Origin of the sequence: Vibrio sp. CK2-1 (genome assembly GCF_021726515.1) — a bacterium.
Taxonomy (GTDB): domain Bacteria; phylum Pseudomonadota; class Gammaproteobacteria; order Enterobacterales; family Vibrionaceae; genus Vibrio.
On sequence record NZ_JAKKCJ010000003.1, the window covers coordinates 288,358 to 346,028 of the forward strand.

Here is a 57,671-nt window from a genome sequence, read left to right on the forward strand (position 1 = left end):
CGTGTACAAATACGTTGTTAGGCTTACGGAAACCTGCGCCATCAAGCATTGCTGGCCAGAATAGGCTGTGGAAATACACAATATCTTTACCGATAAAGTGGTATAGCTCAGCGGTGCTGTCTTGTTTCCAGTATTCGTCAAAGCTTAAATCATCACGCTTGTTGCATAGGTTTTTAAATGAACCCATGTAACCAATTGGCGCATCTAGCCATACGTAGAAGAATTTGTTTTTCTCACCTGGGATTTCAAAACCAAAATAAGGTGCATCACGCGAGATATCCCACTGTTGCAGGCCGGATTCAAACCATTCTTGCATTTTGTTCGCAGTTTCAGATTGCAGAGAGCCAGAACGAGTCCACTCTTTTAGCATGCTTTGGAACTGTGGTAAGTCGAAGAAGAAATGCTCAGAATCTTTCATTACCGGAGTCGCACCAGAAACAGCAGACTTTGGATTGATAAGATCGGTTGGGCTATAAGTTTCGCCACAAGCATCACAGTTATCACCGTACTGATCTTCAGCTTTACACTTAGGGCAAGTACCTTTTACGAAACGGTCTGGTAGGAACATTTCTTTCTCAGGATCGAAAAGCTGAGAAATAGTACGGCTAGTAATAAAGCCATTTTCTTTTAAGCGAAGATAAATCATTGACGCTAATTCGCGGTTTTCATCACTATGAGTGCTATGGTAGTTATCAAAGCTGATGTTAAAACCTGCAAAATCTTGCTCATGTTCTTTTTGAACTTCCGCAATCATATCTTCTGGTTTGATACCAAGTTGCTGAGCTTTCAGCATGATCGGCGTACCATGAGCATCATCCGCACAGATAAAGTTTACGGTATTACCACGTAAGCGTTGGTAACGGACCCAAACATCCGCTTGAATATGCTCAAGCATGTGGCCGAGGTGAATAGAACCATTAGCGTATGGAAGTGCACAGGTTACTAAAATTTTTCTTGGATCAGTTGCCATATTATATTTTCGCTTCTTATTCTTGGAGAAAGACAAAGCACCGTTACTCATACTTTTTAGCTGGAGATAAACAGACAAAGTAGGGGAGTAAAGGGAGCATTATCATCATAAAACTTTGCCTTTGATTCTACCCGATACCCAACTAACTTCAAGAACACATAAGCTTGCTAAGGCTTTATTTTTTCTATAGCTAAGAAAACCCTTACTAGTTGATGCTGTTTGTTGGGATTTATAACTGCTAGGATTCAATTAACTCCACATGATAGAGAGGTTCCATGTCTGATTTTTCATCCCATTCATTGTTATCAAAAGATGAGTATTTACAGCGCTTAAATCAGTTTGAGCATGAAGCGTTGATTGAAGGTTGGGCAGAGATGCCAAACCTGGTTCAGTTTAGAGATGATCATGTGAATCTTGCTTTGCCTTTTTATTATCAAGATCTAAAAGCGGAGCTACAGAGTTGGTGTGATTTACAAGCTCAACAAGATGCACGTTTTCCTAGCACACAAGTCTCAGTACGAGTGAAGCCATTGCAAACACCTCACGGGCAAGCGGTGAAAGGGGTGAAAAACATTATCGCGGTGACATCGGCAAAAGGTGGGGTAGGTAAATCGACGACCGCAGTTAATCTCGCTCTTGCATTACAGGCGTTAGGTGCCAAAGTTGGCTTACTTGATGCCGATATTTATGGCCCGTCAGTTCCTTTAATGTTGGGCACTCAAGGCGAGAAGCCCGGTGTGCGTGACAATAAATGGATGATCCCTGTTGAAGCACATGGTTTATATACCAATTCGATTGGCTATTTAATTGCCGATCAAGATGCCGCTATCTGGCGAGGTCCGATGGCTTCAAAAGCACTAGCCCAAATATTGAATGAAACCTTGTGGCCAGATCTTGACTACCTAGTGATCGACATGCCACCGGGTACTGGCGATATTCAGTTAACTTTATCTCAGCAAGTTCCTGTGACGGCTGCGCTGGTGGTGACTACGCCGCAAGATCTAGCTTTAGCGGATGCTCGTAAAGGTGTCACTATGTTCGATCAAGTTGAAGTACCAGTGCTTGGTATTATTGAAAATATGAGCTACCACATCTGCTCTCAATGCGGTCATCATGAAGCCATATTTGGAGAGGGAGGCGCGCAAAAAATGGCGCAAGATGCCCGCTTAACCTTACTTGCCCAAATCCCGCTGCATATCGATCTAAGAAGTGATATTGATAATGGTTGCCCAACTGTCGCCGCAAGACCGGATAGTGAGCATAGCGAAATCTACCTCCAGTTGGCTTCTCATGTGGCAGCCAATTTATTTTGGCAAGGTAAGCCGCGAGCTGAAAATATTATGTTTGTTGATGTTAGCTGATAAAAGAATTGTTCGAGAAATAAGCACTTGATCTCAAGCTGCTTATTTTTCAATCTTCATCCGTGTTATTGGTTAATAATTTCACCTTGAAACTCGCACCTTGCAAGCGTTTGGGTATATAATCTAGCGGTTTAAATATTCAATTTCCCCAAGTCATCATGCTTTCATGAAGCTTGGTTATATTTGGAATTCCTTGTCACTATTAAGCTGGGTGCTTTACATGTCAGAACAACAAAACATGCCTGAAAAAAACAAATGCGTCATTGTAGGAATCGCCGGCGCATCGGCTTCAGGGAAGAGCTTAATTGCAAGCACCATTTATAAAGAATTACGTGCAAAAGTTGGTGATCACCAAATTGGCGTTATTACAGAAGACTGCTACTACCGTGACCAAAGTCATTTGAGTATGGAAGATCGAGTTAAAACCAACTATGACCATCCAAACGCTTTAGACCATGACTTATTATGCGAACAACTAGAGAAGCTGGTTCAAGGTGAATCTGTTGAGATCCCTGAATACAGCTATTCAGAACATACCCGTACTAAAGAAACGACCTTGATGACACCGAAAAAAGTGATCATTTTAGAAGGCATCTTGCTATTAACTGAGCCTCGTTTACGTAATTTAATGCATGCATCTGTCTTCATGGATACACCATTAGATATCTGCTTATTACGTCGTGTGAAACGTGATGTTGAAGAACGCGGTCGTACGATGGAGTCGGTATTAAAGCAATATCAAAAAACGGTTCGCCCTATGTTTATGCAATTTATTGAACCATCAAAGCAACATGCGGATATTATCGTACCTCGTGGCGGTAAAAACCGTATCGCGATTGATGTTTTGAAAGCGCACATTGCTAAACTGCTGAAATCGTAAGAATAGACAATTTAAGAATTGATATTAAATCACCACCTTGGAATGACTAAGGTGGTTTTAGGAGAAACGCCCGTGAGATTGTGTGATAGGGATATAAAGAAGTATTTAGCTGAAGGCAAGATTGCCATGTCTCCAGCGCCATCAGAAGAAAGCATTAGTGGTTTGACCGTTGACGTTCGCTTAGGACATCAGTTCCGAGTGTTTAACGATCACAGTGCCCCATATATCGATTTGTCTGGTAAAAAATCGGATGTTACAGCTCAGCTTGAAAAAGTTATGAGTGATGAAATTGAAATTTCCGATGATGAAGAGTTTTACTTACACCCCGGGCAACTTGCTTTAGCGGTAACCTATGAGTCGGTTGATTTACCTGCCAATATCGTTGGCTGGTTAGATGGTCGGTCTTCATTAGCACGTTTAGGTTTGATGGTGCATGTTACTGCACACCGTATTGATCCAGGTTGGTCTGGTCGAATTGTTCTTGAGTTCTATAACTCAGGGCGCTTGCCATTAGCTCTGAAACCAATGATGCCAATTGGTGCATTGAGCTTTGAAGTGTTGTCTGGTGATGCAGAAAAACCGTATAACAAGCGTGATAACGCCAAATATAAGAATCAACAAGGTGCGGTTGCAAGCCGTATTAACGAAGATTAAGAGATTATAAAAGGGCTTATAGAAAGCCCTTTTTTTATGGTTTTGTCAGTGCTTTCTTACTGATTTTACTTTATCTAAACGAATGATAGTTTGTTATACTAACTATTAAAAATATGTATATTTGTTTTGAAAAGGATCTCCATGAAAAAAATACTTCTATTCCTTTCTGTACCCATTGCCGCGGTGTTAATTGCCATTCTAGCATTGGTCATTTTCGTTAACCCTAATCAATTTAAGCCGCTTATTATCGAGCAAGCTAAGGCTCAAACGGGCTTTGACTTGGTCATCGATGGTGATATTTCTTGGAGCTTCTTTCCGCATCTCGGTTTTTCTATTGGCAAGACCCAAGTATTAAACTCTGCGGAAGGCTTTAAGCAAGCACAAGTGGTTAAGTTTGATGAGGCGGCTTTGGATGTTTCTGTACTGCCATTGCTTGAAAAGCGACTTAATATCGGCAACGTTACGTTAAACGGCGCTGATATTTTTATTCAGAAGCTAAAAGATGGTCGTTCAAACCTTGATATTGTTAAGGAATCTGCTGAAGACAAAACCACTCAAACACCCCCAAGTAGTGATGAGACTAATGAACCCACTGAAAGTGTAAACCCTGCCAGTGAAAGCCCATGGGAAATCAGTTTAGAAGGCATTACGGTTAACAATGCCAAACTGGTGATGTTAGATGCAGCGAATAATTCAGACCTAACCTTATCCGATGTGAACTTCGCGTTATCACAGTTTAGTTTCGATGAGTGGAGCAACGCTGAATTTGATATTACGGGTAAACAAAATCAGCAAACTTTTGCTGTAAAAGGAAAGACCGAGTTTAAAGTTTCACAAGACTTATCGGATTACCAATTACGTGGTACCGATGTAGAAGCGCAATTTAAAGATCCTTCTACTGACATTAAAAAAGCGCGTTTTACCCTAGATTCGTTTCAATTTAACTCAGTCAGCAAAATGGCACTGAGTGTTAACGGAACGGCATCTGGTATGAATATCGACATTAATCAGTCTGCGTCGATTATGCTTGATAAAGCGATGACGGAGCTTAAAGTTCAGAATATGAATGTCACAGGGAAGGTTGATGGTAAATCGTTACCACTTAGCCCTATTTCGATTGATATGAATTCTGATATTCGCTTCGACTTAGCAAAACAATATCTAGACGTTGCATTGAAAAAGCTATCGGTGAATGAGCTTAACTTTGATGGTTCTACGCAGGTGAGTTTAGCGCCAAGTATTCCTAAAATAGTGTTCGATATTCACAGCCCTGAAATCAACGTTGATGCGCTACTTAAGCAAATGGAGCAAGCTGCTCCTGAAAAATCAGAGACAACAGCAAAAGCCTCTACCGCTAAAAATTCGAGCAACACTAATGCTTCTGCATCTCAAGTAGAACCTGATCTTAGTGCGACACGTACATTAGATGTCACCGGTAAAATTACCATTGATAAGCTAACAGCAAATAATGCCAAAATGCAGAATGTACAAACGCAGTTTAAAGTGAATCGCGGTGTGATTGATTTGCAAAAATTTGCGGCTAACTTGTATCAAGGTTCGGTGAATGCGAATGCTAAAATTGATGCTCGTAAAGATGTTGCCACTTATACAGTGCACAAAGAAATCAAAGGTGTTCAAGTTCAACCATTGTTGAAAGATGTGGCACAAATGGACTTTGTTTCAGGTACCGGCAATATCACCGCAGATATAAAAGGTAAGAGTTTAATTGTCGATAAAGCGAAGCAAAATTTAGCCGGTGTAGTGAAGATTAACTTTGCTGATGGTTCGTTTTATGGTGTCAATGTTGCCCATGAAATTCGTTCTGTCCAAGCGTTATTCAAAGGTCAGAAAGCAGAAGAAACTCAGGTTAAGAAAACCGACTTTAGTGCTGTAACGGCAACGATGAACCTGTCAAAAGGGGTGATGACGACCAATAACTTAACGGCTCAATCACCACTACTAAGAATTCTAGGTAGTGGGCAGGCGAACTACGTTAATGAGACGGTTGATTTTCTGGTTAAAACATCGGTAGTAGGGACTTTGAAAGGCCAAGGTGGTAAAGATACTGAAGAGTTAAAAGACATTACTCTTCCTATTACTATTAAAGGCACTTGGGCGGAACCTAAAATTCGTCCAGATTTAAACGCTGCATTAGATGAGCAAACCAAGCAAAAAGCTCAAGCTGAGATTGACCGAGCAAAAGAAAAGGCTCAAAAAGAGGTTGATCGAGGTCTAGATAAATTACTGGGTGATGATGATTCTAAACAAAAAGATGATGTCAAAAAGGCCGCTGGTGATTTACTAAATGGTTTATTCAAATAGAATTAAGTTTAAGCTCTAAATAACAATGCCACTTCAGTTGTGAAGTGGCATTTTTGTATGGGCTAATCTTAGGTGCGGTTATTTAATGCGGTTTTCTAATATTGGCAGAGAGCGATCACCAATCAATACCTTTACGCGCTTTAACTCCGGCTTCAAAGGCATGTTTAACATTTCGTACTTCCGATACAGTGTCGGCGAGTTCTATTAAGTTGCGGTGAGCGGCACGTCCGGTAAGAATAACCGACTGCTCTTGAGGTCGATTTTCGATGGCTTGAATAAGCTCGTCTAGGTCGATATAACCATAGGTCACCATATAGGTGATTTCATCGAGTAGAACGACATCGATGCTTTCATCTTGTAGTATTTTTTTGCACTCTTGCCATACTTGCTGAGCGGCTTGAGTATCTTTTTGTTTATCTTGAGTTTCCCAGGTAAATCCAGTTGCCATCACATGAAAAGAGACGCCTAGCTTTTCTAATAGATTCTTTTCACCATTATCCCATGTGCCTTTAATAAACTGAGCAACAGCGCATTGCTGGCCATGCCCAACGGCTCTCGCGACGGTACCGAAACCCGATGTGGTTTTACCTTTACCATTGCCAGTGATAACCACGACTAAACCTTTTTCCTGTTGAGCGGCTTCAATACGTTGGTCTACTTGTTGTTTGATTTTTTGCTGGCGTTGTTGGTGCTTATCTTGTTTATGCTCAGACATATTATATCGTTCCATGAAGGTAGGGGATGAAGGGATAGTAACGAATTTAAAAGGCAGAAAAAACCAAAGTTTTAGAGGGGTATACTCGATACCTTAAAAAACAAAAAGCCCAACGCGATGGTTGGGCTAATGGTTTATATATCCAAGTTACTTGAGTATAGAAAGTTATACTGCGAATTAGTCCGCGAGTAGGTCATCAATCACTTTATAAGTTGGATCTTCTTTGACATTGATTTCAATTAGGCTGCCAGCTTTATCCAGTAGAGTCTTACAATCTTGACTTAAATGGCGTAGATGGAGTGTCTTACCTAAACGCGTGTAACGCTCTGCTATGGTTTCAATTGCTTCGATAGCGGAATGGTCAACCACGCGAGACTGGCCAAAATCGATGATCACATCTTGAGGATCGTCATAAGCATTGAAAAGCTCAGTAAAGTTAGCCGCAGAACCAAAGAAGATAGGGCCGTTAATTTGGTAAACTTTCGAGCCTTCTTCATTGATGCTTGTCACTGCATTGATATGTTTTGCATGTTGCCAAGCGAACATTAATGCTGAAACCACAACACCGACACCAACCGCAACGGCTAAGTCTGTCAATACGGTTACGATAGTCACAAGGATAATCACGAAGAAATCTTGCTTAGGCACTCGGCGAGCCAACTTGAAGGTTGCCCATTCAAACGTCCCGATTACCACCATAAACATTACGCCAACTAGCGCTGCTAGTGGGATCATTTCAATCCAAGTCGCGGTAAATAAGATAAAGCAAAGTAGGGCAATCGCGGCAGTAATACCTGATAAACGGCTACGGCCACCGGAATTAATGTTGATCATCGATTGACCAATCATGGCACAGCCACCCATCGCACCAAATACTGAGCAGGTTAAGTTACCAAGACCTTGGCCAATACATTCACGGTTTCCTTTACCACGAGTGTTCGTCATCTCATCGACTACCGTTAAGGTTAGTAGTGATTCAATTAAACCAATGGCGGCGATGATTAATGCATATGGGAAAACAATTTGTAGCGTTTCGAAGTTAAACGGTACGGCCGGTAGTGCAAATGTTGGCAGTTCACCCGCGAGTGTTGCATTCATATCACCAGACATAGTGCGTAAGAAATCAACTACAGTGCGAGTATCTAAGTTCAAGACTTGAGTTAACGCCGTGACAACAACAATCGCCACAAGCGAAGAGGGCACAGCTTTGGTTAACTTAGGCAAGAAATAAATGATAGCCATGGTTAAAGCGACTAAGCCTAACATGATCGTCATTTGTCCTTGTGGCAACCAAGTCATTATTCCGTTGATATCTGGCGCTTTAAATTGACCAAGCTGGGCCATGAAGATAACGATCGCTAAGCCATTCACAAAGCCAATCATCACCGGATGTGGAACGATGCGGATAAACTTACCTAGTTTTAATAAACCAGCCGTAATTTGTATTAAACCGACTAATAAAACGGCTGCAAATAAGTATTGAACGCCATGAACGGCAACTAAGCTCACCATTACAACCGCGGTCGCGCCAGTCGCGCCAGAAATCATCCCAGGACGTCCACCGAAGACAGAAGTCATGAGACCCATAATAAAGGCGGCATATAAGCCAACCATTGGATCGACACCTGCGACAAAGGCAAAGGCAACAGCCTCAGGTACTAATGCTAGTGCTACGGTCAGGCCTGATAACACATCATTTTTTAGAGATTGACTAGATATTTGGGGAAACATGCTTACTCAGTTAAAAGTTATAAAATAAAGGACTCTAGTCATGAATGAAAAATGATACCAATGTCACCCTAATGGAGACAAAAGGTACAAGTGAAAGGTATTCATGATTGAGAGTGAGAATAATTTGTTGGCGAATGTTACAGAATGGTGGAATTTTCTGCAACAGGTTATCTCTTGCCAATCGTTGAGATAAAAAAAGCAAGACCACCATCTCTAGTGATCTTGCTTAATAACTTTAACGATTAATGCTGTTTAGCTTAGCCGTTAAGCGTTTTTGACATTTCAGAACTCGCATGGCCAGTTGCTGATTGGCTGCCAGCCGCTTTACCTGTGAAAGTAGATTCACGGAAAGGAGCAGCAATAATAGTGATGTCATTTAACTCGCCAGTACCAGAAGCTTTTGCCATTGGTGCGCTGACATGAGATTTTGCTTTAGCTGCTTTCACTTTGACAGATTTTGGTGTCTTAGCTTGCTGTGCTTTTGGCGTATTCTCAACAACAAGGTTATCTTGTTGCTCAGCTTTCACTTCAGAGGCAGTTTCAACTGCAGGCGCTTCAGTTACCGCTGGTGTTACTGGAGCCGCTTCTACCACTGGTGCAGGCTCTGCTTTCACAGGTTGCTGCGTGGTTGGTGCTTCAGTCGTTGTAGCGGTTTCTGTTAACGCTTTGCTTAGGATAACAATTTTACCCATCGACATTTCAGGGAAAGCGTAACCGCCAGTAGGAATGGATGCTTCTACTGCAGGTTGTGCTTGCTCTTCTTTTTGTTTCGGTTTTTCAGCTACGTATTGTGGCCATACTTTACCCATTGCCATTTCAGGTGATGCAACACCACCGGCACGTAGGCGATATGGGTTAGGGCGACGATCACGTGTGCGACGACGGCGTTGGCCGCTAGCACGAAGATGACGTGGTGAACGACGGTTACGACGTTGTTGGCCTTCTTCTTTATCTGTTGCTTCAGGCTTGGCAGCGACTTCCGCTTGCTCTGCTTTGGCTAGATCTTGAACGTTCGCTTCTTCTGCAACTTGCTCGTTAACACGTACTTTCTTCTTCATCTGACGACGTTGACGACGTTGTTTAACTTGAGTTGTTTTCTCTTCAGCTGAGGTGGTTTTTGCTTGAGCTTCAGCGGCAATTTGTTGGCCTTGTTCTACAACCTTAGTTGCATTTTTAGCTGGCTTTTTGTCTTGCTTTGGCTTGCGCTTCTTATCGTTACGAACGTCATTTTGAGGCGCTGCTGATTCTACTACTTTATCTGCAGTCTCGTTAGTACGCGGCTTACGGCGTTTGTTACGTTGATCATTATTGCGTTCATTACGGTCACGGTTGTTACGGCGACGATTATTATCACGCTGATCGTTGCGTTGACGGTTTTGTTGAGCTGGTTTCGCTTCTTCAGTCGCTTTCTCTTCTTTTGGCTCATCACCACCGAATAAGAAATTACCAATGGCTTTAAACAAACCACCTAAACCACCAGACTTAGCTTTCGCTTGGGGCTCTGCTTTAGGGGCAGGCGTTGGTGCGGCAGTTGGAGTTGGTGCCGGAGCGCTTGATGGTGCAAAACCTTTCAATACTGGCTCTTCAATACGACGAGGCTTCATATCAGCTAAAGCAGGCTCTTTTGCTGCTTCTTCTTTGAATGCTTCAATTCGCTTAGGCATCAAGTACGATAGAATCTGATGTTCTTCACCATCGCGTAGGCGAACCACTTCAAAGTGAGGGGTTTCCATATCAGCGTTTGGTACAACAATGATGTTTACTTCTTGATGCTTCTCAATGTGCTGGATTGATTTGCGTTTTTCATTGAGCAAGTAAGACGCGATAGGGACAGGCACAACGGCAAGCACTTGTGAGCTGTTATCTTTTAGGGCTTCTTCTTCAATCAAACGAAGTACAGATAGAGCTAATGATTCATTGTCACGAACCACACCAGTACCAGTACAACGAGGACAAATATGATGGCTAGCTTCCGCTAGTGACGGGCTCAAACGCTGGCGTGACATTTCTAGTAGGCCAAAGCGTGAGATACGACCAATTTGTACGCGAGCACGGTCCATTCTTACTGCTTCGCGCATGCGAGTTTCAACTTCACGTTGGTGACGAACTGGCGTCATATCAATGAAGTCGATAACCACTAGGCCACCTAGGTCACGTAAACGTAATTGACGTGCAATTTCATCTGCTGCTTCTAGGTTGGTGTTTAATGCGGTTTCTTCAATATCACCACCTTTCGTTGCACGAGCGGAGTTGATATCAATAGACGTTAATGCTTCCGTTGGATCGATAACGATTGAACCACCAGAAGGTAGACGAACTTCGCGTTGGAACGCAGATTCAATCTGGCTTTCAATTTGGTAGTGGCTAAATAGAGGTACATCGCCATCGTATTTTTTAACGCGTGATACGAAATCAGGACGCACCAATTGGATATGCGCTTTAGCACGTTCATAGATGGTATTGCTATCAATCAGAATTTCACCGATATCACGACGTAAATAGTCACGAATAGCGCGAACGATAACATTACTTTCTTGGTGAATTAAGAAAGGTGCTGCTTCGCCGTTAGAGGCTTCTTTAATTGCAGACCAATGTTTCAGTAGGATATTCAAATCCCATTCAAGCTCTTCTGCGCTCTTGCCTACACCCGCAGTACGAACAATTAAGCCCATGCCTTGTGGTAGTTCAAGAGTGCTTAATGCTGCTTTAAGTTGAGTACGCTCATCACCTTCAATGCGACGAGAAATACCGCCAGCACGAGGGTTATTTGGCATTAATACTAAGTAGCTACCCGCAAGAGAGATAAAAGTGGTTAACGCTGCGCCTTTTTGACCGCGTTCTTCTTTTTCTACTTGAACAATAACTTCTTGGCCTTCTTTCAGAACTTCTTTAATGTTCGGACGGCCTTGGTAGGTGTAACCTGCAGGGAAGTAATCGCGGGCAATTTCTTTAAGAGGGAGGAAACCGTGTCGGTCAGCACCATAGTCTACAAATGCAGCTTCTAAACTTGGTTCTACTCGAGTGATACGGCCTTTATAAATATTAGCTTTTTTAGATTCATGACCAGGACTTTCGATATCTAAATCAAACAGTTTCTGACCATCAACTAATGCGACGCGCAACTCTTCTTTTTGAGTTGCGTTGATCAACATTCTTTTCATTTTTAAAATTCTCGTTGTTTTTCTTCGTGATAATTGCTTATCGCTTTATGTCGTATCAAAGGTGCCAGATCCCATGACTTTGGCTTCAACCTCACGGCTGTATAGGGGATGCGCTAGGGCACAATAGCCACCAAACATTCATACCTTTCTTATTTGAAGTTATGTCACAAAATCTTGTGTTAGAACTTCAATTACTTTGGGTAGAACGCGAATGCTTGGTCCGAATTCAAGTCGGTATTACTTCTGCATTGATAACGTGAGTAGGCGATAAGTTGGTCTTCGTCAGCTGTGTCTTACGCCTAATGCAGCACATACGTTCGAAGCTTCTACTCATTAATTGCAATGGATGACATTAAATTTGCATAGAAAATGTTCAATACAACCATTGCAGCTGTGAACTATAGCAGCGCCAAGAAATATCAGCAATCAGCTTTACGTCAAAGTGCGTAAATAAATAGGAAAACCTGTGGTTAACTCGGAAGTGAGTGATATTACATCCGTATTATTAATAATATTAATTTGTTTAATAACATGCTGTTAGTTTGATTCTTGTTTTAATTTTGTACGGTTGTGAGTGAAAAGTGAACGTGGGGGATAAAATGGAGATAATAATTTTCAGAATCTTATGCCTCTGGGCGATGTTTGAGTGTTAGAATAGCCGGATGAATGATATTAAAACAGAAGTGAAATTTGTCGATATTGACGCTGATATGGCGGGCCAACGAATCGACAATTTTTTGCGTAATCAATTAAAGCAGATCCCTAAAAGCATGGTTTATCGAATCTTGCGTAAGGGAGAAGTGCGCGTAAATAAAAAACGCGTGAAGGCGGAATATAAATTACAAGCCGGTGACATCGTTCGTATTCCTCCGGTACGCATTTCGGCAGAAGAAGATGCCGCCCCCGTGAGCACCAAATTAGATAAAGTCTCTGAGTTAGAACATTGCATCATTTTCGAAGATGACAGCATGCTGATTTTAAATAAACCATCGGGGACGGCGGTTCATGGCGGCAGCGGTTTAAAATTTGGCGCCATCGAAGCATTACGAGCATTGCGCCCACAAGCTCGCTTTCTTGAATTGGTTCACCGTATCGACCGTGATACTTCTGGGATCTTATTGGTTGCTAAAAAGCGCTCGGCATTGCGTCATTTACAAGCACAATTTCGCGAGAAGACCGTTCAGAAGTATTATTTTGCTTTAGTGATGGGAGAGTGGAAGCAGAGCTGTAAAGTGGTTAAGGCTCCGCTGCTCAAAAATGAAGTGAATAGCATTGTTCGAGTAAACCCAAATGGTAAGCCGTCAGAAACTCGCTATAAGATTTTGGAAAAGTTTAATCAAGCGACCTTAGTTCAAGCTAGCCCGATTACGGGTAGAACACACCAAATTCGTGTTCATTGTCAGTATGTCGGCCATCCGATTGCTTGGGATGACCGCTATGGTGACCGTCGTTTTGATGCTTATACAGGGCAAGTAGGGCTGAATCGTTTATTCCTTCATGCCGCCAATATTAAATTTACGCATCCGGCGACAGAAGAGACTATGGATATTTCAGCACCAATGGAAGCCAAACTCGAAAAAGCGCTAGCAGGTTTAAGAGCGAAATAACGGACTATTTAACCTAGGTGAAGGCTATTTAGATAAAACCTGAATGCCTTGCTTTTCAAGCATATCGATTAAGGTAATAAGTGGTAAGCCTATAAGCGAGTTAGGATCTTTACCTTCTAAGCGTTCGAATAAAGCAATACCGAGTCCTTCGCTTTTGAAACTTCCGGCGCAATAGAAAGGTTGCTCAGTATCGACATAGTATTCAATTTGCGCTTGAGAGAGCGTTCGGAAGTGCACGTTGAATTCATCTAGTGTGACATCACAGCATCCTGTTTCGCTGTTAAAAACCGCGAGGCCAGTATAAAACGTAATGACTTGGCCACTCGCTTGAGTCAACTGTTGAATGGCATTGTCTCGAGTAAGGGGTTTGCCAATAATGGCGTTGTTAATAACGCAAACTTGATCAGAGCCAATAATGATTTGTTTGCCTTGCTCTTTTAGTGCGCATGATTGGGCTTTCATTTTGGCTAAACGCAGTACCAGTTCGGTCGCGCTTTCACCAGCCAACGGCGTTTCATCACAGTTAGGTTCACGAGTTTCAAATTCGATAGCAAGTTTATCAAGTAATTGTTTTCGGTAAGAGGATGTGGAAGCTAAAATTAGTTTTGGCGACATAAGTGGGCCTTTAAAGATTAATTTATATACACCTAAGTAACTTCAAGGTGCCAATTTACGTGTCTTACATTACTTGGGCATACTAAAACAAATCACGCTATGCGTCATGTTGAACGGTGCATAGAACAGGGAAAAGGAAAGTGTAAGTTTTTTGCCTTTTCCTTTGACTAAATTCATTTTGGAGGATAATATTCGCGCCCTATGCAAAAGGTAAAAATACCGCGTACAGTTGACCCAGCAAAATCTGCTCAAAAACGCTTAGACTATCAAGGTATAGTTCAAGTTAGTTTAATGAAGCGCATTGCCGAGTTGACTGAAGGCGTCAAACGCGACGCAGAAGTATCATTGTCCTTTGAGTTGGATGAACAACGATTAGTCGTTATCTCTGGTAAAGCTAACGTCGAAGTCGATTTAGAATGTCAACGCTGTAATGAGATATTCGCGCATTTGTGCGAAGTTGAATTCACTTGTACCCCTGTTTACAGTGAGAAAAGTGAACAAGACGCACCGGAAGAGTACGATTTGGTAGATCTGAACGAGTACGGTGAGTTGGATCTGATTAAGTTAGTGGAAGACGAGTTCATTCTAGAATTACCTCAAATTGCGATGCATGACGAATCTGAATGTAGCGTACAATCAAACAATATGGTGTTTGGTGATCTCCCAGAAGAAGTTTTGGAAGAAAAACCGAATCCATTTGACGTTTTAAAAAATTTAAAGCGCTAGTGCTATAAAGCATTAGAGTTTAAAAACGAAGGAGTAGGGTCATGGCCGTACAAAAGAGCAAAAAATCACGTTCAATGCGTGGCATGCGTCGTTCACACGATGCGCTAACTACTAGTGCATTATCTGTAGACGCAACTTCAGGTGAAACTCACCTACGTCACAACGTGACTGCTGACGGTTACTACCGTGGCAAAAAGGTTATCAACAAGTAAGGTTGACCTTTGCAAACTATTACCGTTGCACTTGATGCAATGGGCGGGGATTTCGGTCCTCGCGTAACAGTGCCTGCCGCCGTGCAGGCATTGTCACATTTCCCAGAGCTGAAAGTTATCTTGGTCGGTGATCGTGAACAAATCACGAAAGAACTGACACATCTCGGATTTACTCCGACCCCTCGTCTCATCATTAAACATAGTGAGAGAGATATTTCTAATGATGAAAAGCCGTCTTTAGCATTACGCAATAGTTCCGGAACATCGATGCGCATTGCGCTTGATCATGTTGCCGATGGTATGGCCGATGCTTGCGTGAGTGGTGGAAATACCGGCGCTTTAATGGCTTTGTCAAAATTCCGTCTTAAATTATTACCTGGGATAGAACGTCCAGCCCTTGTTAGTGCATTACCAACGGTATCCGGTAAAAAAACCTGGATGCTAGATCTGGGTGCTAATGTATCGGTTGATGCGGATACTTTATTCCAATTTGCCGTGATGGGTAGCGCGTTGGCTGAAGTGCATATTCCACATCCGCCTCGAGTGGCGATTTTGAATGTTGGTGAAGAAGAAATAAAAGGCAATGACTTGGTTAAGCGTTGCTCAGAATTACTCAGCCAAACAAAAGAAATCAACTATTCTGGCTATATTGAAGGAAATCAGCTTTTTTATGATGTCGCAGATGTGATAGTTTGTGATGGATTTGTCGGAAATGTGTGCCTGAAAACCTGTGAAGGGGTAGCGCACTTATTCCACCAAAAATTAAAAAGTTATTTTACTTCTTCAACAATTAAGGGCTGGATTGCTCGAAAATTGTTCTCTAATTTATTTAATGAGTTAAAAACACTGAACCCCGACCAGTATAATGGTGCAAGTTTGCTAGGATTGCGCGGCATTGTTATCAAAAGCCATGGGCAAGCTGATACATCTGCTATGATCAATGCAATTGGTGAAGCAGTGTATGAAGTCAAACAGCAAGTCCCAAGCCGTATAAGCGATCGCTTAGAAGCGGTTTTACTCGAGAGGCATTATTAGTCTTCATGAATAGCAAAATTTTAGGAACAGGTAGTTACCTACCGACTCAAGTGCGTACTAACGCTGATTTAGAAAAAATGGTTGATACTAGTGATGAGTGGATTGTAACTCGTACTGGTATTCGTGAGCGCCGTATTTCTGCTCCCGATGAATCCGTTGCTGATATGGCTTATCACGCATCAGTTAATGCGATTGAAATGGCTGGCATTGATAAGCACGATATTGACCTAATTATTGTTGCGACCACCAGTGGCAGCCACAAATTCCCATCATCAGCTTGTCAGGTTCAAGCAGCATTGGGCATCAAAGGTTGTCCTGCGTTTGATGTAGCCGCGGCTTGTTCTGGTTTTGTGTATGCTTTATCGATTGCTGATCAGCATATTAAAACGGGAATGGCGAAGAATGTTCTGGTTATCGGTGCCGATGCGTTATCAAAAATGTGCGATCCTGAAGACCGTTCAACCATTATTTTATTTGGTGATGCCGCCGGTGCCGTAGTACTTGGTGCTAGCGAAGAACCAGGTATTATTTCAACCCATTTGCATGCAGATGGCCGCTTTGGTGAGCTATTAAGCTTAGAAGAAGCGAAGCGTGGTGAGTATATCGACGCTTGGTTACACATGGCTGGTAATGAAGTATTTAAAGTCGCCGTAACTCAATTATCTAAGTTAGTGAAAGATACACTAGCTGCGAATGGTATGGCGAAAACCGAGCTCGATTGGCTTGTACCACATCAAGCGAACTTACGTATCATTTCAGCCACGGCTAAGAAGCTTGCCATGTCACTTGATCAAGTGGTGGTAACATTAGACCGTCATGGTAATACCTCTGCCGCTACGGTTCCAACCGCATTAGATGAAGCGGTTCGCGATGGTCGAATTCAACGTGGCCATATGCTGTTATTAGAAGCGTTTGGTGGCGGTTTCACATGGGGCTCTGCGCTCGTTCGATTCTAATTGTTAGGTTTATCTACACGTTAGGTAAATGAGATTTTAATTTTAAGGAAATTTTCTATGAGTAAGTTTGCTGTTGTATTTCCAGGGCAGGGCTCTCAAACTGTTGGCATGCTAGCGGAACTTGGCGAGCAATATGAAGTTGTAAAAGCAACATTTGCCGAAGCATCAGAAGCGCTTGGTTATGATTTATGGGCTTTGGTTCAAAATGGCCCTGTAGAAGATTTAAATGAAACACACCGTACTCAGCCTGCATTATTAGCTGCCTCTGTAGCGATCTGGCGTGTATGGCAAGAAATTGGTGGCGAACAACCTCAAGTGGTAGCAGGCCATAGCCTAGGTGAATACTCAGCATTAGTATGCGCGGGCGTTATCGACTTTAAACAAGCGATTAAGTTAGTTGCGCTACGTGGAGAGCTAATGCAGCAAGCGGTTCCTGCTGGCGTTGGTGCAATGTTTGCAATTATTGGTCTAGATGATGCCGCGATTGCTAAAGCATGTGAAGAAGCAGCGCAAGGCGAAGTCGTATCACCGGTAAACTTTAACTCTCCAGGTCAAGTCGTAATTGCCGGCAATAAAGCGGCAGTAGAACGTGCTGGTGAGCTTTGTAAGGCGGCAGGTGCTAAGCGTGCATTGCCTTTACCAGTTTCTGTACCTTCACACTGTGCATTGATGAAACCAGCTGCGGATAAACTTGCTGAAGCATTAGCGGATATCGAGTTTAACGCACCGATCGTACCTGTAATTAATAACGTCGATGTGATTGCAGAAACGGATCCTGCGAAAATTAAAGATGCGCTTGTTCGCCAATTATATAGCCCAGTTCGTTGGACTGAAGGCGTAGTTGTAATGCATGATCAAGGCGTAGAAAACTTATTAGAGTTTGGACCAGGTAAAGTATTAACTGGTTTGACTAAACGAATTGTAAAAGCCTTGAGCGCACAAGCTGTGAATGATCCAGCTTCTCTTGATGCCGCTCGCGGTTAATACTGATGGCATGGTGTTGAGCTATGCCTAGGTATCACATTTTCAGTCATAAAGAGGATTTATAATGAATCTTGAAGGTAAAATTGCACTAGTTACTGGTGCCAGTCGTGGCATTGGTCGTTCGATTGCTGAGCTATTAGTTGAGCGTGGCGCGACGGTTGTAGGTACTGCAACAAGCGAATCTGGCGCACAAGCGATTAGTGACTACCTTGGAAGTAATGGTAAAGGTCTAGCCTTGAATGTAACGGATGCAGACTCTGTTGCGGCGACGATCAAAACCATTAATGAAGAATTCGGTGGAATTGACATTTTAGTGAATAATGCTGGTATTACTCGTGATAACCTGTTGATGCGTATGAAAGATGACGAATGGCAAGATATCATGGATACTAACCTAACATCGATTTTCCGTTTGTCTAAAGCGGTTCTTCGAGGCATGATGAAGAAACGTCATGGTCGTATTGTTAACGTGGGCTCTGTAGTGGGTACCATGGGCAATGCAGGTCAAGCAAACTACGCAGCAGCGAAAGCTGGCGTAATTGGTTTCACTAAGTCAATGGCTCGTGAAGTTGCTTCTCGCGGCGTAACGGTAAATACTGTTGCTCCAGGTTTTATCGAAACAGATATGACAAAAGCACTGAATGATGACCAACGTACTGCTACACTATCACAAGTGCCAGCAGGTCGATTAGGTGATCCGCGTGAAATTGCATCAGCAGTTGCCTTTTTAGCTTCTGACGATGCCGCCTATATTACTGGCGAAACACTGCATGTGAATGGTGGTATGTACATGGTCTAAATCTGTTTTGAGTGCTTTAAAATCACTCATATGCATGATTTAGGTCAAAAATGTACCAAATTTCAGTGAAAAACATGAAATTTGTGGTTTGACCAGCAAGGTCAGCCTTGCAACTTTTCAAAGTTTGAATAAACTACGGCTAACATCGCATTTAAGCGAACTCTCTGTAATAGGAAAAGAAAAATGAGCAACATCGAAGAACGCGTAAGAAAAATCATTGTTGAACAACTAGGTGTAGATGAAGCAGAAGTGAAAAACGAAGCTTCTTTCGTTGATGATCTAGGTGCTGACTCTCTAGACACAGTAGAGCTAGTAATGGCTTTAGAAGAGGAATTCGACACTGAAATCCCTGACGAAGAAGCAGAAAAAATTACTACTGTTCAAGCTGCAATCGACTACGTAAACAGCGCACAGTAATAACACCCCCAGGCGGTCTCCCAGACCGCCTGAGTTTTATCTTATATCATCTATCCTTACATACTCTCAGTATTATTAATCTCCGGAGAAAAAATCGTGTCCAAGCGTCGTGTAGTTGTTACAGGCATGGGGATGTTGTCACCGGTAGGCAACACAGTTGAATCCTCTTGGAAAGCCCTTTTAGAAGGTCAAAGTGGTATCGTGAATATCGAGCACTTTGATGCAACCAATTTTTCCACTCGTTTTGCAGGCTTAGTGAAAGACTTTGACTGCGAAGAGTACATGCCCAAGAAAGAAGCTCGCAAAATGGATTTATTTATCCAGTATGGTATTGCTGCGGGTATCCAAGCTTTTAATGACTCAGGCATTGAAGTGACCGAAGAAAATGCCACACGTATCGGTGTCGCTATTGGCTCTGGTATTGGTGGTATTGGTTTGATTGAAGAAGCGGCACATACGCTTCGAGATCGTGGCCCACGTCGTATGAGTCCATTTTTTGTGCCTTCAACCATTGTTAATATGATTGCAGGTCATTTATCTATCATGAAAGGCTTACGTGGACCAAATATCGCTATTTCAACAGCATGTACTACAGGTTTGCATAATATCGGCCATGCGGCTCGTATGATTGCTTACGGTGATGCTGATGTGATGCTTGCGGGTGGTGCTGAAAAAGCGTCGACTCCGCTAGCGATGAGTGGCTTTGCTGCAGCAAAAGCATTATCAAGCCGCAATGATGAACCGCATCTAGCTTCTCGCCCATGGGATAAAGACCGTGATGGTTTTGTACTAGGTGACGGCGCTGGCATGATGATGGTAGAAGAGTACGAGCATGCGAAAGCGCGTGGTGCAAAAATCTACTGTGAAATTGTTGGTTTTGGTATGAGTGGTGATGCTTATCACATGACGTCTCCTAGTGCTGATGGCTCAGGCGGCGCATTAGCAATGGAAGCGGCTATTCGTGATGCAGGCATTACTGGTGATCAAATTGGTTATGTCAATGCACACGGCACATCAACGCCAGCTGGTGATGTAGCAGAAACCTTAGGCATCAAACGTGCATTAGGTGAAGAAGCAGCGAAGAAAGTACTGGTATCATCAACTAAGTCAATGACCGGTCACTTACTCGGTGCGGCAGGCTCAGTTGAATCGATCATTACAGCGTTAACTTTGGTCGATCAAATTGTTCCACCAACCATTAATCTAGATAACCCTGATGAAGGTTGTGATCTAGATTATGTACCGAATAAAGCTCGTAAAGTTGAGAACATGGAATACGCTCTATGTAACTCATTTGGCTTCGGTGGCACCAATGGTTCGTTAATCTTCAAACGTATCTAGTTAAAATAGCTGAATAAGCCATTTTATAAAGCGGTTTAATGTTATAGCATTAAGCCGCTTTTTTTTTTGCTATGATGCAGCCAATAAACGGGAATAGGATCACTATGTTTTTTGTAAATGGAAAACTACAGCAAAGCGTATCTATTACAGACCGTTCATTTCAATATGGAGATGGCTGCTTCACGACTCTTTTAGTGAAATATGGTCAACCATTATTACTTCATGCTCATAAAGAACGTATTGATTTAACTTGTCAGAAACTTTTTATGTCGCCTCCAGAATGGAATCAAGTGGAGGAGTGGATTGAAGCGGCTATCAATGCCTCAGGTCATCAAACACTTGCGTTAAGTGGTCTTAAAATCCATGTGAGTCGTGGAAGTGGCGGAAGAGGTTATAGCCCAAAAGGCGCAAATGCTACACAAGTTGTAGTCCAGACCTTTGCTTACCCTGAACATTATTCAACTTGGCAATCTGAGGGAATAAAAGTTGGTGTGAGCGCCACTTGTTTAGGGATAAATCCTCAGCTTGCTGGGCTTAAACATAATAATCGCTTAGAGCAAGTGCTGATTAAGAAAGAAATTGATGATACTGAGTTCGATGACAATATCGTGCTTGATATTGATGGGAACGTCATTGAGATGAGCGCCGCCAATTTGTTTTGGGTGGCCAACAATCAGCTTTACACACCAGAGTTAGTGAAAAATGGTGTGCTAGGTATAAAGCGAAAACAAGTATGTGAATATGCCGAGCAGACAAAAATGACAGTGAATATCAGCGATTACACATTAAACGATGTGCTTAATGCTGATGAAGTGTTCATTACTAATGCACTTCATGGTGTCGTTCCAATCATTCAAATAAATAATAAAGAATTTAATATTGGCGCAATTACACGCGCTATTCAGGAGAAAATGAACCCGTGATTAAAAAATTAGCCATGGTATTGCTTTTAATCGTAGCGGCATCGGTAGCAGTGATGTTTTATGCCAAGTCAGAAGTCACTCGCTATGTAGAGCAGCCATTAAATATTGAATCTGAGCAGCTGATTACTATCGAGCACGGTAAAACGCTAAAAAGTGCATTGTGGATGATGGAGCAACAGGGTTGGATTACCGGCAATACCTTTGCTCGTTTGTTACCCCGCTTATACCCTGAAGTAGTTCATATTCGTGCGGGGACTTATCAAGTTAACCCTGGTGAAACATTGAAGCAGGCTTTAATGACGATGGTGACGGGTGAAGAATTTCAATTTACCATTACCTTTATTGAAGGGAGTCGTTTCAACGAATGGCGTAGTCAGCTAGATATGGCAAAAGGTTTAGTACATAAAACCAAAGATCTAAGCGAAGCTGAGATTGCCAAAGCACTTGGTGAAAGTCACCAAAAATTAGAAGGCTTGTTATTAGCGGAAACATACCACTACACCGAAGGTATGTCGGATCTTGATATTCTGAAAAGGGCACATCAATCACTTACTCGTGAGTTAGATGCTGCTTGGCAAACAAGACAAAAAAACCTACCGTTGGACACGCCGTATCAAGCGTTAATTTTGGCGTCAATTATTGAAAAAGAAACCGCGGTAGAATCAGAGCGCCAACGTGTCGCGTCAGTTTTTGTCAATCGATTGAATAGAGGCATGCGATTACAAACTGACCCTACGGTGATTTACGGCATGGGTGATAAATATGACGGCAACATTCGTAAGAAAGATTTGTCGACCCCAACCCCTTATAACACCTATGTGATTAATGGTTTACCACCAACGCCGATTGCCATGCCAGGGGTTAACTCTGTACGTGCTGCGTTAAACCCAGAGAAAAGTAGCTATTTATACTTTGTAGCAAGTGGTGATGGTGGACACGTGTTCACTAAATCGTTAGCTGAGCATAATCGTGCGGTGCGTGATTATTTGAGAAAATTACGAGCAAATAAGAGTAACTAATGAAAAACGCGAAATTTATTGTAGTTGAAGGCTTAGAAGGCGCAGGAAAAAGCACCGCGATTAATGCTGTGCTGGAAACCTTAAAGCAGCATTCAATCCTAGATGTCGTACAAACGCGTGAGCCGGGTGGTACAACATTAGCGGAAAAGTTACGTGCATTAGTGAAAGAAGAGCATGCGGGAGAGGAGCTACACGATATCAGTGAACTACTGATGATGTATGCGGCTCGCGTGCAACTAGTTGAAAACGTGATTAAGCCAGCACTTGCTAATGGTCAATGGGTGCTTGGTGATCGCCATGATTTATCTTCTCAAGCGTATCAAGGCGGTGGTCGTCAAATTAGCCCTGAAATTATGAGCAATCTAAAACAAACCGCGTTAGGTGACTTCAAGCCAGATCTTACTTTGTATCTAGATATTGATCCTAAAATCGGCTTGGAAAGGGCGCGTGGTAGAGGCGAGTTAGATCGAATTGAAAAAATGGATATTAGCTTTTTTGAACGAGTACGTGCTCGCTATTTAGAAGCCGCGCAACAAGATCCTAGTATTATTACTATCAATGCCAATCAAACGATTGAGCAAGTGGCTAACGATTTACGCCGTGCTCTACAAGTATGGTTTGATAATGGACAAACGGTAGCATAATGGCTTTATATCCTTGGCTAGAGCCGCTGTGGAAACAATGGCAAGTAATGCTTTCTCAACAAGCCACACCACACGCTATGTTGTGTAGTGCTAATGCTGGTACCGGAATAGAAGATCTCGTTAATCGCCTTGTGGCGGCTGTTGTATGTAAAAACACACACGATGAAGCCTGTGGTTTTTGTCATAGCTGTGAGTTAAGTCAAGGTGGTCACCATCCTGATATTCACTGGGTAACACCGGAGAAAGAAGGTAAAGGGATTAACGTTGAGCAAATTCGCGAGGCTAACCGCTACGCGATTGAATCATCGCAACTCGGTGGCAAACGAATCATCATTGTTCAGCCAGCGGAATCGATGAATGAATCGGCATCCAATGCTTTATTGAAAACATTGGAAACTCTGCCAGAACAATGTGTATTTGTACTGTTGACTCAAGATAAACACAAATTGTTGCCTACCATTATTAGCCGCTGTCAGCATTGGCAATTGCCTAAAGTGGCAAAGCCTGTGTTGCTGGATTGGTTGGGCTCTCAATTATCTAATGAGCAAATGCCAGACTGGTTTAGCTTGAAGATGTATGCACAGTCACCGCTGGATGCCTTGTCGTTCATCAAACAAGACAAGCAGAAAGAGTGGGAGCAGTTACTTGCTCTACTTTTAGCTGGAGTACAAAAGCGTTCATTTTCTTTATTTGAAGTGCAAAGCTTTTTTAAGAATGAACCATTAGAGAAAGTGTCTTGGCTGCTGTATCTATTCAATGATCTACAAAAAGCCCATTTTGGTGTGGCGGATATTCCTCAACCTGCGGTATTTGAGCAACTTGCGAGTTGTATTTCGTATACTAGCGCCTATTCTCATTATCAACATCTGCAACAAATGCATCATTCATTAACGACTTCGAGCGGTTTGAACGCTGAGTTACTGATCGTAGATTGGTATCTCACCCTAGTTCAATCTTAAGCTCAAATAAAAATTTAAAGTTAAATCAAGATCTTATTTGCGAACCCTTATTTGCGAACTATGAAATCAGGAACTAGACTATGTTAGTTGATTCACATTGCCACCTCGATAAATTAAATTACAATGACTTACATGTAGATGTTGCGGATGTGGTTGCCAAAGCAAAGCAAGCGGGTGTTGAGCAAATGCTGAGTGTTGGTGTGACACTGGAAGCATTTCCTTCAATGCTGGCGATGATCGAACCGTTTAACAATATTCATGCATCGTGTGGCGTTCACCCACTAGATTGCGAAAGTGAATTTGATCTTAATACGTTTAAACAATATGCCAACCATTCAAAAGTGGTGGCGATTGGTGAGACAGGGTTAGATTTTTTCTATCAGCCTGAAACCGCGCAGCGACAAATGGAATTGTTTGAGCAACATGTAGCGGTTGCCAATGAATTAGATAAGCCGCTGATAATCCATACGAGGAATGCTCGTGCTGAAACGTTAGATGTATTAAGAAATGGCCATGCTGAGCGTTGTGGTGGGGTGATCCACTGCTTTACTGAAGACTTAGCGTTTGCGAAAGCGGCCATTGATCTTGGGTTTTATATTTCTTTGTCTGGGATTATTACCTTTAAGCAAGCGACAGAGTTGCAAGAAGTCGTAAAACAATTACCGCTAGATAGACTGCTTGTCGAAACCGATTCACCTTATCTAGCGCCTGTTCCGCATCGTGGTAAAGAAAATCAGCCCGCTTATGTATCAGAAGTGGCTGCATTTTTAGCCAAGCTGCAACAATGCGATGTTGAAACGGTATATGAAGTAACAACGTCTAATTTCAACAAGTTATTTTTAAGTTAGTTAGATATAGAAGGCTGTGACACGAATTATTCGCGTAAAATGAGACTAAGATCTCATTTGTGATATTCGAATTCATCAACTCAGTTAAAACTTGTTTCAAATCATTACTGGAATTGAAGGGCCTTGTTACGATTTTTACGTTCGATAAGGAATCTTTAGTCAATTAAGATATTTTAAAATTGTTAACTTAAGCAGTTATACTGTGGGTGTTATTCTTTTTATTGAGATCTATATCGATAAAATAGCGTGCATGGATCACTTTGTTAAATTAAAAAAGTTGATTTTACTGCATAGATAGAACATCCTACGCCGGTTTTAAAATGTTACATTTTTATGCAAGTGGGACGGGGGAGTTACACTTCACGCTTGTATTTTTCTAAGCATAAAGGTTAAAAATTATGTCATATCAATCAGCAGCAGAAAAAATCCTTGAAGGGATTGGTGGTGCAAGCAATGTCAAATTCATGACATTCTGTGCAACACGTTTACGCTTTGAATTAAATGATGGTTCTATCGTAAATAAAGAAGCATTAGATGCAATCCCAGAAGTGATGGGTTGTGTTCCTCAAAGTGGTGATCGTTATCAAATCGTTATTGGCGGAGCCGTTGGTAATGTTTATAACGCAATTAAAGCACTACCTTCTATGAGTGATGGTGCACAACCTGCTGCAGCAGACAACAATGGGTCAGCATCAAATGACGAACTGAAATCTTCTTTACGTTCTTCTGGTGTACGTGGCAAGGTTCAATGGATTGATGCTTTCTTCGAATATCTTTCAGACTCTTTCCGTCCAATTTTAGGTGTTCTACTTGGTGCATCATTAATTATCGCTTTAGCGGCTGTTCTTGATGCTCTCGGCTTAGTTGATTTCAGGGGTGAAAAATCAGCAGGTTGGGTATTTGTCGATACAATGTGGCATACAGTATTCTACTTCTTGCCGATTATGATCGCTTATAATGCATCGAAAAAATTAAACGTAGACCCTTGGTTAGGTGCTGCGATTATGGGTGCCTTAATGACACCTGAATTCCAGAAGTTAGCCTCTATGGCTTCAACAACTTCGACTCTGGATCCAGAACTAGGTATCACAACAAAAGTTGCTGACATTTTTGGTTTTGCGATGCAGTGGAATGACTACTCAGGGCAAGTATTCGTACCGTTAATCATGGTTGCAGTATTAGCACTTGTTTATCGCTTCTTGCAAAAGATCTTCCCAGAGAATGTTCACATGGTATTCGTACCATTCTTCTCTCTAGCGATTATGATCCCATTAACGGCATTCTTCATCGGCCCACTAGGTGTTTGGATTGGTATCGACTTAGGTAATGGCCTTGCATGGTTGAATAATAACGCACCATTTGTATTTGCATTGTTGATTCCTATGCTTTACCCATTCCTAGTTCCACTAGGTCTACACTGGCCTCTAAATGCTTTAATGTTAATGAATATCCAAACACTTGGTTATGACTTCATTCAAGGTCCAATGGGTGTATGGAACTTCGCATGTTTCGGTGCAACCGCTGGTGTACTATTAATCTCAATGCGTGAAAAAGATAAGACTATGCGTCAAACTGCATCTGGTGCATTGGCAGCAGGTCTATTTGGTGGTATCTCTGAGCCGTCTCTATATGGTATCCACTTACGTTTTAAACGCGTTTACTCTCGCATGCTTCCTGGTTGTTTTGCTGGTGGTCTTGTGATTGCAATTCTTGGTTCTCAATACCAAGGCGTTAAAACATCAGCATTTGCCTTTACTTCATTGTTAACTATCCCTGTATTTAATCCAATGTGGGTATATGCAGTGGCAATTGCGGTAGCGTTTATTGTTCCTATGTTACTGATTTTCTTCTTGGATTATCGTACAGACGAAGAAAAAGCCGCATCAAAGAATTAATCGGATTTTAATATCAATTGATATTTGATTAATACAAATGACAAAGCCAGTTGGGTCAACTCAACTGGCTTTTTCTTTGCAAAAAATTGGCATATACCTGACGGTCAACCCATCATCGTACAAGCTATTTATGGTTCAATCTTGTCTGGACAATGAATTGTAGATTAAGTGCCTTGGAGGGCCGATGAAATTGCATATTACTAAAACAGGTAGTTTGATAGTTGGGAGTATATTAATAGCTTTTAATGCCCCAGTACTTGCGGATGAAGGCGTGAGAACAAACACTTCGGTTCCGTCTTATATAAATGATTCAGACTATAAAGTGGGCTTTGGATTTGACCGAGGCTTTAGTGTTGTTGGGCAACTTTATAATAAAGTGAACTTGTCACTTGGCGATGATGGTATAGCGGCTGACTACATTTTTCTAACCGGTAAGTTTAATCAAAAACTACCGTTTACTTGGTATGCTTCTGTTGGTGGTTTCTATGACTGGGATAAAAGCTGTCATAACGGTTGTGGAGGTTATTATGATAATAATGGCCGCTGGCATTCACACCATGATTCAGACCATTATTTTAATGATTACGGAGTGCGTGTGCCATTCGGACTAGACTGGAACTTTGCTAGTCGCTGGGATACCTACGTTCAACTCGCCCCTGTGATCAATATTCCTGATGACTTCGATGTGGATTTTCAAGCCGCGATAGGGATCCGATACTCTTTATAATTCTGCGTAATTAGTCGTTAGTAATGAGTTGGACATATATGAAAACGAAAAAGCCCGCATCAGTTGCGGGCTTTGTTATATGTGATGTTAATTATTGTCTTTATTCACTTTTCATCGCACGGCGGATGCACAATGCTGCGCCACCCCATGTAATGCCAAGGCCAATAACCATCATAATAATTGCACCAGTCGTCATATTAAGCCTCTTTTGATTTCTTTAAGTTAACAACGATAGAGATAATCAGCATTAGCGCTAATAAGCCCCAGCCTAGTGTTAATAGATCCGACATGCTGTAGCCGCCATAGCCATCTGTAAGGGTCGCAATAATCTTATTAGCTAGGATGATTGCAATCATGATTGGGCTTAAGAAGCGGATACATAAGTCGAACCATACACCGATAGTTAGCTCTGATACTGCGTTAGCGTGTTTACGAATATCAGCGACTTTAAATAACCAACCAACAAGCACCAATTCGATTAGACAGCTTCCTAATAGAGCGATGTTGTTGATGAAGTAATCGACTAAATCCAGTAGTAACAAACCACCATTGGTTGCGAATGCTAGTGATACTATAAGACCTGTACCACATACAATACTTGCGGCTTTACGGCGAGACCATTTTAGTTTGTCAATAAAGGCAGACGTTACCGCTTCCATAATCGAAATGTGCGAACTGAAGCCGGCAACCACTAATGCTAGGAAAAATAGTGGGCCTAGGATGTATGGTGCTGGTAATAAGTTAATCGCCGCTGGAATTGTCACAAAGGCCAAGCCAACACCCGCAGAAACAACTTCTGTTAGTGGTTTGCCTTGCTCTTGTGCCATGTAACCTAGTACAGAGAAGATTAAGACACCGGCTAAGATAGAGAAGCCACAGTTAATCAATACTGTCATTACAGCATTGTTACTGATGTCTGATTTCTCTGGTAGGTAGCTTGAGTAAGCCAACATGATGGCAAAACCAACAGATAGCGTGAAGAACATTTGTCCGTACGCTGCAGACCAAACAGAAGGGTCGGTTAAGCGACTAAAGTCAGGTTGGAACATGTAGTTCAAGCCATCAACCGCGCCAGGTAAGAAAATCATACGGCCAATCAAAGCAAGTACCATGATGAATAGAATTGGCATCATGATTTTACCAGCACGTTCAATACCACCTTTAACGCCACCGAATAGAGCGGCATAAGTGACAAGCCAACCGACAATCATCGGAATCGCAATGTGCCATTGAATGCTACCTAGTTGACTAGGAGAATTATCGCCACCGAGTTGTAGGTATTCACCAAAGAAGTATGCATTTGGATCGCTGCCCCAACCTTGAGTGAAAGCTAGACCAACATAAGAGATTGCCCAACCGATGATCGCGATGTAGTACACACCGATCACCGCAGCAATCATTACTTGGAACCAACCAAGCCACTCAAACTTTGAATTAATTTTTGCTAATGTTCTTGGCGCTGAACCACGGAATTTATGACCCATGGTGAATTCCATAATCATAAAAGGAATACCCGCGGTGAGCATGGCAAAAAGGTATGGAATAAAGAATGCACCGCCACCGTTTTCATACGCCATGTATGGAAAACGCCAAATATTACCTAATCCTATTGCCGATCCTACGGCCGCTAGAACAAACCCCGCTCGGGAGCCCCATTGTTCTCTTTTCATGTACAAATCCTCTGTAACTGCGTAAATGGATACTTAACAATTTAGAAACAGATTTCATTTTTAGGTTTAAAATTCTGTATCACTTGTTACGTTCCAGATTATTATTCTGATATTTTAAATGTGTGTTTGCAGTAGATGAAACATTCACCTGTGCATGGTTTGAGATTACATATTCAATATAAAGAACGCAATAGAAGCGCTAGAATGTAAAGGTTAGGTTAAATATTGGATAAAACTTGATAAAATTATCAATATGCTAGATTGAACTGCTGTAATTAATATTGCTAGTGTTATTCGCTAGTAATTGGTTATCTTTCACGATGTTTGTGTTTTGGTTTTTTATAATTCAAGTGTTGTTTTAATGTGCGATTTTTTGAGCCAGTACAATATTTTGTTCTAAATCTTATCCTAAGTGCAGTTGATTTTTTGTAGACTGTTTAGTGATCTAGGGAAGGAATGCCGTTAAATTTAACCAAAGATTTTTGCTAATATATTGAGAGTTTAACGACACTTTCATAGGCTTGGTGACTAGAGTCATGTTAATATCATTTCATCTTAACTATCCGAGGTTTTATTATGAGTCGTGATTTGAAAATTTCTGCAGTGATCATTTGTTCTATTATCGCTTTTCTTACTGCGTACGCAGCTATTGTTGTTACGCATTAATCGCGTGAGCCAAAGAACATATAGCTACAATAGAATTAAGGAGTGAGTGTGAAAAATAGTGGCGTTATTACCGATGCGGGTATGTCTATTGACCTCACTACACTCAATAAGTATGCCAACGGACGGCATGCTTTAGTTGCCCAAGGAGGAGGACAGAAAGGCATTTTTACTGCCGGCGTTCTTGATAGTTTTCTTGAAGCGGCGCTCGATCCTTTCGATGTTTTTTATGGTACATCTGCCGGTGCTTTAAATTTAACCTCGTATATTTGTCGTCAACGAGGACTAGGCAAAGCTTTCATTACAGAGTTAACCACTCGTCCAGAATTTTTCCGCTTATTCAAACATATTCGTCGTAAACAACGTCTCGATCTTGATTGGGCCTTTGATCAATTAGTTGCTCCTCCTTATCTACTTGATATTGATGTGGGGCGTTTTGCTTTAGGTGATCGAGAAGCCTATGCCGCTGTGACGAATATGACGGATCTTCACGATGAATATTTGCCGATCACGTCTAATAATTGGTCTGATACCTTAAAAGCAACTTGTGCAATCCCTGCCTTATATCGTCATGAAGTTGAAATCGATGGTAAGTATTACGTGGATGGTGGCGTTTCTGCCGCAATCCCAGCTCAAGAAGCTTGGCGTAGAGGCGCGCGTTTAATTACGGTTATCCGTACTGAACCAATAGATTTAACTGAAGAAATCAGACAAGAACAAAGCGCTACCGTGCTTAATTCATTTTTGAATAGAGTAGGGTTAGACCAACACTTAGAATCGCTACAAACTCGTATCGCAGAAAGAACCGCGAGCTGGCGTTTGGATTTCGATAGTTTCTTAAAACAGCGTATTGAGCGCTCTAAACTCATTGAGACAGAGCAAGCTAAGCCATTGTTAAATGGTGGACGTTGGTTATTTGGCAGCAGTGATGTGTATCGCTTGTGTCATCTACTAGGTGATCAGTTTGATGCTGGCATCATGGATATGCTTCTAGTGCATCACCAAACCTTTACGCTGACTCATAACTTTATGCTTAAGCCGCCAGATGATTGTTTCATTTTGCAAATAGCTCCTGATCAGCCATTAAGGTCTTCTCCATTACTCAGTAAGCCGGAAGATTTAGAATTTGACTATCAGCTAGGTCTTAAGGCTGGGCGACGTTATATTGAGCAATTTTCAACTCTTGTATCAAAACCTGCGGTTATTCACAAAAGCGCTTACTCCTAACGAGAGTCGTATTTTAGTGATCTGATTCGATAAGCGATCGAAATGAAAGTTAACTCGATCGCAATTCTTCCTTCCTTTTATGCCTGCCTGAGTATTTTACGCCAAAATTTCTTTTTTAGAGCCTCAAGGTAAACAAACCTTAGTGGCAATTGAAACGTTTTTGCTGTGTAAATGGAGTGGTCATGGAAGAGAAAACTTTTCTCACGTTTGTTGTGATGAATACTCGTCTTTTAAAAACAGGTGGTGCAGCATCGCATCAATTTAAACAAGAAGGTGGTTACATTGGTAATGATGATAGTTGCCACTGGATATTGCCTGATCCGAACAATGCGCTTATTACCCCTTATTGCCAGATTAAGTTTGAAAATGACGAATATCATCTTATTGATATTCAAGGTGGCATCGGTATTAATGATGAGTCGCCTCAATTTGAACAACAACGACATATAAAAGTAAAAGATGGCGATGTCTTCCGTATTGGTTCTTATCAAATTAGAGCACATTTAAAAGTCGTGGAAGTGGAAACAGAGCAACGTTATCGCGTGGCGGAAACCGTTGCTTCTGGCGTACAAGAAGCTTCTAGTGTACAAGAAACCACTCCTTCATATATTCCTCAACTCGATATTGATTTGCCAGCGGCGCGAGAGGTTCAAGCATCGAAAACCGAGGTTGAACCATCCATAAGGCAAGATGATCAGAACAAGGAAATAAGGATGTCACCTTCAATCAATACTAGTACCAATGAAATTAATGAACCACTTGCGGCAAGTATCGCAGGGTTGTTGGCCATCCATAGCCGACAAGATAATTCTTTTCATTTATTAAATCGCAGTTTCCAGCCAATTCAAGATAACCCACTGCAAATGGGGCTCACGCCAGAAGAAACCAAAAACTTGATGTTCGGTGAAGAGCGTAGTCTATTTCACTTAGAGCCCACTCAAGCGATTGAAAGTAGTTTTAAATCTATAGAATCACACAGTGAGCGAATGCATCAGGCAACAGAGTTAGCCTTAAAATATTTACTCAATGAGTTTTCACCTGAAACCTTATTAAAGCGTTTTGAAACCTATCGTAAAAATGCACCGGATAATGTCGATAAAGAGGCTTGGGCGTGGAAAATGTACCAGTCGTATTTTTCTGAATTGACCTCAGGAAGACAAAAAGGTTTTGAAAAGCAGTTTTGGGAAGTGTTAGAGCAATCGTACGATACTTTACAATGTAAGCAGCCTTAAATTTAAGTAGACCTCGTATAACAAACCGCTCAATTAAATTGGCCTCGATACCCAAATTACTGGATATCGAGGCCTTGTTTTATATACCAAATTACTTTGGGTATTTTTTATTCTACTTCAATGATACGCATACAGTTGGTTGAACCTACTAAGTCCATCACATCGCCTTGGGTGATGATGACTTTATCGCCTTTCTCAAGTAAGCGGTTTTCTTTTAATGTCGCAATCGCTGCTAATGCGCAAGGTAGACCAGAGCCAGCTTCATGCTCAAAAAATACTGGCGTCACACCACGGTATAATGCTGCTCGGTTAAGAGTACTTTCGTTACGAGATAAAGCAAAAATAGGCAGACCAGAACTTAAGCGTGACATCATTAATGGTGTGCGGCCTGATTCAGTCATTGAAACGACAGCAGTGATGCCTTGCATATGGTTTGCAGAGTACATGGTTGCCATTGCAATGGTTTCTTCTGCCGATTGGAATTTACGGTCTAAGCGGTAGTTTGACACATTAACGGATGGCATCTTTTCAGCGCCAACACAAACTTCTGCCATTGATTTGACGGTTTCAACTGGGAAACTACCCGCTGCGGTTTCTGCGGAAAGCATTACGGCATCAGTGCCATCAAGAACGGCGTTCGCCACATCCATCACCTCTGCACGTGTTGGCATTGGGCTTGTGATCATAGATTCCATCATTTGCGTGGCGGTAATCACGTTACGATCTAGGCTACGTGCGCGTCGAATCAGTTGTTTTTGTACACCTACGAGCTCTGCATCACCAATTTCTACCCCTAGGTCACCACGCGCTACCATTACCACGTCAGACGCTAGGATAATATCGTCCATGCTTTCTTCGCTAATAACGGTTTCAGCACGCTCAACTTTGGCAACTAATTTAGCTTCAAGACCCGCATCACGCGCCAAGCGACGTGCATAATGCATATCTTCGCCATTGCGTGGGAAAGAGATAGCAAGGTAGTCTACTTTGATTTTTGCAGCCGTGATGATGTCTTGTTTGTCTTTTTCAGTTAAGGCATCAGCGGATAAACCACCACCTTTTTTGTTGATGCCTTTATTATTTGAAAGAGGGCCAGCAACCGTGACTTCGGTATGTACTTTATTGCCATCGACACTGGTTACTTTAAGTTGAACACGACCATCATCAAGTAAAAGAATATCGCCAGGACCCACATCTTTTGGTAGTTCTTTATAATCTAAACCGACAGCATGTTGATCGCCTTGGCCTTTTTCAAGATCGCTATCAAGTGTGAACTTATCGCCAATATTTAATTGAATTTTGCCGTCTTTGAAGGTTGAAACACGAATTTTAGGTCCTTGTAAGTCACCTAAAATAGCCACATGAATGCCTAGTTTTGCCGCAATAGTGCGGACTTTTTCTGCTCGAATAATATGGTCTTCAGCAGAACCATGTGAGAAGTTCATTCGGACAACATTAGCACCCGCTTTGATGATATCTTCCAGAATATTATCTTTGTCTGTGGCTGGACCAAGGGTGGTGACAATTTTGGTACGTCTTAAACGTTGAGACATGTATAACTCCATCTATATTTGAAAATTTCGTTTACGTTATCACTAATTGAAGTGTGATTTTAGGAAATACTGTGAATAAATGTATCCGCATTATTATAGGGTGTATTTACGAAAAGGTGTTTTATCATACAAATACGTTACTAATTAAAATTTAACCGTGATATTTGTCACGCAACGGTTGCATGGTGCTTCACAATTAGTTCGCAGTGTAAAAAAATTGCGGCAGGTTTTTCAAAAGGAGTACTTTATGTACATGGCTCAACCTGGTCACATTGATCAAATTAAGCAAGTCAATACAGGTCGTGTATATAAACTCATCGATCAATTTGGCCCAATCTCTCGTATCGATCTATCAAAATTAAGTGGCTTGGCACCAGCCAGTATCACGAAAATTTCGCGTGAATTAATGGAAGGGCACTTAATTCATGAAACCGTAGTACAAGAGTCTCTTAGTCGAGGTCGTCCTGCTGTGGGGCTGCAAACCGATAATACTGGTTGGCAGTTTTTGTCTATACGACTCGGTAAAGGTTATTTAATTATTGCTCTGCACGAACTTGGTGGGGAGGTCGTCACCGATTATAAGGTGGAGATAGAAGCCTCGGATCAAGATCGATTACAACAACAAATCTTAGATGAAATTGAGAAATTTTTTGTTCAGAATGTCGATTTAGTTGAGAGGATGACCAGTATTGCAGTGACACTACCTGCTCTGGTCAATTTCTCTGAAGGTGTGGTAATTCAGATGCCGCATTTTAATATTAAAAATTTAGCGTTAGGCCCCGCCATTTATGCTCAAACGGGCGTGCCAGTCTTTATTGCTAATGATACTTGTGCTTGGACTTTGGCTGAAATGTTGTTTGGTCAGTCTCAAGAAGTTGATAATTCATTACTCATTAGTAATCACCAAGGCGTTGCGGCTGGAGTGATTTTAAATGGCCGTTTGGCTTACAGTCGTAATGGTAACATCGGAGAGTTAGGACATATTCAAATTGATCCTGATGGTGCCGTATGTGAGTGTGGCAAACGTGGTTGTTTAGATACGGTTGCCTCCTCCCAATCGGTGTGTCGTGCTGTTACAGAGAAAGTAGCTAAAGGCGAGCCAACAATATTATCGGCCGATGATATTACGATGGAAACCATTTGCTCAGCCGCGTTAGAAGGTGATGAATTAGCCAAACAAGCCATTGAGAAGTTAGGGAGAGATTTAGGCAAGGGCATCGCTATTATGGTGAATATCTTTAGCCCGGAAAAAATCTTGCTGGGTGGTGCATTAACCAAAGCTAAGTCAATTTTATTCCCTGCTATTGAGCAAGCTTTGCAGCAATATAGTCTGCCTATTTTTCATAAAGATGTGCCTTTAGTAGAAAGTAAATTCTTTACTCAAACCACGATGCCAGGTGCGGCACTCATTAAGCAGGCACTTTATGATGGTTCATTACTCTTGAAGGTGGTTGAAGGTTAATTTCGATATAAAGTGATATTAATCAAGCATATAAAAATAAAGCCAGCGTAATTGCTGGCTTTGTTGTCTTTGGTGAGCTGAGTTAAGGCTTACGATTTAAATAGCTTATTTCGCTCAGGCTGTGCATCAATGCATTGACCGTGAACCTCTTGGCTTTCTGTTGCCATCAGGTAAACATACAGTGGCATGATATCTTCGGCCGTTTTCAGCAGGTTAGTATCTTCTGCTGGATAAGCTGAGGCACGCATTTTGGTACGAGTTGCACCTGGATTAATCGCATTAACGCGAATAGGGGTGTCACTGAGCTCATCTGCCAGAATTTGCATCATGCCTTCGGTCGCAAATTTAGAGATAGAATAACTTGCCCAGTAAGCTTTACCAATATGACCAACCGTTGAAGAGGTGAAAACAATGCGGCCGTTTTCTGATTTTTTAACCAGAGGCAGTAATGCTTGAGTCATTAGTAGTTGTGCTTTGACATTGACTTGCATCACTTCATCAAAAGCACTTTCTTCAATTTGTTCAAATGGTGTGATCGTACCTAGTAGACCGGCATTATGTAAGATGCCATCAAGTTTACCGAATTGATCTGCAATCGTATCGGCCATATCAAGGTAGTTCTGTTTGGTCGCCCCTTTCATATCAAGAGGGATAATCGCCGCTTGCGGGTAACCTTTCGACTCGATCTCATCGTACGTCGCTTCTAGTTTGGACACGGTGCGTCCTAGTAAAATAACGGTTGCGCCATGTTGAGCGTAGTGTAAGGCCGCTTCTTTACCTATACCGTCACCAGCACCAGTGACTAAAATGGTTTTTCCAGTAAGCGCTGAAGGGGAAACTGAATAATTCACCGTATGTAATCCTTAATCTAACTTTATATCTTTTATGCTCATTTTATTTGAAGTTAGGTGGGCATATACAAGAGCTATACCTTGAAGTCACTTGGGTATATGCAATAATGTACCGCTATTTCAAATAATAAGTGGTTAGCATCAACGTAAACTCGCTTACCATACACTAAACCGCAAGTTTTGAGGGAATGATATTGGAATTTTTGTTGGATTATGGGCTGTTTCTAGCCAAAGTCGTGACGTTCGTCGTTGCGGTAATCGCATTGTTTGTTGGCATTAAAGTATTAGGCGGAAAGGGCGGTCATGCGAAAGGTGAATTACAGATCACTGACTTGTCAGAAAAGCATACTGAAACGGTCGCACAATTAGAAGAACACTTGCATGATGAAGCGTATTTAAAGGCTCGTCATAAAGCTCAAGAAAAAGAGCAAAAAGAAAAGAACAAAAAAGAGGCCAAAGAAGCGAAAAAGGCCGCAAAATCCGGTGAGTTGGTAGATACGCGCAAACCTCATTTATTTGTTTTGGATTTTAACGGTAGCATTGATGCTAAAGAAGTATCGTCATTACGTGAGGAAGTCACCGCGATTCTTTCTGTCGCTAAAGAAGGGGATGAAGTACTACTTCGTCTAGAGTCTGGCGGTGGCATGGTTCATGGTTATGGGCTGGCTTCTTCTCAACTCGATCGCCTTAAAAATGCCAAGATTCCATTAACCATTGCTGTCGATAAAGTAGCAGCAAGTGGTGGTTATATGATGGCTTGTGTGGCAGATAAAATTGTTTCTGCGCCATTTGCGATTGTTGGCTCGATTGGTGTTATCGCACAAATTCCGAACTTCAATAAATTGCTGAAAAAGAATGATATTGAATTTGAGCAAATGACCGCAGGCGAATATAAACGCACCTTAACCATGTTTGGTGAAAATACTGATAAAGCACGCGATAAGTTCAAGCATGAATTAGAAGAAACTCATGTGCTATTTAAAGACTTTATCCGTGAGCACCGTGCAGAGCTTGATCTAGAGAAAGTGGCTACCGGTGAACATTGGTTTGGCACCCAAGCGCTTGAGTTAGGGCTGGTGGATGAAATTAAAACCTCAGATGATTTAATTGTTGCAGCGACCAAAGAAAAATCAGTGCTCGCCTTGCACTATGTTCGCAAGAAAAAACTATCGGATAAAATTTCTGGTAGCGCAGCGAAAACCGTCGATAGTGTACTACTTAAATTGATATCTAGAGGCCAGCGCCCAATCGTATAGCAGATACCTCTAATGGGGTAGGCGCATGAATAACTGATTTATATCAATCTTTATTGAATTAAGCTCACATCTCGTGAGCTTTTTTTTTTAGCGTAATGAGTTTTTATTTTGAGTGATTTCTGTAGGTTTTAGCCGATGTTCGCGACTTTTTGATGGTTTTTCATTAATGGTTTCTTGTTGTGAAATTAACTTTTTTCAACTTTGAACTATGATTAGAAAGCTTGAATTTGATCACATTAAAACGCAATATTCAGCCATCAACCTTGTTTTGTATCTAATTGTTACGAGAGAAAAAATGGACAACAATCAATTTGAATCATTAATGCCACCTGAAATGGCAAAAAAAGCCGCTGAAGCTGGTGTTTACAAAGTTAATAAATCTTTCTTTAAAACCTTTATGCTTGCAGTTACAGCTGGCATGCAAATTGGTATTGCATTTATTTTTTACACTACGGTAACTAGTGGTACCGCTGACGTGGCTCCAGGCTTTTCACATTTTGTTGGTGGTTTAGCATTTAGCCTAGGTTTAATTCTTGTGGTTGTAACAGGTAGTGAATTATTTACTAGCTCAACTTTAGTTGTTGTAGCAAAGGCAAGTGGTCTTGTGACTTGGGGACAGTTAATTAAAAACTGGGCTCAAGTGTATTTTGGCAACTTTGTCGGTTGTATTTTACTGGTTGGCATTATGTTAGTTGCTCAACAGTACATGAGCGATGCGGGTGGTATCGGTTTGAATGCGATGCACATTGCCCAGCATAAAATGCACCACTCTTTCGCATCAGCAGTTGCTTTAGGTACCATGGCTAACTTACTGGTATGTATCGCGGTTTGGATGTCTTATGCTGGTCGAACTCTAACTGATAAAATGCTGATTTTGATTTTACCTGTTGCGATGTTTGTATCATCAGGTTTTGAGCATAGCATCGCAAACATGTTCCAAATCCCATTTGCGATTGGTATCAAAAACTTTGCACCGGCTGAATTTTGGGAAATGACTCATACAACAGCTAGCCAGTTTGCCGACTTAAATATGGTTGATTTTGTAATGAATAACCTTATCCCTGTCACCATTGGCAATATTATTGGTGGTAGTCTATTTGTTGGTTTGTGGTTCTGGTCAATTTACCTACGAAAGTAATGTAACCATAAATAGGTGACATAAAAATGCCCTAGCTGAGACTAGGGCATCTTTTTATATATACTCAAGTGACTTGGGTAAAGGTCTAATATCTGAATTAGTGCACTGTATTTTCTAAGGTGAATTCTTTAGATAAATGATGTGCGAGATATTTGAACATATTAAATACCGCTGTGGTTTTTTCAGTCGGCAACCCTTGTTCATCTAAGAAATATTCGCCTTTGAAAATCAACACATCATCTTTCTCTATTACTGATGTGGCGCGCATTCCTTCCATATAATTTGCATGTTCTTGAATGACTTGGTTTGCAATCAGAAGAAGTTCAAATTCGGAGATGGCTTTTTTACTACTCATAGTGGCCTACTTAGAATGAAAGTTAAGGTTTGGTTGAATATCATTAAATAAGGCGCTATTGTCCGCCTCAATTTGATTCCAAAGTTTATACCTAACTCGTTGCTTGGTATAGCGAATGGCAGTAAAAAATCCTGAATTTTGTTTTTCAAAAATCGCACCAGATGGTCAGTCACCTTACTGCATCTTAGTTGGCGATATGTCGCTCACTCAGCATGAAAAGTGAAAAAACAGGTTGATCTTATTTAAAACTCACTCGATAGTAAAAAAAGAAGCAATTAATTAAAGCAGCGTGCGTAATCAATAAACGCGACCTGATGAGGATGTTTAGAATTAGTTATGGGCAAATCTCTTGTTATTGTAGAGTCACCAGCTAAAGCGAAGACTATCAATAAATATCTTGGAAAAGATTTTGTTGTGAAGTCGAGTGTTGGCCACGTACGTGACTTACCTACTGCCGGCCAAAGTAGTGGAAAAAAAGCGGCCGCGATTTCAACTAAAGGTATGAGCCCTGAAGAAAAAGCTCGTATCAAAAAAGAAAAAGACAAAGCAGCCCTTATTAAAAAGATGGGTATCAACCCTTACCAAGGCTGGGAGGCGAATTATCAAATCCTTCCGGGTAAAGAAAAGGTTGTTGCTGAATTACAGAAATTAGCCAAAGACGCCGATTGCGTTTATCTCGCAACCGATTTGGACCGCGAGGGGGAAGCTATTGCGTGGCACCTTCGTGAGATCATCGGTGGTGATGATGCGCGATACAAACGAGTAGTTTTTAACGAAATTACTAAAAATGCTATTCAACAAGCCTTTGAAACACCAGGTGAATTGAACCTAGATGGTGTGAATGCTCAACAGACACGACGCTTTTTAGACCGTGTGGTGGGCTTTATGGCTTCACCTCTGCTTTGGAAAAAAGTGGCGCGTGGTTTATCTGCCGGCCGTGTTCAATCGGTAGCTGTGAAATTGTTGGTTGAGCGTGAACGTGAAATCAACGCCTTTATTCCAGAAGAGTTTTGGGATATTCATGCTGACACGACAACACTAAATAATACTGATTTCCGTTTACTCGTCGCTCAACAAGGTGGCTCTGCTTTCAAACCCGTCAATGAAGCGGAAACCAAAGCGGCGTTATCGGTTCTTGAAAAAGCGACTTATGAAGTTTGTAAGCGTGAAGACCGCCCAACTTCAAGTAAGCCTTCTGCGCCATATATCACCTCAACATTGCAACAAGCGGCAAGTACCCGCTTAGGCTATGGGGTGAAAAAGACCATGATGCTCGCTCAGAGACTCTATGAGGCGGGTTACATCACTTATATGCGTACTGACTCAACTAACTTGAGTAAAGAGGCTGTAGAGGCTTGTCGTGAGTTTATTCAATCTGAGTTTGGTGACGCTTATTTACCTGCCAGTCCTTTAGCTTACGGTAGTAAACAAGGCGCTCAAGAGGCGCACGAAGCGATTCGTCCATCTAGTGTTGAAGTAAAAGCCGAAGACTTAAATGGTATGGAAGCGGATGCCCACAAACTTTACGCACTGATCTGGAATCAATTTGTTGCCTGTCAAATGACACCAGCAAAATACGATTCAACCACAGTAAGTGTTAAGGCTGACGACTTTACGCTAAAAGCCAAAGGGCGCATTTTGAAGTTTGACGGTTGGACTCGTGTTCAGCGTCCAATGGGTAAAAATGAAGATCAAATTCTACCGGAAGTGAAAGTTGGCGATACCTTGTCGCTGAAACAACTCGATCCGAAACAGCACTTTACTAAACCGCCGGCGCGTTTCACCGAAGCAGCATTAGTTAAAGAGCTTGAAAAACGTGGTATTGGTCGTCCATCGACTTATGCATCAATCATTTCCACCATTCAAGATCGTGGTTATGTAAAAGTTGACCAACGTCGTTTCTATGCAGAAAAAATGGGTGAGATTGTTACCGATCGTATGGATGGTAGCTTTAATGATCTGATGGATTATGATTTCACTGCTCGCATGGAAGAAAAACTCGATAAAATCGCCGAAGGTAATTTAACCTGGACTCAAGTCCTAGATGAGTTTTTTGATGCATTCACCGCAGATTTAGATAAAGCGGAATTAGACGAATCTGAAGGTGGCATGATGCCAAATAAGATCGTTGAAACCAGCATTGAATGTCCAACGTGTTCACGTCCAATGGGAATTCGTACTGCCTCAACAGGTGTGTTCCTAGGTTGTTCAGGTTATGCATTGCCACCAAAAGAGCGTTGTAAAACCACCATTAACTTAGGTGATGAAGAAGGCGTAGTGAACGTTTTAGAAGAAGACGTTGAAACGGCGGCTCTTCGTGCTAAAAAGCGTTGTCCAATTTGTGAAACCGCAATGGACGCTTATCTGATTGATGACAAGCGTAAGATGCACGTTTGTGGTAATAACCCGAACTGTGAAGGTTATGTGGTTGAATTCGGTGAGTTCAAACCAAAAGGCTACGATGGTCCATTAGTTGAGTGTGACAAGTGTGGCTCAGATATGGTGCTGAAAAATGGCCGCTTTGGTAAGTACATGGGTTGTACTAGCGAGGAATGTAAAAATACTCGTAAGATCTTACGTAACGGCGAAGTTGCGCCACCGAAAGAAGATCCAGTACATTTCCCAGAATTGCCTTGTTCTAATTCGGATGCTTATTTCGTACTACGTGATGGCGCATCTGGTTTGTTTATGGCGGCAAGCAACTTCCCGAAATCTCGTGAAACTCGCGCACCGCTAGTCGCTGAGATGGCAGAATACAAAGATCGTATTTCTGAAAAATTCCATTACTTAGCGTCTGCACCGGTTGCCGATCCTGATGGGATCCCAACAGTCGTTCGCTTTAGCCGTAAATCGAAAGAGCATTACGTGCGTTCAGAAGTGGATGGTAAACCATCTGGTTGGACTGCACTGTATATTGACGGTAAGTGGGAAATCACAGACAAGCGTAAAAAACCAAAGAAATAGGTTTTTAATCGCTTAACGAAAAACAGCCCGATGCATTTGCACCGGGCTGTTTTTGTATAAAATGGCTCGTGGCTCGTGGCTCGTGGCTCGTGGCTCGTCTCGTTAGGCCAAGGCAGCTGCTTCGACAGGAACGCCGCTATGAAAACGAAACTCCGCTTCCTCTCGTTGAATGAGTTGACCTTCACGTTCGCCAATTAAGCGAACTCGTTCACTAATATCTTCTCCCGCAATCGCTTCGGCTAGCGCTAGGTAATCTTGATAATGACGTGCTTCTGAACGTAACAAAGAAACATAAAATTTATTCAGCTCGTCATCTAAAAACGGGGCTAGCTTGGCAAAACGTTCACAAGAGCGCGCTTCAATATAAGCACCGATAATCAACTTATCGATTAGGGCAGCAGGCTCGTAGGTTCTGACCGTCTTCATTAAACCTTTGGCGTAGGTTCCCGCGGTAAGGTTCTGATAAGGGATGCCTCGGTTTTCCATAATCTCAAGCACTTGCTCAAAGTGATGGAATTCCTCTTTAATCAAACGCACCATTTTATCAACCAGATCTTGGCCATGCTCAAAGCCATCACGAACGGTTAGGCTACTAGATTGCATAATGCTTTTTTCTGGAAACTCGACATCACGAATGCACTTGTAGACATAATCTTCATAAGGTTTCGCCCATTGCATCAGTGTTTGACCACTTTGCTCATCAACCGCATATTTACGCACCATAAACATGGCCGTTTGAGCTGCTTTTAATTCGCAATTGCAGTGGTCAATCAACAAGGCGTTTAAATGCTCTGGTTGCTTGGCTTTTTCTATCCAAGCCTCTGGTGTTGGACAATGTAGAAATTGGTGTATAGGTTTCAGTAATTCTTGATACATGGCAAATAAAGGTTTCGAATGAAAATATCGACAATTTTATCACATTACACTTTATTTCCGTTATCGAATCTCAATGAAGAGCTATGAAAATGACTCGATAAGCGTTATAACTAATACTTATAAGGCAAAGTGATGCCTCAAAGATAAATGCTGATGGAGAGGGAAGCCCATATGAAGTTACAACAGCTGAGATATATTGTTGAAGTGGTAAATAACAACCTAAATGTCTCTGCTACGGCGGAAAATTTATATACGTCGCAGCCGGGTATTAGTAAGCAAGTTCGTTTGCTAGAAGATGAATTAGGTATTCAGATTTTTGAACGTAGTGGCAAGCACCTAACGACAGTCACTCCGGCGGGTCAAGAAATCGTCCGTATTTCTCAACAAATCTTATCCCGAGTAGAAAGTATTAAGGCTGTGGCAGGCGAGCACACTAATCCTGAAAGTGGCACGCTCAACATTTCGACTACCCACACCCAAGCTCGTTACGCTTTACCAGATGTGATTAAAGGCTTTACCGCGCGTTATCCAAAAGTGTCTTTGCATATGCACCAAGGTACGCCGAGTCAAATGTCAGAAGCGGTGTCAAAAGGCACGGCTAACTTTGCGATTGCGACAGAAGCACTGCATTTATATCAAGATGCCATCATGTTGCCTTGTTATCACTGGAACCGTTCTATTGTCGTCCGAAAAGATCACCCTTTGGCGCAATTAGGTAAGGTAACGATTGAAGAGTTGGCTAAGTATTCTTTAGTTACTTATGTGTTTGGTTTCACTGGTCGTTCTGAGTTAGATACCGCGTTTAACCTGGCGGGCTTACAACCTAAAATAGTGTTTACTGCCACCGACGCTGATGTGATTAAAACTTACGTTCGCTTGGGAATTGGGGTAGGCGTTTTTGCTAGTATGGCGATCGATAAAGAACAAGATGATGATTTGGTGGCCATCGATGCTAGCCATATCTTCGGCGCGAGCACCACCAGTATAGGCTTTAAACGCGGTACTTTCTTAAGAAGCTATATGTTTGATTTTATGGAGCGCTTTGCTCCTCATCTAACCCGTCCGGTTGTCGAAAAAGCGATTGGCTTGAAGAATAATCAAGAAATCGAAACCATGTTTAAAGATATTGAGTTACCCGTTCGTTAATGTGTGAATCCCTCTCTCAGCGCTTTTCTTTATTAGATAAAGCGCTCATTTCTACTCAAGAGTTTTGGCGGACGGAACCGTTCCATTTAAGTATCAATGAAAGCTTACCTTGGACTAATCATCCCGCTCTCTGCGAATTTCTGACCAGCTTGGAAGTTAAAGACATTGAGCAGCTAAAAGGGGATACATCAAAGTTAGTTGAGTGTTTAACGCCTTTTATTCCCGCTTTAACCAGTTTATGGGCTCAATGTGAATTAGATAGTCTGCCACTAACGGGTGAACATGATACTCAACATTTAAGTGTTGGGATCCCGGGGAGAAAATGGCAACAGATCACTGCGATGGGAGAGGCCGCACTACAAGTTAACCGTTCTGGTCAAGATTGGTTGGAATGGTGTGCCGGTAAGGGGTACTTAGGGCAATGGTTAGCGCAGCAGTCGCAACTTCCTGTGATCAGTTTTGAGTGGCAAGAAAGTTTGTGTGTAGCAGGGCAAGCTTTGGCGGATAAACATCACTTACCGATGACCTTTATTCAGGGCGATGCGCTATCTGATGATTGCCGTCAGGTATTTAAGACCAATCAACACGCGGTGGCATTGCATGCCTGTGGCGATTTACATGCCCACTTAATTGAGCATGTGTGTCAGCAGGGTTTATCTGGAGTTACTCTTTCACCTTGTTGTTATCACTTAATTCAAGGTGACGATTATCAGCCGCTTTCAACACTAGGCAAGCAATCTCAACTTCATCTTTCCAAAACAGATCTCAGGATCCCACTGCAAGAAACCGTGACCGGTGGGGAGAGAGTGAAGCGTCATCGTGAATTGGAAATGACGTATCGCCTAGGCTTCGATTGTTTGTTGCAAGAGGCGAGCAATCAGCAAGGTTATACGCCTATTCCAAGTATTAAAAAATCGCAGCTAAGCCAAGGGTTTGCCAGTTTCTGCCAATGGGCGAAACAGCAACGAAATTTAGAGGTTACTCTTGAGAGTTTCGATTATTGGCAACAAAGAGGTGAAGAACGCTTTATTCAAATGGAGCGTTTGAGCCTAGTACAGCAAGCCTTTCGAAGGCCGCTTGAAATGTGGTTAGTGTGTGATAAAGCTTTGCGTTTAGAACAAGCGGGATATGATGTTTCGCTTAGCACTTTCTGCCCGCGAGACATCACACCACGCAATATTCTTATTCAAGCGATTGAGAACTGATTACTCTAACGCCTGCCTTGCATCTATGTAGGGTAGGTCAAACCCCTCAGCGACTTCTTTTATGGTTAACTTACCATCAATAACATTTAGCCCTTTTAAAAAGCCCGCATCTTCTAATAAAGCCTGTCGATAGCCTTTGTTCGCAAGTTTTAGAATATAAGGCAGTGTCGCATTATTGAGTGCGAAGGTTGAAGTTCTTGCGACCGCTCCGGGCATATTGGCGACACAATAATGCACTATACCGTCAACTACATAAGTCGGATCCGCGTGAGTGGTAGCACGAGAGGTTTCAAAGCACCCCCCTTGATCAATGGCAACATCGACGAGAGCCGAGCCTGCTTTCATAGTGAGTAAATGTTGTTTATTGATAAGCTTTGGCGCAGCAGCTCCCGGAACTAATACCGCACCAATAATGAGGTCGGCTTCGGTAACTAACTGGTCAAGAAGTTCTCGAGTCGAGTAGACCACTTTTGCTGTGCCTTGAAATTCCTCATCCAGTTTGCGAAGTGTGTCGATATTTTTATCTAAAATTGTCACATCAGCACGTAATCCGACCGCCATTCTTGCGGCGTTAGAACCGACTACGCCACCACCCAGAATAAGCACTTTTGCCGGCATCACCCCCGGTACACCAGAAAGAAGTAAGCCACTGCCACCGTGGGATTTTTCTAATGTTTGAGCACCGGCTTGAATAGACATTCGACCAGCAACCTCAGACATTGGCGCTAATAGTGGCAGACGACCCATATTATCTGTTACAGTCTCATAGGCGATACAGATGGCTTTGCTCTTTATTAGGTCTTCCGTTTGTGGAAAATCTGGTGCGAGGTGCAAATAAGTGAACAATATTTGCCCTGGTTTGAGTAACGCTCGTTCAGTGGATTGAGGCTCTTTGACCTTAACAATCATATCTGCAGTAGAATAGATCTCTTTTGCAGTGGGAAGAATGGAAGCGCCTGCGGCGATGTAATCGTTGTCACTAAAGCCGATACCGGCTCCAGCCTGACTTTCGATAAACACTTGATGCCCGTGAGAGTATAGTTCTCTTACGCTAGCAGGGATCATGCCTACACGATATTCGTGGTTTTTGATTTCTTTTGGTACGCCAATTTTCATTCTGAACCCTCTTTTATTAGTGGTTGTTATGTCTGTCTAAAGGCTTATTCGTTGGGCTAATGTAAAGTGTAGTTATGATTTAGTAATATTTGATTCTGAATATAAAGAGAATGTAGAATATATTTTTGCAGGGAAGTAATTAAGGTGAATATCAATGACAGATAATTATAAAAAGCCATCAAAGGACTTAGACAGGATTGACCGTAATATTCTAAATGAATTACAGAAAGATGGTCGAATTTCGAATGTAGAGCTTTCAAAGCGTGTGGGTTTATCGCCAACACCTTGTTTAGAACGTGTAAGACGTCTTGAACGCCAAGGCTATATTACCGGTTATACCGCACTACTTAATCCACAGTATCTTGATGCATCACTTTTAGTGTTTGTTGAGATTACATTAAACCGTGGTGCGCCTGATGTGTTTGAACAATTCAATACCGCAGTACAAAAATTAGATGATATCCAAGAATGTCATTTAGTTTCTGGCGATTTCGATTATTTATTGAAAACCCGTGTATCAGATATGAGTGCTTACCGTAAGCTATTAGGTGACACTTTATTACGCCTTCCAGGTGTGAATGACACGCGTACCTACGTGGTGATGGAAGAAGTCAAACAATCAAATCAGTTAGTGATTCAAACTCGATAATCAAAATATGTCCAAATGGTGTCAGGATGCGTTCAAATCTTCCTTTTGACGCTGTTTGGGTATAGGTTTTTCCACCTATTTCGGTTATTGTTATCGAGTGTTGTCTACCGAGCGGCTTAGGCCGCTCGTCGTATTTTGGACCACCGAGTGAATTATCCTTATTTTCATACCTAACTTGCTATTTTCAACAATGCAATAAGGTTTGACGTCATGTCTAAAATAAGAATAAGCGCCCATTAACCACTCGGAATAGGGGAACGTTTTGTTTACGTACAGTAAAAATATTTTCAAGCAAGGCAAGTCGAAAACCGTCACCATCATCAAAGCGAAAGAATCTAAGTCGAAACCTCGCCTTAATGGTTCACAACGTTTGAAAGAGTGTGGTTTGATCTTAGGCTTATTGATCGCCATTTTAATGATGGTGGCACTTTTCTCATTTAATCCAGCGGATCCATCGTGGTCACAAACGGCATGGGGCGGCACTGTCCATAATGCTGGTGGTTATATCGGGTCTTGGCTTGCGGATACTCTATTCTTCACCTTTGGTGTATTTGCCTACCCATTACCTTTTATCATTCTAGGCGCAAGCTGGGCATTCTTCCGTTCACGAGATGAAGGGGAGGGGATTGATTTCCTACTATGGGGTACTCGTCTACTTGGCCTAACTATCATGCTGTTAACCAGCTGTGGCCTAGCAGATATTAACTTTGATGATATTTGGTACTTCTCATCAGGCGGTGTCGTCGGTGATGTTTTAACCTCTGTTGCCACTCCAGCATTGAATATTTTAGGGTCAACACTAGTCTTTATGTTTTTGTGGGGCGCAGGTTTTACCTTATTAACCGGTATTTCTTGGTTGAGTATTGTTGAACATTTAGGACAAGCGGCTTTACGCTTCACTCAGCGTTTATTTAATCGCGCACGTCATTCAGAACCGACTACGTTATCGGCGAATCATTATCAACAAGCTGAATTAAGTCAAATGCATATTGAAGGTATTGATGATGATGCACTTTCTTTAAAAGCGGTTGATTTACAACAAGATGATGAATTAGATCTCGTAGAGAATGTACAAACAGCTGAGCCAACTGTTGAATCTGAGCAGAAGAAAAAGCCACGTTTCAATATTCACTTTCCACGTAAATCTGCGAAGAAAGCTCAAATTGAACCAAGTACGCATGGTGAGCCAGACCTAGATCTTAGCGAAGAAGATCTGGATGATCCGTTATTCTCTGCACCTTCAGCAACGACATCGGCAAAAGCTGCGCCTGTGCAACCGGCTCAAACCGCAGAACCTGCAGTGAGCATGGAACAAGAAGTTAGAACTCAACAGACCATGAGTTCAGCATCTTCTGATATTGAAAATAATGCCGCGACAGAATCATCAAATCGTTACCAAAATCCAAATGCAACGATTGCAGAATTAGATCAACAAGCGGTTTCTGAAAATGACTTTGTTGAGCAAGATGCTGACACTACTGCTTCAGTACAAGCACAAGCTCCTCAACAAGCAGCACCGATTGCTACAGAGCAAAGCGTAACTAAGCCAGAAAGTGCTATCGATGATATTGCTTTAGATGAAAACACGCCTTCACTAGGAAATCTTGATTCTGTTCTTGATGATGAACCTAATCAGCAAGTTGAAGCGGAGTCATCTCCAGCGGCATCTACTGCAACGAATACTGCTAGTGAGCAAAATATTGCACCTCAACAAGCAAGTGAGCAGCTAGTACAATCACCGCAAACTCAGGCTGTTAATACGACAAATAATGAAGAGCCAGCGAATACAACCTCGAATGATTCTTCATCGTCAGTGAATGTTGCAGCGGAACAAGTCGAATCTATGCAGACGCATTCCGAGTTCAATACTCAAGCTGATACGGTTCAACAGGACAGCGTGCAAGGTGAAAACGCGCAAGGCGAAAATGTTCAACAGCCTGTCGTTCAACCGGAAGAGCCTGTTCAGCAAGCTGTTCAACCTGAGCAGAATCAAGCTGCCGATCAGGATGCCGCAGCGTTCCAAAATATGGTTGCCGCTGCGCAAGTAAACGCATTGGCATCGCAAAATCCGTTCTTAGTGCAACAAGATGCGAACTTACCGGTGCCAACATCACCAATGCCAACATTGGAATTGTTGTATCACCCAGAAAAACGCGAAAGCCATATTGACCGCGATGCATTGGAAGAGATAGCTCGCTTGGTTGAATCTAAGCTTGCCGATTATAAAATTGAAGCGCGCGTTGTGGACATTTTCCCAGGTCCGGTTATCACGCGTTTTGAATTAGACTTAGCGCCTGGCGTGAAAGTTAGCCGTATTTCTGGTCTTTCAATGGACCTTGCTCGTTCTCTATCTGCGATGGCAGTGCGCGTAGTGGAAGTTATTCCAGGCAAACCGTATGTTGGCTTAGAGCTACCAAATATGAGCCGCGAAACGGTTTATTTGTCAGATGTTATTAGCAGCGAGCAATTCCAAAATACCAAATCACCAACAGCCGTTGTTCTAGGGCAAGATATTGCTGGTGAAGCGGTAATTGCGGATCTAGCTAAAATGCCTCACGTATTAGTTGCAGGTACTACCGGTTCTGGTAAATCGGTCGGCGTGAACGTAATGATCTTGAGTATCTTGTATAAAGCGACCCCAGAAGATGTACGCTTTATTATGATCGACCCGAAAATGTTGGAACTATCGATCTACGAAGGTATTCCTCATTTATTATCAGAAGTTGTGACGGATATGAAAGATGCCTCAAACGCCCTACGTTGGTGTGTTGGGGAAATGGAGCGTCGTTATAAATTAATGTCAGCGTTAGGCGTTCGTAACCTGAAAGGCTACAACGAGAAGCTGAAAATGGCCGCTGATGCGGGTCACCCAATCCATGATCCATTATGGCAACCGGGTGATAGCATGGATGAAATGCCACCACGTTTAGAAAAACTGCCATACATTGTGGTGATCGTCGATGAATTCGCTGATCTGATTATGGTAGTGGGTAAAAAAGTGGAAGAGTTGATTGCACGTTTGGCTCAAAAAGCGCGTGCGGCAGGTATTCACTTAGTGCTGGCGACTCAGCGTCCATCGGTGGATGTTATTACTGGTCTGATTAAAGCCAACATTCCAACCCGTGTTGCGTTTACCGTATCAACCAAAACTGACTCACGTACTATTTTGGACCAAGGTGGTGCAGAATCACTGCTTGGTATGGGGGATATGCTGTATCTACCGCCAGGTTCAAACCATACTATTCGTGTTCATGGTGCGTTTGCATCCGATGATGATGTGCATGCGGTAGTGAATGATTGGAAAGCACGTGGTAAGCCTGTTTATATTGATGAAATTGTTCATGGTGAGCCAACGGCAGAAAGTTTATTACCAGGTGAGCAATTAGAAAGTGAAGAAGATGCTGATCCACTTTACGACCAAGTCGTTGAATTCGTAACAGAATCACGCCGAGGTTCAGTGTCTGGTGTTCAGCGTCGCTTTAAAATTGGTTACAACCGTGCCGCAAGAATTGTGGAACAACTTGAAGCTCAAGGTGTCGTAAGTGCACCGGGGCATAACGGAAATCGTGAAGTGATTGCTCCACCACCGATTAAGCAATTTGATTAGTACTTCAACCTATCCCTAAGTGACTTGGGGATATAGATCGAAACTCTAAATTGGGCAATCAAGTTTTATAATATCGAGGATGGATATGAGAAATTGGCTACTAGTGTTGTTACTGGCAAGTACCAGTGTTTGGGCAGCACCGAAAGATGAATTAAATGCTCGATTGAGTAAAAATGATGGCTTTAGTGCTGACTTCACCCAAAAAGTAACCAGCCCAGAAGGCGAAGTACTGCTTGATGGTGAAGGGAGCGCAGATATCTCTCGACCAAGTTTATTTCGTTGGAAAACATCAGCGCCAGATGAAACTCTGCTAGTGTCTGATGGTAAAAATGTTTGGTATTACAGTCCATTCGTCGAGCAAGTGACAATCTTGAGTCAAGAACAAGCGACGGCTCAAACACCGTTTGTTTTGCTAACTCGTAATCGTGCCAGTGATTGGGCAAATTATGATGTGACTCAATCGGATGATACTTTCACTTTGAAACCTACGGCAGCAGATAGCTCGGTTGGTACATTCCAAATCAAAATCAATGCCAAGGGTGTCGTTCAGCAATTTAATGTGATTGAACAAGATGGCCAGAAAAGCCAGTTTGAGTTTACCCATTTCTCAATGAAGAAACCGGATGCTGCAATCTTTAGCTTTAGTGTTCCTAAAGGTGTTGAGGTTGATGACCAGCGTCAATAATCAGGTAAACTTTAATGAATAATTTTAGTTTAGATTTTTCAGCTGATGAAGACTTTCGCCCACTGGCCGCTCGTATGCGGCCAGTGTCGATTGAGCACTACTGTGGTCAGCAACATATTCTAGGCCCTAATAAACCATTACGTAGAGCATTAGAGGCAGGTCATCTGCACTCAATGATCTTGTGGGGGCCACCGGGTACGGGCAAAACCACACTTGCAGAAGTGGCGGCCAATTATGCTAATGCGGAAGTAGAACGAATTTCCGCTGTAACGTCTGGGGTTAAAGATATCCGTCTGGCGATTGAAAAAGCGCGAGAGCATAAGTTATCTGGCCGTAAAACCGTTTTGTTTGTTGATGAGGTGCATCGCTTTAACAAAAGCCAACAAGATGCCTTTCTGCCGCATATCGAAGATGGCACTGTGACCTTTATCGGCGCAACCACTGAAAACCCTTCTTTTGAGTTAAATAACGCACTGTTATCTCGTGCTCGCGTATATAAGCTCACCTCTCTCGATCATGCTGATATTATGGCTGTGCTTAAGCAAGCGATCGAAGATCCGGAGCGCGGTTTAGGCAAAATTGCTGCGATATTTGAAGATGAAGTACTTGAACGTTTAGTTGATTTAGTCAATGGCGATGCTCGTATGTCGCTCAACTATCTTGAGTTACTGTACGATTTAGCTGATGAAAATTCACAAAACCAAAAGGTCATTACCTTAGCTTTATTAGCGGAAGTAGCGGGTGAGAAAGTTGCTCGTTTCGATAATAAAGGCGACATGTGGTACGACTTAATCTCAGCGGTACATAAATCGATTCGAGGCTCTAACCCCGATGCAGCGCTCTATTGGGCGGCACGTATGATGGCGGCGGGTTGCGATCCTTTATATATCGTTAGGCGCTTATTAGCGATTGCGTCTGAAGATATTGGCAATGCCGATCCTAGAGCAATGCAAGTCGCGATTTCTGCTTGGGACTGCTTTACTCGAATAGGGCCAGCAGAAGGCGAAAGAGCGATTGCTCAAGCGATCGTATATTTAGCTTGCGCGCCTAAAAGTAATGCGGTTTATACGGCTTGGAAGCAAGCACTTGCAGATGCTCATAATCAACCAGAATTTGATGTGCCACTGCATCTGCGTAATGCTCCTACCAATTTAATGAAAGATATGGGTTATGGGCAAGAGTACCGTTACGCTCACGATGAGCCCGGTGCTTACGCCGCAGGTGAGAATTATTTCCCTGAAGAAATGGCCGATACTCGTTACTATTTTCCGACAAATCGTGGCTTAGAAGGAAAAATTAACGATAAGCTAGAGTATTTGGCTGAATTAGATGCAAAAAGCCAACAAAAGCGCTATCAAAAATAGTGCTTTTTGGGTATCTTTTTAACCTAGTGCCTAGTTTATTTTAGATAATGGCGTTAGACACTATAAAATCTTCTTAAAAGTAGCTTAAAGGCTGCTTTAATCACACTTAGACCAACAGGATTAGCAATGCTTGATTCTAAATTATTTCGAACTGAGCTGGATAAAACAGCTGCCAAATTAGCCCGTCGCGGCTTCACGCTGGATGTAGAAACCATCCGTAGCCTAGAAGAACAACGTAAGTCTTTACAAATTAAGACTGAAGAATTGCAGGCATTGCGTAACTCCCGTTCGAAATCCATAGGCCAAGCGAAAGCAAAAGGTGATCACGACGAAGCCGCACGTATTATGGCGGAAGTCGGTAATCTAGGTGCTGATCTTGATGCGGCAAAAACGGCTCTAGCTGAGCTACAGAACAAGCTAGATGAAATTACGTTCTCAGTTCCAAACTTACCAGATGATTCTGTACCAAATGGTAAAGACGAAAACGACAACGTAGAAGTTGCTCGTTGGGGTGAGCCAAAAGCGTATGAATTTGAATTAAAAGATCATGTTGACCTTGGTGAAATGGGCGACGGTTTAGATTTTGCTAGCGCAGTAAAAGTAACCGGTTCTCGTTTTATCGTAATGAGAGGTCAATTTGCTCGTCTGCACCGTGCTATCGCGCAATTTATGCTGGATCTACACACTGAGCAACATGGTTATACAGAACTGTATGTTCCATACCTAGTGAACTCAGACAGCTTATTTGGAACCGGCCAATTACCTAAGTTTGGTGAAGACCTATTCCACACTCGTCCGCTAACGGAGCAAGTGAGTGATGAGCCGCTGAAAACATTGTCGCTGATTCCAACCGCGGAAGTGCCAGTGACTAACCTAATGCGTGACACGATTACAGATGAAGCGGATCTTCCTGTAAAAATGACCGCTCACACACCGTGTTTCCGTTCTGAAGCGGGCTCTTATGGTCGTGATACTCGTGGTCTGATCCGTATGCACCAGTTCGACAAAGTTGAATTAGTGCAAATAGTGAAGCCAGAAGATTCAATGGCGGCACTGGAAGAGCTAACAGGTCATGCTGAAAAAGTACTGCAATTATTAGAGCTACCTTACCGTAAAGTGGTGCTATGTACTGGCGATATGGGCTTTGGTGCGGTTAAAACTTACGATTTAGAAGTGTGGGTTCCTGCGCAAGAAACCTATCGTGAGATTTCATCTTGTTCTAACTGTGGTGATTTCCAAGCTCGTCGTATGCAAGCGCGTTTCCGCCGTAAAGGTGAGAAGAAACCTGAATTACTGCACACACTGAATGGTTCTGGCCTAGCAGTTGGTCGTACTATGGTGGCGATCTTAGAGAACAACCAACAAGCAGATGGCACTATTGAAGTACCTCAAGTACTACGTCCATACATGAATGGCTTAACGCATATTGGTGGTTAAGTTTTTATTGTTGGTATAAGGTCTAATCAAAGCGGCATATTACCTTGCCGCTTTATGATGAAATTGGATCAATAAAAAACCGAAGCAGATGCTTCGGTTTTTTGTTGTTTAAGGTTTGGTGATATCAGTTTCGTGATTATTTTTCTGCTTTGGCAGATTTTTCACCGTCTTCAGCGGTTGTCTTTTCTAGTTTGACACGTGGTTGTACATATTTATGCGATACATCCACTAGGGCAACATTGTCAATAAAGGTACGACCTAACAGTACTGGATATTGAAGATGAGTACGGTCAGTTAAAGTAAAGTCGGTTTTGGTTTTGTAGTCGCCTACTTGCACTTCTAATTGCACTACTGGGCGAGAAGGTGATGGCTCTTCAGAAGTAGATTGTACAACTTCCACCCAACGAGTGACTGGGTAAGTCATCGTTTTGCTCTGCCATTTTTTATGAGCGAGTTTGAAGTCAACAAAGCTCTTACCATCTTTCTTGTAAGTTTTGATATCGACAGCACTGATCGAAGATGATGTAGCACCGGTATCAACACGAGCCAGCACATTACGATTCAGTGGTTTGATATAAATCCACTCTTTTTCACCTAAGATCAAGTTACCGTTTGAGGTGTGAGTCTCAACGTTAATTTCTTGTGGTGTCACTTTACTTACAGGTTGTGCTTGTTCTGCTGCTACTGCTGAAAAAGAGCAAGAGAATAAAGCAATAAGTAACCATTTAAACATATTAAGTAAACCTTAAATTTTATGGGGCAAAATCTTTGGGCTAATGTTAACACAAACTCTTGATGTTACAGAATAAGCAAAGTGCGCATTTTGCTGGTTACTTACAATTGTTATCAGTTTGCTAGCTCTGCCTTTTAAGCATACTGAAAGCAGTCATCGTTATTGAGAGCTAATGCTATTGTTTTAACTAAGTGAGTGATTTGCTCCGGTGTGGCAATAAAAGGCGGCATAACGTAAATCAATCGTCCAAATGGCCGTATCCAGACACCATTTTCAATAAATAGCTGCTGAATCTTTTCCATATTAACTAACTGGTGAGTCTCTACTACGCCGATGGCACCGAGCCAGCGCACTGATTTGACTCGTTGGTGGTTTTCAAGTTCAGGTAGTGTTCTTTCAAAAATCGATTCTATCGCGGCTACCTGATGTTGCCACTGACCTTGCTTAATAATATCTAGACTAGCGCTAGCAACCGCGCAAGCTAGAGGATTTCCCATAAAGGTTGGCCCATGCATAAAGCAACCAGATTCTCCGCTACAGATAGTATCGGCAATCGTTTGACTCGTCAGGGTGGCTGAAAGGGTCATATAGCCACCGGTTAACGCCTTACCCAAGCATAAGATATCTGGCTCAATATCCGCATGTTCAAAAGCAAACAGTTTGCCAGTACGACCAAATCCGGTCGCAATTTCATCTAAAATTAATAGTAGTCCATATTGGTCACATAGCTGACGCACTTCTTTTAAAAACTCAGGATGGTAAATCCGCATTCCACCGGCACCTTGTACGATTGGCTCTAAGATCACAGCCGCAATTTCTTGATGATGCGTGGTGATCTTATTTTTAAAGTCCGTAATGTCTTGTGGATCATAAGCAGGCCATTGACCTTGATGAATTTGGTAACAACTCGGTGACTTGGCAAAGATATGCTCTGGCAAAAAGCCTTTATACATTTTGTGCATCGAATTATCTGGATCGGTCACCGACATAGCGGCAAAGGTATCACCGTGATAACCGTGCGAAAGGGTCAAAAATTTAGCACGCTTAGCTGATTTAGGGTTTTCAGCTTGTTTAGCGTGCCAGTACTGTAGCGCCATTTTTAACGCGACTTCGACCGATACCGAACCCGAGTCGGCAAGAAATACTTGCTGTAGATTCTCTGGTGTCAATTCCAAAAGGTTTTTGCACAGTGAAATGGCTGGACGATGAGTTAAGCCTCCAAACATCACATGCGACATAGCATCTATTTGGTTATGAGCAGCTTGATTGAGTTGTGGGTGGTTATAGCCGTGAATTGCTGACCACCATGAAGACATGCCATCAATCAGCGTTTCGCCACTTTCCAATTCAATATGTACACCATGTGCTCTACTTACCGGATAACACTTTAGCGGAGCAAGCGTTGAAGTGTAGGGATGGCAGATATGCTGACGGTCAAATTCTAGATCGCAGTTTTCCATAGCATTATTGTTCGTTATTAAACTCATTGTAAACCTTGTTATGTTTATTTGGTTGACATGTTATCTTGCATGATTAGACTAGCCAAGTTTTTGACATAAGATTTTTACATTAATGCTTTTTAAATAAGGAAGAATTGTGGAGATAAGGCATAACTGGACTGTGCAGCAAGTGCATGAATTACTTGATAAACCATTTATGGATTTATTGTTTGAAGCGCAGCTTGTACATCGAAACTTTCAACAAGCGAACCATGTTCAAGTCAGCACATTACTCTCAATTAAAACGGGAGCTTGCCCTGAAGATTGTAAGTATTGTCCACAAAGTGCCCATTATCGAACCGATGTAGAAAAAGAGCGCTTAATGGAAGTTGAGCGAGTTTTAGATGCTGCTCAAAAAGCTAAAAATTCAGGTTCAACAAGGTTTTGTATGGGAGCCGCTTGGAAAAATCCTAAAGAGCGTGATATGCCGTATTTGATGGAAATGATCAAAGGGGTCAAGGAGATGGGGTTAGAAACCTGTATGACACTCGGTATGTTAACGCCAGAACAAGCGCAAGATTTATCAAATGCAGGGCTTGATTACTACAACCATAATCTTGATACCTCGCCAGAATTCTACGGCAATATTATTACAACTCGTACCTACCAAGACCGTCTCGATACTCTTTCTCATGTCAGAGATTCAGGAATGAAAATATGCTCAGGCGGCATTATTGGTATGGGAGAGAGTGTCAGCGACCGCGCTGGTTTATTGGTTGAGTTAGCGAATTTACCCACTCATCCAGAAAGTGTGCCGATCAATATGCTGGTGAAAGTTAAAGGCACGCCAATGGAAAATGTTGATGATGTCGAACCATTCGACTTTATCCGTTTAATTGCTATTGCGCGAATTATGATGCCACATTCTGCGGTACGTCTATCGGCAGGACGCGAAAATATGAATGAGCAAATGCAGGCGTTGTGTTTTATGGCCGGAGCCAATTCTATTTTCTACGGCTGCAAATTACTAACGACTCCAAACCCAGAAGAAGATACCGATCTGCAACTGTTTAAAAAGTTAGGTATTAACCGTTCAGAAGTACACCAGAAACCGGATGAAGTACAAGAAAGTGATTTAATTGAGCAAGTTATCGAGCGTGTCGTTACTCGACCAACCAAAGATGACTTGTTCTATGAAGCTCAGAGCTAGTCGTCATGCTTACTAGAAAAAAACAGTTTAATAGCAAAAATAAATTTGATGAAAAAATCCAAGCAGCCTTGATAGCTAGGCGTGAAAAAGGGCTACAAAGAAACACTCAGGTCTTTTCACATCTGGCTGATAATCAGATTTCAGTTTCTACCTCGAATTCAGCCGCTGGGTCTAGGCCGTATATCAGTTTTTCGAGTAATGACTACCTAGGTCTTGCTCGAGATCCTGAATTAATTTCAGCTTGGCAACAAGGATTAACTCAGTACGGTTGCGGTAGTAGCGCATCCCCTGCTGTGACCGGACTTTCTATGGCTCATCAAAGTTTGCAAGCT

Annotated in this window: 49 protein-coding genes (2 of these 49 only partly in view); 35 read left to right on the forward strand and 14 right to left on the reverse strand. The window is 42.1% G+C overall.

From position 1 onward, the window contains the following. Positions 1 to 970 carry the 5' end (the start) of a methionine--tRNA ligase gene (metG, locus tag L3V25_RS09985; protein WP_237295218.1) on the reverse strand. It extends 1,079 nt beyond the left edge of the window, so the window shows 970 of its 2,049 coding nt (coding positions 1-970); its start codon is at positions 968 to 970; the stop codon falls past the left edge of the window. Positions 971 to 1,245: 275 nt separating this feature from the next. Between metG and apbC the strand changes: the two genes are divergently transcribed. From apbC to L3V25_RS10005, 4 genes are all read left to right on the forward strand, one after another. Further along, positions 1,246 to 2,331, forward strand: coding sequence for an iron-sulfur cluster carrier protein ApbC (gene apbC / locus L3V25_RS09990; protein WP_237295219.1), 1,086 nt, complete (start codon positions 1,246 to 1,248; stop codon positions 2,329 to 2,331). 238 nt (positions 2,332 to 2,569) lie between these two features. Beyond that, entirely contained in the window at positions 2,570 to 3,211 is a 642-nt protein-coding gene (gene udk / locus L3V25_RS09995) for a uridine kinase (protein WP_089123605.1), read from the forward strand. A 72-nt stretch (positions 3,212 to 3,283) separates the two neighbouring features. After that, positions 3,284 to 3,865, forward strand: a complete 582-nt coding sequence (gene dcd, locus L3V25_RS10000; protein WP_027697095.1) for a dCTP deaminase — start codon at positions 3,284 to 3,286, stop codon at positions 3,863 to 3,865. A gap of 141 nt (positions 3,866 to 4,006) precedes the next feature. Beyond that, positions 4,007 to 6,187, forward strand: coding sequence for an AsmA family protein (locus L3V25_RS10005; RefSeq protein ID WP_237295220.1), 2,181 nt, complete (start codon positions 4,007 to 4,009; stop codon positions 6,185 to 6,187). A 115-nt stretch (positions 6,188 to 6,302) separates the two neighbouring features. Here the strand turns inward: L3V25_RS10005 and cobO are convergent, their stop codons facing one another. The 3 genes from cobO to rne form a co-directional block, all read right to left on the reverse strand. Next, positions 6,303 to 6,902 (reverse strand): cob(I)yrinic acid a,c-diamide adenosyltransferase, encoded by a 600-nt coding sequence (cobO, locus tag L3V25_RS10010; RefSeq protein ID WP_237295221.1) that lies wholly within the window; start codon positions 6,900 to 6,902, stop codon positions 6,303 to 6,305. Positions 6,903 to 7,079: 177 nt separating this feature from the next. Then, a complete protein-coding gene (locus tag L3V25_RS10015) occupies positions 7,080 to 8,633 on the reverse strand; it encodes a SulP family inorganic anion transporter (RefSeq protein ID WP_237295222.1) in 1,554 nt (517 codons plus the stop codon). A 257-nt stretch (positions 8,634 to 8,890) separates the two neighbouring features. Beyond that, positions 8,891 to 11,794: a ribonuclease E gene (gene rne / locus L3V25_RS10020; protein WP_237295223.1), complete on the reverse strand. Its 2,904-nt coding sequence runs from the start codon at positions 11,792 to 11,794 to the stop codon at positions 8,891 to 8,893. A gap of 662 nt (positions 11,795 to 12,456) precedes the next feature. Between rne and rluC the strand changes: the two genes are divergently transcribed. Next, positions 12,457 to 13,401, forward strand: a complete 945-nt coding sequence (rluC, locus tag L3V25_RS10025; RefSeq protein WP_237295224.1) for a 23S rRNA pseudouridine(955/2504/2580) synthase RluC — start codon at positions 12,457 to 12,459, stop codon at positions 13,399 to 13,401. Between the two features lie 24 nt (positions 13,402 to 13,425). On the opposite strand, the gene L3V25_RS10030 is transcribed toward rluC, so the two are convergent. After that, positions 13,426 to 14,016: a Maf family protein gene (locus L3V25_RS10030; RefSeq protein WP_237295225.1), complete on the reverse strand. Its 591-nt coding sequence runs from the start codon at positions 14,014 to 14,016 to the stop codon at positions 13,426 to 13,428. 201 nt (positions 14,017 to 14,217) lie between these two features. Here L3V25_RS10030 and yceD point away from each other — a divergent pair, with 201 nt between their 5' ends. From yceD to L3V25_RS10105, 15 genes are all read left to right on the forward strand, one after another. Continuing rightward, entirely contained in the window at positions 14,218 to 14,742 is a 525-nt protein-coding gene (gene yceD / locus L3V25_RS10035; protein WP_027697102.1) for a 23S rRNA accumulation protein YceD, read from the forward strand. Between the two features lie 41 nt (positions 14,743 to 14,783). After that, on the forward strand, positions 14,784 to 14,954 hold the full coding sequence (gene rpmF, locus L3V25_RS10040; protein WP_017025198.1) for a 50S ribosomal protein L32: 171 nt from the start codon (positions 14,784 to 14,786) through the stop codon (positions 14,952 to 14,954). A gap of 9 nt (positions 14,955 to 14,963) precedes the next feature. Next, positions 14,964 to 15,989, forward strand: coding sequence for a phosphate acyltransferase PlsX (plsX, locus tag L3V25_RS10045; RefSeq protein ID WP_237295226.1), 1,026 nt, complete (start codon positions 14,964 to 14,966; stop codon positions 15,987 to 15,989). 5 nt (positions 15,990 to 15,994) lie between these two features. Further along, positions 15,995 to 16,945: a beta-ketoacyl-ACP synthase III gene (locus L3V25_RS10050; RefSeq protein WP_237295227.1), complete on the forward strand. Its 951-nt coding sequence runs from the start codon at positions 15,995 to 15,997 to the stop codon at positions 16,943 to 16,945. Positions 16,946 to 17,002: 57 nt separating this feature from the next. Then, positions 17,003 to 17,929 carry an ACP S-malonyltransferase gene (gene fabD / locus L3V25_RS10055; RefSeq protein WP_237295228.1) on the forward strand — a complete coding sequence of 309 codons (927 nt, stop codon included), beginning with the start codon at positions 17,003 to 17,005 and terminating at the stop codon, positions 17,927 to 17,929. 64 nt (positions 17,930 to 17,993) lie between these two features. Next, positions 17,994 to 18,728 carry a 3-oxoacyl-ACP reductase FabG gene (gene fabG / locus L3V25_RS10060; protein WP_237295229.1) on the forward strand — a complete coding sequence of 245 codons (735 nt, stop codon included), beginning with the start codon at positions 17,994 to 17,996 and terminating at the stop codon, positions 18,726 to 18,728. A 183-nt stretch (positions 18,729 to 18,911) separates the two neighbouring features. Beyond that, positions 18,912 to 19,145, forward strand: a complete 234-nt coding sequence (gene acpP, locus L3V25_RS10065) for an acyl carrier protein (protein WP_027697107.1) — start codon at positions 18,912 to 18,914, stop codon at positions 19,143 to 19,145. Positions 19,146 to 19,241: 96 nt separating this feature from the next. Beyond that, a complete protein-coding gene (gene fabF, locus L3V25_RS10070; RefSeq protein ID WP_237295230.1) occupies positions 19,242 to 20,486 on the forward strand; it encodes a beta-ketoacyl-ACP synthase II in 1,245 nt (414 codons plus the stop codon). Positions 20,487 to 20,590: 104 nt separating this feature from the next. Then, positions 20,591 to 21,409: an aminodeoxychorismate lyase gene (pabC, locus tag L3V25_RS10075; protein ID WP_237295231.1), complete on the forward strand. Its 819-nt coding sequence runs from the start codon at positions 20,591 to 20,593 to the stop codon at positions 21,407 to 21,409. Then, positions 21,406 to 22,428: an endolytic transglycosylase MltG gene (gene mltG, locus L3V25_RS10080; RefSeq protein ID WP_237295232.1), complete on the forward strand. Its 1,023-nt coding sequence runs from the start codon at positions 21,406 to 21,408 to the stop codon at positions 22,426 to 22,428. Before pabC ends, mltG begins: the two co-directional genes overlap by 4 nt. After that, positions 22,428 to 23,072 carry a dTMP kinase gene (gene tmk, locus L3V25_RS10085; RefSeq protein WP_237295233.1) on the forward strand — a complete coding sequence of 215 codons (645 nt, stop codon included), beginning with the start codon at positions 22,428 to 22,430 and terminating at the stop codon, positions 23,070 to 23,072. The genes mltG and tmk overlap by 1 nt, the downstream gene beginning before the upstream one ends. Continuing rightward, on the forward strand, positions 23,072 to 24,031 hold the full coding sequence (locus L3V25_RS10090) for a DNA polymerase III subunit delta' C-terminal domain-containing protein (RefSeq protein WP_237295234.1): 960 nt from the start codon (positions 23,072 to 23,074) through the stop codon (positions 24,029 to 24,031). Before tmk ends, L3V25_RS10090 begins: the two co-directional genes overlap by 1 nt. Before the next feature lie 80 nt (positions 24,032 to 24,111). After that, positions 24,112 to 24,879 carry a YchF/TatD family DNA exonuclease gene (locus tag L3V25_RS10095; RefSeq protein ID WP_237295235.1) on the forward strand — a complete coding sequence of 256 codons (768 nt, stop codon included), beginning with the start codon at positions 24,112 to 24,114 and terminating at the stop codon, positions 24,877 to 24,879. Positions 24,880 to 25,277: 398 nt separating this feature from the next. Further along, complete coding sequence (locus tag L3V25_RS10100) at positions 25,278 to 26,774, forward strand: PTS transporter subunit EIIC (protein ID WP_237295236.1); 1,497 nt, start codon at positions 25,278 to 25,280, stop codon at positions 26,772 to 26,774. A gap of 184 nt (positions 26,775 to 26,958) precedes the next feature. Next, positions 26,959 to 27,501, forward strand: coding sequence for a hypothetical protein (locus L3V25_RS10105; RefSeq protein ID WP_237295237.1), 543 nt, complete (start codon positions 26,959 to 26,961; stop codon positions 27,499 to 27,501). 100 nt (positions 27,502 to 27,601) lie between these two features. Here the strand turns inward: L3V25_RS10105 and L3V25_RS10110 are convergent, their stop codons facing one another. Next, on the reverse strand, positions 27,602 to 27,697 hold the full coding sequence (locus L3V25_RS10110; protein WP_237295238.1) for a MetS family NSS transporter small subunit: 96 nt from the start codon (positions 27,695 to 27,697) through the stop codon (positions 27,602 to 27,604). Between the two features lies 1 nt (position 27,698). Then, positions 27,699 to 29,171 carry a sodium-dependent transporter gene (locus L3V25_RS10115; protein WP_237295239.1) on the reverse strand — a complete coding sequence of 491 codons (1,473 nt, stop codon included), beginning with the start codon at positions 29,169 to 29,171 and terminating at the stop codon, positions 27,699 to 27,701. Between the two features lie 714 nt (positions 29,172 to 29,885). Here L3V25_RS10115 and L3V25_RS10120 point away from each other — a divergent pair. Both L3V25_RS10120 and tagH read left to right on the forward strand, forming a co-directional pair. Then, on the forward strand, positions 29,886 to 31,061 hold the full coding sequence (locus tag L3V25_RS10120; protein WP_237295240.1) for a patatin-like phospholipase family protein: 1,176 nt from the start codon (positions 29,886 to 29,888) through the stop codon (positions 31,059 to 31,061). 182 nt (positions 31,062 to 31,243) lie between these two features. After that, the gene (gene tagH, locus L3V25_RS10125; RefSeq protein WP_237295241.1) at positions 31,244 to 32,293 is read left to right on the forward strand and encodes a type VI secretion system-associated FHA domain protein TagH; all 1,050 of its coding nucleotides are present in this window, start codon (positions 31,244 to 31,246) and stop codon (positions 32,291 to 32,293) included. 107 nt (positions 32,294 to 32,400) lie between these two features. Here tagH and pyk read toward each other — a convergent pair whose 3' ends face one another. Next, positions 32,401 to 33,846 carry a pyruvate kinase gene (pyk, locus tag L3V25_RS10130; protein ID WP_237295242.1) on the reverse strand — a complete coding sequence of 482 codons (1,446 nt, stop codon included), beginning with the start codon at positions 33,844 to 33,846 and terminating at the stop codon, positions 32,401 to 32,403. Between the two features lie 247 nt (positions 33,847 to 34,093). Here pyk and L3V25_RS10135 point away from each other — a divergent pair, with 247 nt between their 5' ends. Beyond that, entirely contained in the window at positions 34,094 to 35,308 is a 1,215-nt protein-coding gene (locus L3V25_RS10135; protein WP_237295243.1) for an ROK family protein, read from the forward strand. 89 nt (positions 35,309 to 35,397) lie between these two features. Here L3V25_RS10135 and L3V25_RS10140 read toward each other — a convergent pair whose 3' ends face one another. Continuing rightward, on the reverse strand, positions 35,398 to 36,159 hold the full coding sequence (locus tag L3V25_RS10140; RefSeq protein ID WP_237295244.1) for a YciK family oxidoreductase: 762 nt from the start codon (positions 36,157 to 36,159) through the stop codon (positions 35,398 to 35,400). A gap of 188 nt (positions 36,160 to 36,347) precedes the next feature. On the opposite strand from L3V25_RS10140, the gene sohB reads away from it, so the two are divergent. Beyond that, positions 36,348 to 37,415 carry a protease SohB gene (gene sohB / locus L3V25_RS10145; protein WP_237295245.1) on the forward strand — a complete coding sequence of 356 codons (1,068 nt, stop codon included), beginning with the start codon at positions 36,348 to 36,350 and terminating at the stop codon, positions 37,413 to 37,415. Positions 37,416 to 37,710: 295 nt separating this feature from the next. Further along, positions 37,711 to 38,553 (forward strand): formate transporter FocA, encoded by an 843-nt coding sequence (gene focA, locus L3V25_RS10150; RefSeq protein WP_237295246.1) that lies wholly within the window; start codon positions 37,711 to 37,713, stop codon positions 38,551 to 38,553. A 97-nt stretch (positions 38,554 to 38,650) separates the two neighbouring features. Here the strand turns inward: focA and L3V25_RS10155 are convergent, their stop codons facing one another. Beyond that, entirely contained in the window at positions 38,651 to 38,908 is a 258-nt protein-coding gene (locus L3V25_RS10155) for a YciN family protein (RefSeq protein ID WP_027697124.1), read from the reverse strand. A gap of 336 nt (positions 38,909 to 39,244) precedes the next feature. Here L3V25_RS10155 and topA point away from each other — a divergent pair, with 336 nt between their 5' ends. After that, positions 39,245 to 41,872, forward strand: a complete 2,628-nt coding sequence (gene topA, locus L3V25_RS10160) for a type I DNA topoisomerase (RefSeq protein ID WP_237295247.1) — start codon at positions 39,245 to 39,247, stop codon at positions 41,870 to 41,872. Positions 41,873 to 41,974: 102 nt separating this feature from the next. On the opposite strand, the gene miaE is transcribed toward topA, so the two are convergent. After that, positions 41,975 to 42,748 (reverse strand): tRNA isopentenyl-2-thiomethyl-A-37 hydroxylase MiaE, encoded by a 774-nt coding sequence (miaE, locus tag L3V25_RS10165; protein ID WP_237295248.1) that lies wholly within the window; start codon positions 42,746 to 42,748, stop codon positions 41,975 to 41,977. 171 nt (positions 42,749 to 42,919) lie between these two features. Here miaE and cysB point away from each other — a divergent pair, with 171 nt between their 5' ends. Together cysB and L3V25_RS10175 are read left to right on the forward strand one after the other, a co-directional pair. Further along, the gene (cysB, locus tag L3V25_RS10170; RefSeq protein ID WP_089123176.1) at positions 42,920 to 43,894 is read left to right on the forward strand and encodes an HTH-type transcriptional regulator CysB; all 975 of its coding nucleotides are present in this window, start codon (positions 42,920 to 42,922) and stop codon (positions 43,892 to 43,894) included. Further along, a complete protein-coding gene (locus tag L3V25_RS10175) occupies positions 43,894 to 45,099 on the forward strand; it encodes a methyltransferase (RefSeq protein WP_237295249.1) in 1,206 nt (401 codons plus the stop codon). Before cysB ends, L3V25_RS10175 begins: the two co-directional genes overlap by 1 nt. Here L3V25_RS10175 and ald read toward each other — a convergent pair whose 3' ends face one another. After that, a complete protein-coding gene (ald, locus tag L3V25_RS10180; protein ID WP_237295250.1) occupies positions 45,100 to 46,215 on the reverse strand; it encodes an alanine dehydrogenase in 1,116 nt (371 codons plus the stop codon). A 154-nt stretch (positions 46,216 to 46,369) separates the two neighbouring features. On the opposite strand from ald, the gene lrp reads away from it, so the two are divergent. The 5 genes from lrp to serS all read left to right on the forward strand — a co-directional run bounded on the left by lrp (position 46,370) and on the right by serS (position 53,957). Further along, positions 46,370 to 46,864 (forward strand): leucine-responsive transcriptional regulator Lrp, encoded by a 495-nt coding sequence (lrp, locus tag L3V25_RS10185; RefSeq protein WP_027697130.1) that lies wholly within the window; start codon positions 46,370 to 46,372, stop codon positions 46,862 to 46,864. Between the two features lie 283 nt (positions 46,865 to 47,147). Further along, entirely contained in the window at positions 47,148 to 50,471 is a 3,324-nt protein-coding gene (locus tag L3V25_RS10190) for a DNA translocase FtsK 4TM domain-containing protein (RefSeq protein WP_237295406.1), read from the forward strand. Positions 50,472 to 50,556: 85 nt separating this feature from the next. Next, positions 50,557 to 51,156 (forward strand): outer membrane lipoprotein chaperone LolA, encoded by a 600-nt coding sequence (lolA, locus tag L3V25_RS10195; protein WP_237295251.1) that lies wholly within the window; start codon positions 50,557 to 50,559, stop codon positions 51,154 to 51,156. Between the two features lie 14 nt (positions 51,157 to 51,170). Next, the gene (locus tag L3V25_RS10200; RefSeq protein ID WP_237295252.1) at positions 51,171 to 52,520 is read left to right on the forward strand and encodes a replication-associated recombination protein A; all 1,350 of its coding nucleotides are present in this window, start codon (positions 51,171 to 51,173) and stop codon (positions 52,518 to 52,520) included. A 126-nt stretch (positions 52,521 to 52,646) separates the two neighbouring features. After that, on the forward strand, positions 52,647 to 53,957 hold the full coding sequence (gene serS / locus L3V25_RS10205; RefSeq protein WP_237295253.1) for a serine--tRNA ligase: 1,311 nt from the start codon (positions 52,647 to 52,649) through the stop codon (positions 53,955 to 53,957). 136 nt (positions 53,958 to 54,093) lie between these two features. Here the strand turns inward: serS and L3V25_RS10210 are convergent, their stop codons facing one another. After that, positions 54,094 to 54,690 (reverse strand): RimK/LysX family protein, encoded by a 597-nt coding sequence (locus L3V25_RS10210; protein WP_237295254.1) that lies wholly within the window; start codon positions 54,688 to 54,690, stop codon positions 54,094 to 54,096. A gap of 134 nt (positions 54,691 to 54,824) precedes the next feature. Further along, the gene (gene bioA, locus L3V25_RS10215) at positions 54,825 to 56,177 is read right to left on the reverse strand and encodes an adenosylmethionine--8-amino-7-oxononanoate transaminase (protein WP_237295255.1); all 1,353 of its coding nucleotides are present in this window, start codon (positions 56,175 to 56,177) and stop codon (positions 54,825 to 54,827) included. Between the two features lie 109 nt (positions 56,178 to 56,286). On the opposite strand from bioA, the gene bioB reads away from it, so the two are divergent. Both bioB and bioF read left to right on the forward strand, forming a co-directional pair. Next, on the forward strand, positions 56,287 to 57,339 hold the full coding sequence (gene bioB / locus L3V25_RS10220; protein WP_237295256.1) for a biotin synthase BioB: 1,053 nt from the start codon (positions 56,287 to 56,289) through the stop codon (positions 57,337 to 57,339). Positions 57,340 to 57,344: 5 nt separating this feature from the next. Beyond that, positions 57,345 to 57,671 carry the 5' portion of an 8-amino-7-oxononanoate synthase gene (bioF, locus tag L3V25_RS10225; protein WP_237295257.1) on the forward strand. 918 nt of this gene lie beyond the right edge of the window, so the window shows 327 of its 1,245 coding nt (coding positions 1-327); its start codon is at positions 57,345 to 57,347; its stop codon lies beyond the right edge, outside the window.

What these genes read in the sequence shown, in the direction of transcription:
- L3V25_RS10115 (WP_237295239.1), bottom strand. Translation starts at nt 29,171, where the DNA reads ATGAAAAGAGAACAATGGGGCTCCCGAGCGGGGTTTGTTCTAGCGGCC.
- tagH (WP_237295241.1), top strand. Translation starts at nt 31,244, where the DNA reads ATGGAAGAGAAAACTTTTCTCACGTTTGTTGTGATGAATACTCGTCTT.
- L3V25_RS10095 (WP_237295235.1), top strand. Translation starts at nt 24,112, where the DNA reads ATGTTAGTTGATTCACATTGCCACCTCGATAAATTAAATTACAATGAC.
- L3V25_RS10050 (WP_237295227.1), top strand. Translation starts at nt 15,995, where the DNA reads ATGAATAGCAAAATTTTAGGAACAGGTAGTTACCTACCGACTCAAGTG.
- fabG (WP_237295229.1), top strand. Translation starts at nt 17,994, where the DNA reads ATGAATCTTGAAGGTAAAATTGCACTAGTTACTGGTGCCAGTCGTGGC.
- rluC (WP_237295224.1), top strand. Translation starts at nt 12,457, where the DNA reads ATGAATGATATTAAAACAGAAGTGAAATTTGTCGATATTGACGCTGAT.
- L3V25_RS10110 (WP_237295238.1), bottom strand. Translation starts at nt 27,697, where the DNA reads ATGACGACTGGTGCAATTATTATGATGGTTATTGGCCTTGGCATTACA.
- cysB (WP_089123176.1), top strand. Translation starts at nt 42,920, where the DNA reads ATGAAGTTACAACAGCTGAGATATATTGTTGAAGTGGTAAATAACAAC.
- cobO (WP_237295221.1), bottom strand. Translation starts at nt 6,902, where the DNA reads ATGTCTGAGCATAAACAAGATAAGCACCAACAACGCCAGCAAAAAATC.
- fabD (WP_237295228.1), top strand. Translation starts at nt 17,003, where the DNA reads ATGAGTAAGTTTGCTGTTGTATTTCCAGGGCAGGGCTCTCAAACTGTT.
- L3V25_RS10105 (WP_237295237.1), top strand. Translation starts at nt 26,959, where the DNA reads ATGAAATTGCATATTACTAAAACAGGTAGTTTGATAGTTGGGAGTATA.
- lrp (WP_027697130.1), top strand. Translation starts at nt 46,370, where the DNA reads ATGACAGATAATTATAAAAAGCCATCAAAGGACTTAGACAGGATTGAC.
- ald (WP_237295250.1), bottom strand. Translation starts at nt 46,215, where the DNA reads ATGAAAATTGGCGTACCAAAAGAAATCAAAAACCACGAATATCGTGTA.
- L3V25_RS10155 (WP_027697124.1), bottom strand. Translation starts at nt 38,908, where the DNA reads ATGAGTAGTAAAAAAGCCATCTCCGAATTTGAACTTCTTCTGATTGCA.
- sohB (WP_237295245.1), top strand. Translation starts at nt 36,348, where the DNA reads ATGATATTGGAATTTTTGTTGGATTATGGGCTGTTTCTAGCCAAAGTC.
- apbC (WP_237295219.1), top strand. Translation starts at nt 1,246, where the DNA reads ATGTCTGATTTTTCATCCCATTCATTGTTATCAAAAGATGAGTATTTA.
- lolA (WP_237295251.1), top strand. Translation starts at nt 50,557, where the DNA reads ATGAGAAATTGGCTACTAGTGTTGTTACTGGCAAGTACCAGTGTTTGG.
- rne (WP_237295223.1), bottom strand. Translation starts at nt 11,794, where the DNA reads ATGAAAAGAATGTTGATCAACGCAACTCAAAAAGAAGAGTTGCGCGTC.
- topA (WP_237295247.1), top strand. Translation starts at nt 39,245, where the DNA reads ATGGGCAAATCTCTTGTTATTGTAGAGTCACCAGCTAAAGCGAAGACT.
- L3V25_RS10175 (WP_237295249.1), top strand. Translation starts at nt 43,894, where the DNA reads ATGTGTGAATCCCTCTCTCAGCGCTTTTCTTTATTAGATAAAGCGCTC.
- L3V25_RS10005 (WP_237295220.1), top strand. Translation starts at nt 4,007, where the DNA reads ATGAAAAAAATACTTCTATTCCTTTCTGTACCCATTGCCGCGGTGTTA.
- pabC (WP_237295231.1), top strand. Translation starts at nt 20,591, where the DNA reads ATGTTTTTTGTAAATGGAAAACTACAGCAAAGCGTATCTATTACAGAC.
- L3V25_RS10100 (WP_237295236.1), top strand. Translation starts at nt 25,278, where the DNA reads ATGTCATATCAATCAGCAGCAGAAAAAATCCTTGAAGGGATTGGTGGT.
- L3V25_RS10210 (WP_237295254.1), bottom strand. Translation starts at nt 54,690, where the DNA reads ATGTTTAAATGGTTACTTATTGCTTTATTCTCTTGCTCTTTTTCAGCA.
- miaE (WP_237295248.1), bottom strand. Translation starts at nt 42,748, where the DNA reads ATGTATCAAGAATTACTGAAACCTATACACCAATTTCTACATTGTCCA.
- L3V25_RS10090 (WP_237295234.1), top strand. Translation starts at nt 23,072, where the DNA reads ATGGCTTTATATCCTTGGCTAGAGCCGCTGTGGAAACAATGGCAAGTA.
- focA (WP_237295246.1), top strand. Translation starts at nt 37,711, where the DNA reads ATGGACAACAATCAATTTGAATCATTAATGCCACCTGAAATGGCAAAA.
- yceD (WP_027697102.1), top strand. Translation starts at nt 14,218, where the DNA reads ATGCAAAAGGTAAAAATACCGCGTACAGTTGACCCAGCAAAATCTGCT.
- L3V25_RS10200 (WP_237295252.1), top strand. Translation starts at nt 51,171, where the DNA reads ATGAATAATTTTAGTTTAGATTTTTCAGCTGATGAAGACTTTCGCCCA.
- L3V25_RS10015 (WP_237295222.1), bottom strand. Translation starts at nt 8,633, where the DNA reads ATGTTTCCCCAAATATCTAGTCAATCTCTAAAAAATGATGTGTTATCA.
- acpP (WP_027697107.1), top strand. Translation starts at nt 18,912, where the DNA reads ATGAGCAACATCGAAGAACGCGTAAGAAAAATCATTGTTGAACAACTA.
- udk (WP_089123605.1), top strand. Translation starts at nt 2,570, where the DNA reads ATGCCTGAAAAAAACAAATGCGTCATTGTAGGAATCGCCGGCGCATCG.
- bioA (WP_237295255.1), bottom strand. Translation starts at nt 56,177, where the DNA reads ATGAGTTTAATAACGAACAATAATGCTATGGAAAACTGCGATCTAGAA.
- rpmF (WP_017025198.1), top strand. Translation starts at nt 14,784, where the DNA reads ATGGCCGTACAAAAGAGCAAAAAATCACGTTCAATGCGTGGCATGCGT.
- L3V25_RS10030 (WP_237295225.1), bottom strand. Translation starts at nt 14,016, where the DNA reads ATGTCGCCAAAACTAATTTTAGCTTCCACATCCTCTTACCGAAAACAA.
- serS (WP_237295253.1), top strand. Translation starts at nt 52,647, where the DNA reads ATGCTTGATTCTAAATTATTTCGAACTGAGCTGGATAAAACAGCTGCC.
- pyk (WP_237295242.1), bottom strand. Translation starts at nt 33,846, where the DNA reads ATGTCTCAACGTTTAAGACGTACCAAAATTGTCACCACCCTTGGTCCA.
- L3V25_RS10135 (WP_237295243.1), top strand. Translation starts at nt 34,094, where the DNA reads ATGTACATGGCTCAACCTGGTCACATTGATCAAATTAAGCAAGTCAAT.
- tmk (WP_237295233.1), top strand. Translation starts at nt 22,428, where the DNA reads ATGAAAAACGCGAAATTTATTGTAGTTGAAGGCTTAGAAGGCGCAGGA.